44 protein-coding genes, 2 pseudogenes and 1 riboswitch (1 of these 47 running past the window's edge) are annotated in these 57,671 nt (G+C 34.0%); of the genes and pseudogenes, 4 read left to right on the top strand and 42 right to left on the bottom strand.

The features are described from left to right. Window positions 1-114 precede the first annotated feature (114 nt). The 6 genes from mbcS to betB all read right to left on the bottom strand — a co-directional run bounded on the left by mbcS (window position 115) and on the right by betB (window position 7,905). Window positions 115-1,707, bottom strand: coding sequence for an acyl-CoA synthetase MbcS (gene mbcS / locus AL499_RS08495; RefSeq protein ID WP_002492434.1), 1,593 nt, complete (start codon window positions 1,705-1,707; stop codon window positions 115-117). 636 nt (window positions 1,708-2,343) lie between these two features. Next, window positions 2,344-2,793: an antibiotic biosynthesis monooxygenase family protein gene (locus AL499_RS08490; protein WP_002492373.1), complete on the bottom strand. Its 450-nt coding sequence runs from the start codon at window positions 2,791-2,793 to the stop codon at window positions 2,344-2,346. Continuing rightward, window positions 2,783-3,052, bottom strand: a complete 270-nt coding sequence (locus tag AL499_RS08485; RefSeq protein WP_002460576.1) for a YozE family protein — start codon at window positions 3,050-3,052, stop codon at window positions 2,783-2,785. The genes AL499_RS08490 and AL499_RS08485 overlap by 11 nt, the downstream gene beginning before the upstream one ends. Window positions 3,053-3,190: 138 nt before the next feature. Then, the gene (locus AL499_RS08480; RefSeq protein ID WP_002460578.1) at window positions 3,191-4,369 is read right to left on the bottom strand and encodes a M20 family metallopeptidase; all 1,179 of its coding nucleotides are present in this window, start codon (window positions 4,367-4,369) and stop codon (window positions 3,191-3,193) included. Window positions 4,370-4,616: 247 nt separating this feature from the next. Continuing rightward, window positions 4,617-6,323 (bottom strand): choline dehydrogenase, encoded by a 1,707-nt coding sequence (betA, locus tag AL499_RS08475; protein ID WP_002460580.1) that lies wholly within the window; start codon window positions 6,321-6,323, stop codon window positions 4,617-4,619. Window positions 6,324-6,414: 91 nt separating this feature from the next. Then, entirely contained in the window at window positions 6,415-7,905 is a 1,491-nt protein-coding gene (gene betB / locus AL499_RS08470) for a betaine-aldehyde dehydrogenase (RefSeq protein ID WP_002492568.1), read from the bottom strand. Window positions 7,906-8,273: 368 nt separating this feature from the next. Here betB and cudC point away from each other — a divergent pair, with 368 nt between their 5' ends. Beyond that, on the top strand, window positions 8,274-8,834 hold the full coding sequence (gene cudC / locus AL499_RS08465; RefSeq protein WP_002478542.1) for a choline uptake/conversion transcriptional regulator CudC: 561 nt from the start codon (window positions 8,274-8,276) through the stop codon (window positions 8,832-8,834). Window positions 8,835-8,886: 52 nt separating this feature from the next. On the opposite strand, the gene AL499_RS08460 is transcribed toward cudC, so the two are convergent. From AL499_RS08460 to AL499_RS08385, 16 genes and pseudogenes are all read right to left on the bottom strand, one after another. Then, on the bottom strand, window positions 8,887-10,512 hold the full coding sequence (locus AL499_RS08460; RefSeq protein ID WP_002478541.1) for a BCCT family transporter: 1,626 nt from the start codon (window positions 10,510-10,512) through the stop codon (window positions 8,887-8,889). 1,270 nt (window positions 10,513-11,782) lie between these two features. Continuing rightward, a complete protein-coding gene (locus AL499_RS08450; protein WP_002492485.1) occupies window positions 11,783-13,075 on the bottom strand; it encodes an anaerobic C4-dicarboxylate transporter family protein in 1,293 nt (430 codons plus the stop codon). Window positions 13,076-13,243: 168 nt separating this feature from the next. After that, entirely contained in the window at window positions 13,244-13,366 is a 123-nt protein-coding gene (locus AL499_RS12795) for a hypothetical protein (protein WP_002460586.1), read from the bottom strand. Between the two features lie 65 nt (window positions 13,367-13,431). Beyond that, the gene (nrdG, locus tag AL499_RS08445) at window positions 13,432-13,968 is read right to left on the bottom strand and encodes an anaerobic ribonucleoside-triphosphate reductase activating protein (protein WP_002460588.1); all 537 of its coding nucleotides are present in this window, start codon (window positions 13,966-13,968) and stop codon (window positions 13,432-13,434) included. A gap of 1 nt (window position 13,969) precedes the next feature. Then, window positions 13,970-15,817, bottom strand: a complete 1,848-nt coding sequence (gene nrdD / locus AL499_RS08440) for an anaerobic ribonucleoside-triphosphate reductase (protein WP_002492375.1) — start codon at window positions 15,815-15,817, stop codon at window positions 13,970-13,972. A 198-nt stretch (window positions 15,818-16,015) separates the two neighbouring features. Beyond that, window positions 16,016-16,786 carry a CHAP domain-containing protein gene (locus tag AL499_RS08435; protein ID WP_002478537.1) on the bottom strand — a complete coding sequence of 257 codons (771 nt, stop codon included), beginning with the start codon at window positions 16,784-16,786 and terminating at the stop codon, window positions 16,016-16,018. A 386-nt stretch (window positions 16,787-17,172) separates the two neighbouring features. Further along, the gene (locus AL499_RS08430) at window positions 17,173-18,393 is read right to left on the bottom strand and encodes an ArgE/DapE family deacylase (protein WP_002492489.1); all 1,221 of its coding nucleotides are present in this window, start codon (window positions 18,391-18,393) and stop codon (window positions 17,173-17,175) included. Between the two features lie 305 nt (window positions 18,394-18,698). Beyond that, window positions 18,699-19,298 (bottom strand): adenylyl-sulfate kinase, encoded by a 600-nt coding sequence (cysC, locus tag AL499_RS08425; RefSeq protein ID WP_002492470.1) that lies wholly within the window; start codon window positions 19,296-19,298, stop codon window positions 18,699-18,701. A 16-nt stretch (window positions 19,299-19,314) separates the two neighbouring features. Next, entirely contained in the window at window positions 19,315-20,493 is a 1,179-nt protein-coding gene (gene sat / locus AL499_RS08420) for a sulfate adenylyltransferase (RefSeq protein ID WP_002492556.1), read from the bottom strand. A 22-nt stretch (window positions 20,494-20,515) separates the two neighbouring features. Next, window positions 20,516-21,415 carry a sulfite exporter TauE/SafE family protein gene (locus AL499_RS08415; protein ID WP_002492395.1) on the bottom strand — a complete coding sequence of 300 codons (900 nt, stop codon included), beginning with the start codon at window positions 21,413-21,415 and terminating at the stop codon, window positions 20,516-20,518. A 17-nt stretch (window positions 21,416-21,432) separates the two neighbouring features. Continuing rightward, window positions 21,433-22,044 (bottom strand): NAD(P)-binding protein, encoded by a 612-nt coding sequence (locus AL499_RS08410; RefSeq protein WP_002492499.1) that lies wholly within the window; start codon window positions 22,042-22,044, stop codon window positions 21,433-21,435. 20 nt (window positions 22,045-22,064) lie between these two features. After that, on the bottom strand, window positions 22,065-22,844 hold the full coding sequence (gene cobA, locus AL499_RS08405) for a uroporphyrinogen-III C-methyltransferase (protein WP_002460598.1): 780 nt from the start codon (window positions 22,842-22,844) through the stop codon (window positions 22,065-22,067). A 23-nt stretch (window positions 22,845-22,867) separates the two neighbouring features. Continuing rightward, the gene (cysI, locus tag AL499_RS08400) at window positions 22,868-24,586 is read right to left on the bottom strand and encodes an assimilatory sulfite reductase (NADPH) hemoprotein subunit (protein WP_002492400.1); all 1,719 of its coding nucleotides are present in this window, start codon (window positions 24,584-24,586) and stop codon (window positions 22,868-22,870) included. A gap of 20 nt (window positions 24,587-24,606) precedes the next feature. Then, a complete protein-coding gene (locus AL499_RS08395) occupies window positions 24,607-26,451 on the bottom strand; it encodes an assimilatory sulfite reductase (NADPH) flavoprotein subunit (protein WP_002492566.1) in 1,845 nt (614 codons plus the stop codon). A 132-nt stretch (window positions 26,452-26,583) separates the two neighbouring features. Continuing rightward, window positions 26,584-27,311, bottom strand: a pseudogene (locus tag AL499_RS08390) (phosphoadenylyl-sulfate reductase). 315 nt (window positions 27,312-27,626) lie between these two features. Beyond that, complete coding sequence (locus AL499_RS08385; protein ID WP_062248890.1) at window positions 27,627-34,181, bottom strand: SdrD B-like domain-containing protein; 6,555 nt, start codon at window positions 34,179-34,181, stop codon at window positions 27,627-27,629. A gap of 495 nt (window positions 34,182-34,676) precedes the next feature. Beyond that, window positions 34,677-34,779: riboswitch (TPP riboswitch) on the top strand. A 123-nt stretch (window positions 34,780-34,902) separates the two neighbouring features. Between AL499_RS08385 and AL499_RS08380 the strand changes: the two genes are divergently transcribed. Together AL499_RS08380 and AL499_RS08375 are read left to right on the top strand one after the other, a co-directional pair. Further along, the gene (locus AL499_RS08380; protein WP_002492509.1) at window positions 34,903-35,652 is read left to right on the top strand and encodes a 3-oxoacyl-ACP reductase; all 750 of its coding nucleotides are present in this window, start codon (window positions 34,903-34,905) and stop codon (window positions 35,650-35,652) included. A gap of 91 nt (window positions 35,653-35,743) precedes the next feature. Next, entirely contained in the window at window positions 35,744-37,054 is a 1,311-nt protein-coding gene (locus AL499_RS08375) for an LLM class flavin-dependent oxidoreductase (RefSeq protein ID WP_002478519.1), read from the top strand. Window positions 37,055-37,150: 96 nt separating this feature from the next. Here the strand turns inward: AL499_RS08375 and AL499_RS08370 are convergent, their stop codons facing one another. The 8 genes and pseudogenes from AL499_RS08370 to AL499_RS12810 form a co-directional block, all read right to left on the bottom strand. Continuing rightward, entirely contained in the window at window positions 37,151-37,825 is a 675-nt protein-coding gene (locus tag AL499_RS08370; protein ID WP_002492473.1) for a DUF4064 domain-containing protein, read from the bottom strand. 272 nt (window positions 37,826-38,097) lie between these two features. Next, window positions 38,098-38,577: a DUF4064 domain-containing protein gene (locus AL499_RS08365; protein ID WP_002492544.1), complete on the bottom strand. Its 480-nt coding sequence runs from the start codon at window positions 38,575-38,577 to the stop codon at window positions 38,098-38,100. Window positions 38,578-38,663: 86 nt separating this feature from the next. Further along, on the bottom strand, window positions 38,664-39,113 hold the full coding sequence (locus AL499_RS08360; RefSeq protein ID WP_002492528.1) for a hypothetical protein: 450 nt from the start codon (window positions 39,111-39,113) through the stop codon (window positions 38,664-38,666). 41 nt (window positions 39,114-39,154) lie between these two features. Next, complete coding sequence (locus AL499_RS08355) at window positions 39,155-41,116, bottom strand: FtsX-like permease family protein (protein ID WP_225306504.1); 1,962 nt, start codon at window positions 41,114-41,116, stop codon at window positions 39,155-39,157. A gap of 22 nt (window positions 41,117-41,138) precedes the next feature. Continuing rightward, window positions 41,139-41,888 carry an ABC transporter ATP-binding protein gene (locus AL499_RS08350; RefSeq protein WP_002492476.1) on the bottom strand — a complete coding sequence of 250 codons (750 nt, stop codon included), beginning with the start codon at window positions 41,886-41,888 and terminating at the stop codon, window positions 41,139-41,141. A gap of 105 nt (window positions 41,889-41,993) precedes the next feature. Next, entirely contained in the window at window positions 41,994-42,902 is a 909-nt protein-coding gene (locus AL499_RS08345; RefSeq protein ID WP_002492577.1) for a sensor histidine kinase, read from the bottom strand. A 5-nt stretch (window positions 42,903-42,907) separates the two neighbouring features. After that, entirely contained in the window at window positions 42,908-43,573 is a 666-nt protein-coding gene (locus tag AL499_RS08340; protein ID WP_002492581.1) for a response regulator transcription factor, read from the bottom strand. Between the two features lie 215 nt (window positions 43,574-43,788). Beyond that, window positions 43,789-43,893 (bottom strand): annotated as a pseudogene (locus tag AL499_RS12810) (hypothetical protein); the annotation flags it as partial. Window positions 43,894-44,111: 218 nt separating this feature from the next. On the opposite strand from AL499_RS12810, the gene AL499_RS08330 reads away from it, so the two are divergent. Further along, entirely contained in the window at window positions 44,112-45,560 is a 1,449-nt protein-coding gene (locus AL499_RS08330) for an alkaline phosphatase (protein WP_002478511.1), read from the top strand. Window positions 45,561-45,745: 185 nt separating this feature from the next. Here the strand turns inward: AL499_RS08330 and wecB (AL499_RS08325) are convergent, their stop codons facing one another. The 12 genes from wecB (AL499_RS08325) to AL499_RS08270 all read right to left on the bottom strand — a co-directional run. Continuing rightward, on the bottom strand, window positions 45,746-46,885 hold the full coding sequence (gene wecB, locus AL499_RS08325; RefSeq protein WP_037540933.1) for a non-hydrolyzing UDP-N-acetylglucosamine 2-epimerase: 1,140 nt from the start codon (window positions 46,883-46,885) through the stop codon (window positions 45,746-45,748). Window positions 46,886-46,927: 42 nt separating this feature from the next. Beyond that, window positions 46,928-48,199 carry a nucleotide sugar dehydrogenase gene (locus AL499_RS08320; protein ID WP_002492564.1) on the bottom strand — a complete coding sequence of 424 codons (1,272 nt, stop codon included), beginning with the start codon at window positions 48,197-48,199 and terminating at the stop codon, window positions 46,928-46,930. A 61-nt stretch (window positions 48,200-48,260) separates the two neighbouring features. Beyond that, the gene (locus AL499_RS08315) at window positions 48,261-49,130 is read right to left on the bottom strand and encodes an NAD-dependent epimerase/dehydratase family protein (protein WP_002478508.1); all 870 of its coding nucleotides are present in this window, start codon (window positions 49,128-49,130) and stop codon (window positions 48,261-48,263) included. After that, window positions 49,130-49,687, bottom strand: a complete 558-nt coding sequence (locus AL499_RS08310) for a sugar transferase (RefSeq protein WP_002478507.1) — start codon at window positions 49,685-49,687, stop codon at window positions 49,130-49,132. The genes AL499_RS08315 and AL499_RS08310 overlap by 1 nt, the downstream gene beginning before the upstream one ends. Before the next feature lies 1 nt (window position 49,688). After that, the gene (locus AL499_RS08305; protein WP_002492374.1) at window positions 49,689-50,897 is read right to left on the bottom strand and encodes a glycosyltransferase family 4 protein; all 1,209 of its coding nucleotides are present in this window, start codon (window positions 50,895-50,897) and stop codon (window positions 49,689-49,691) included. Window positions 50,898-50,934: 37 nt separating this feature from the next. Beyond that, a complete protein-coding gene (locus tag AL499_RS08300) occupies window positions 50,935-52,170 on the bottom strand; it encodes a lipopolysaccharide biosynthesis protein (protein WP_037540931.1) in 1,236 nt (411 codons plus the stop codon). Between the two features lie 3 nt (window positions 52,171-52,173). Further along, entirely contained in the window at window positions 52,174-52,731 is a 558-nt protein-coding gene (locus tag AL499_RS08295) for an acyltransferase (protein ID WP_002492526.1), read from the bottom strand. Continuing rightward, on the bottom strand, window positions 52,728-54,128 hold the full coding sequence (gene cap8I / locus AL499_RS08290; protein WP_002492403.1) for a type 8 capsular polysaccharide synthesis protein Cap8I: 1,401 nt from the start codon (window positions 54,126-54,128) through the stop codon (window positions 52,728-52,730). Before cap8I ends, AL499_RS08295 begins: the two co-directional genes overlap by 4 nt. Next, the gene (locus tag AL499_RS08285; RefSeq protein ID WP_002492458.1) at window positions 54,121-55,200 is read right to left on the bottom strand and encodes a glycosyltransferase family protein; all 1,080 of its coding nucleotides are present in this window, start codon (window positions 55,198-55,200) and stop codon (window positions 54,121-54,123) included. The genes cap8I and AL499_RS08285 overlap by 8 nt, the downstream gene beginning before the upstream one ends. A 2-nt stretch (window positions 55,201-55,202) precedes the next feature. After that, window positions 55,203-56,327, bottom strand: coding sequence for a non-hydrolyzing UDP-N-acetylglucosamine 2-epimerase (gene wecB, locus AL499_RS08280; RefSeq protein ID WP_002492384.1), 1,125 nt, complete (start codon window positions 56,325-56,327; stop codon window positions 55,203-55,205). A gap of 4 nt (window positions 56,328-56,331) precedes the next feature. Beyond that, window positions 56,332-57,441 (bottom strand): polysaccharide biosynthesis C-terminal domain-containing protein, encoded by a 1,110-nt coding sequence (locus AL499_RS08275; RefSeq protein WP_002492433.1) that lies wholly within the window; start codon window positions 57,439-57,441, stop codon window positions 56,332-56,334. A gap of 11 nt (window positions 57,442-57,452) precedes the next feature. Continuing rightward, window positions 57,453-57,671, bottom strand: the 3' end of a protein-coding gene (locus tag AL499_RS08270) for a nucleoside-diphosphate sugar epimerase/dehydratase (protein WP_002492483.1). Its footprint extends 804 nt past the window's final position; 219 of the gene's 1,023 nt are visible here — the last part of the coding sequence; its start codon lies off the right edge, out of view — the gene reads right to left on this strand; it ends in the stop codon at window positions 57,453-57,455.

The raw sequence follows: 57,671 nt of genomic DNA, 5'->3' as shown, positions 1-57,671 counted from the left end.
CTTTTTGAATGTGTATGCAGTAATTAAATTATTGTGTCGTACTATTTTGAATAGTACATAAAAAAACCGTAAAGCATGCTTCAACATCCTTTACGGTTAAGTTAATATAACAGTTTATTGTTTAAATTGTTGGTTGTACTTTTGACGTTCTGCATCACGCAATTCTACACGACGAATTTTTCCGGAATTGGTCTTTGGTAAATCTTCTACAAATTCAATCGCTCTAGGATATTTATATGGTGCAACGGTCTTTTTAGTAAAGTCTTGCAATGTTTTAACTAAGTCATCACTTGCTTTATAACCCTCATTTAAAATAACAAATGCTTTGACTATATTTCCACGTATTTCATGGGGACTGGCCACCACTGCACATTCTTTTACGGCTGGATGATGAGTTAATGCATCTTCTACTTCAAAAGGTCCAATCGTGTAACCAGAACTGATGATGATATCATCACTGCGTCCTTCAAACCAGAAATAACCATCTTCATCAATATGTGCTAAATCACCAGTGATATAATACTTCCCAGCATGTGCGGCTTTAGTTCGCGCTTCATCTTTATAATAACCTTTAAATAATGCTGGTAAATCTAGTGGTACAGCAATATTTCCTTTCACACCAGGAGCAACTTGGCGTCCTTCATCATCAACTACTGTTGTGTCACTACCTGGAATTGCTTTACCCATAGAACCTGGGCGTGGTTTTGTATCTTTTAAAAATCCAATCAATAATGTGCTCTCTGTTTGACCATAGCCATCACGAACAGTAAGCCCAAAGTGCGCTTCAAACTGATTAACAACCTCTTTATTTAAAGGCTCACCAGCTGATACTGCACTATGTAAATGATGAATATCATACTTATCTAAATTGGATAATTTAGCCATCATTCGATACTCTGTTGGCGTACAGCATAAGACATTAATCTTAAAATTTTGTAATAGCTCTAAGTACCGAGTAGGATTAAACTTGCCATTGTAAACAAATGCTGTAGCTCCTGACCCCATAATAGAAAGGAAAGGTGTCCATACCCATTTTTGCCAACCTGGTGCAGCGGTTGCCCACACCAGATCATCTTCTTTAATACTTAACCAATGCTTAGGTGCCATTTTCATATGAGCAAAACCCCAACCATGTGTATGTGTAACTGCTTTTGGATTCCCTGTTGTACCGGACGTATAAGATAGTATCGCAATATCATCTCGACTGGTTGGTGCCATATCTAATTCTTCACTTTGATTCAAGCGCTCGTCATCAATAGAAATCCATGCTTCATGGTGTCCTGCGACAACAAATTTAGTTAATGATATATACTCCTCTATATTCAAAAACTCTTTAATAAATTCCGGCATAGTAATAACCGCATCTATTTCTCCGTGCGAAATACGATATTGCAAATCTTTAGTACGCAGCATTTCAGAACTTGGAATAATTGCAATACCGAGCTTTAATGCAGCGATATAAATTCTATATGTAGAGATTGACCGCGGCATCATGATTAAAATTTTATCTCCCTTTTTGAGACCATGATTTAACAGCACATGCCCGACTTGATTAGCTTGTTTCATTAAGTCTGCATAAGTTACCGCGATTGGGTCATTATGTCCATTTTCATAAATAATTGCATTTTTATCTTGGTCAGAAACATGTTTTTCAATTTCACTGACAATATTATATGTTTCTGGCGCTAATAAACTTGATTGTTTCATATCGTAACTTCCTTTCGCCTTCCAATGATATTATCTTATCAAACCCTATAATGCATTGAAAAAGTAAACACTTATGAAAGTGGTTTCATTATAAAAAAGTATAAAGTTGTTAAAATTAATTATAAAAATTCTGTGATGATCGATTTCTTTATAACAATGAATAGTTAAAAATTGTTCAGACTTCTATTTTCAATTCATAAAATAATTAGCTCTTCCCTTTTGAAATTTGAGAGCGAGACAACATTTATTACAAATTCGTAGTCCCGCCCCTGCAAAGTTGATAAGGATTGAAAACAGCTTGGTACCATCCCATTTTCAATCCAGTCAACTACCGCCAATATAGAGTTCATAGCTTAAAACATAATGATGTCCCAGACTCCGTGTATATGAAAATTAATTAAGAAAGATTATGAATCATGCTAACTTCTCAAACTTATCAACTCGTATTGTTTCACTACTTAGATATTGATATAAGAGATTATCTAATGCAGTAGCTCATAACTTTAATTACACTTTTTAAAAGAAATTTAATATTCTAAACAACAAAAATGACAATTTCTACTTTATTTTAATAGAAATTGCCATTTTTCGACTTACAGTGATTGATGTCCCACCTACTCAAGTCTGGTGACACTTTTATGAAGTATATCGTTCACATATAATCCCAATATGATAAGACAATTTGCGATTGACTAACCGTACGTCCGCACCTTGTGACGTGCCACGTTTTTGATGTGTCTGTGAATAGGCCGAAGATTGTTGCCAATTTTTAAACGATTGATGGTTCAACCATTGCGTAATGATGACATAATGCTGACCTTGTTCATTTGGGCGTAAAAAGCGTAGCGCTCTAAAACCAGGTACAGATGCTAAATGTTGTTGACGCTGTAAAAATTTTTGCTCAAATGCTCCTTCTTGTCCTTTATTCACATATAAATGATTTAACATACAATAGCCATTATCGATTAATTCATTTATAGACTCTAAAATCATATAATCAAAGTGCTGATGATTTTTATAAATGCGCATTGTTTGCGGCGAAGTGGCTTCTAAAGCATAATACGGTGCTTTTTCATTAATCTTCATTAACATTTTCCTTTGGTTCTGTCTTTATGTGATCTACTAAACTAAAGTGCACTGTTTGCTGTTCATATAAAGATAATGAACGCTTTACTGTTTCTAAATGTTCATCATCTAACTCAATCTCATCGATAAAATAGCTCAATATATTATCAGTTGTCTTCTCATGTTTAGGAAACTGACAATCCTTGTTTAAATAATGAGCTAATTCTCCTAGAGGCGTCTGGTCTCCGACAAAGTTCTGCATGTAATCATAAAAAGTCACACTTTCACCTCTTCATTAGTATGTATCCCCATACTAACACGTAAACAATAATAAAACATCATATATTTAACTATTTCCAATAAAAAGTTATAAATTTTTAAATTTAATTTAACAAATAGTTAATTTAAATTAAGATATCTATCCTTGTAAATAATCTAAAACAATTGTACCTACAGCTTCTGCAGCAACTAACATGGAAGATTCGTCGATATTAAATTTCGGATGATGATGCGGATATGCATGTCCTTGCTGTGGTGCGGCTCCTGAATATAAAAATGTACTTGGTAACACTTGAGCATAATATGCGAAATCTTCTGATGGTGGTTGTGGTTCACATTCTTCTACGCCTATTACATCTGGTAATTGCGCTTGTCTTAATGTTTCAACAATATAAGATGTAAACTGAGGATCATTGTATAACGCGGGATAATCTGGGTGAAATTCAAAGTCATATTGAACATCAAATGATGTAGCTATACCTTGAACAATACGTTCAAGTTCATATTTAATCGTGTCTCGTGTGGCATCTGTTAAAGCACGAACATCTCCTTCGATTTCAACGGTATCTTTTATTACATTAAACTGACCTTTACCATCAAAGGATCCTATCGTCACAACGCCTGTTTCAAAAGGACTCAATCGTCTTGAAACTACATTTTGCGCTGTAGTGACGAAGTTAGCACCAGCGACAATCGCATCCTTAGCAGTATGAGGTGATGAGCCATGTCCACCTTCTCCGTGTATAGTTAATTTAAAATAAGCGCGTCCTGTTTGGGTATTACCTTCATGGTAATAAATTTTACCTGATGTCATATTCGTCATAACATGAATGCCTAAAACGTGATCAACACCTTCTAAAACACCGTCCTCAATCATACCTTTCGCACCACCTGGTGGCATTTCTTCTGCTGGCTGATGAATGACAACGACTTTACCACTAAATTGATCTTTCATTTCAATTAATGTTTCCGCTAGAACAAGCATATATGCCGTATGCGCATCATGACCACAAGCATGCATGACTCCTTCATTTTGGGAAGCATATGATAATCCAGTATCTTCTTGAATTGGTAACGCATCGAAGTCCGCACGAATGGCAATCGTTTTACCTGGTTTGCCACTATCAATGGTCACTTTTACACCATTAGGACCAACATTCGTTTGGACATCACACGCTTTGTCCTTATAGAATTCAGCAATATACTTAGGTGTTTCTGTTTCATGGAATGATAATTCTGGATGTTCATGTAAATATCGACGTATATCAATCATACGTTGCTCTTTTGCTTTTAAACGTTCAACTAATGTTTCCCCCATATTCACCACTCCTTTTATTATTTATAAGTCCATTATAAATCTTTCACAATAAGATTTGTTGTGACACACACTCAAGTAATTTTATAAGTATAAAAAAAGCAGGACTGAAATCTAATTTTAAAGATTTCATTATCCTGCATCATCTGCTTTGCTTGTGGAAATGCTTGTAGCATCTCTCTATGCTGGGGGCCACCCCAATTTGCTCTACTTGTCAAATTTCTTGTCGAAATTCTCTCTGCTGGCCTCATTAGTATGGGTAGTATGGATTGTGTTCCATTGCACCATCGTTGGGGTCGTGTTTGCCATGGATGTAATAATCTACGTATTGTGGTTCTAATGGTTTTTTGCCGCGAATGATATCTGCTGCTTTTTCGGCAAGCATAAGTACCGGTGCGTGAATGTTTCCATTTGTAGTTCTTGGCATTGCTGAAGCATCCACGACGCGCAAATTCTCCATGCCATGGACTTTCATTGTTAGTGGATCTACAACTGCCATTGGATCTGTTGCCGGCCCCATTTTTGCACTGCATGATGGGTGTAATGCTGTTTCACCATCTTTGCGCACCCAGTCCAATATTTCTTCATCTGTTTGTACAGATGGTCCCGGAGAAATTTCACCACCATTAAATGAATCCATCGCTTTTTGAGATAAAATATTACGCGCTACACGAATCGCTTCTACCCATTCTTGTTCATCTTCTTTTGTTGAAAGATAGTTAAACACGATACTTGGCTTTTCAAATGGATCTTTAGATTTAATCTTTAAGCTGCCACGTGAGTTTGAATACATTGGTCCTACATGTACTTGATAACCATGAGCAACTGGTGCTTTTTGTCCATCATATCTTACAGCAATTGGTAAGAAATGGAACATTAAGTTAGGATAGGCAACTTGATCATTTGATCTAACAAAGGCACCACCCTCAAAGTGATTGGAAGCTGCTGCACCTTTTCGTGCAAAAATCCATTGCAAACCAATCCATGGCATGCGTTTAACATCTAAACTAGGTTGTAAAGAGACTGGTTCTTTACATTCATGTTGAATATAAACTTCTAAATGGTCTTCAAAGTTTTCTCCAACACCCGGTAAATGCATGCGTGGCTCAATGCCTTTTGATTTTAAGAAGTCCGCATCTCCTATACCAGATAATTGTAATAACTGTGGTGTGTTAAAAGCACCACCTGATAAAATCACTTCTCCTGCATTTACAGTATGATTTTTTCCATTACGTTTGAACGTTACACCGGTAGCTTTATTACCTTCAAAGTGCAATTCAGTGACGAAAGCACGTGTCTTAACCGTTAAATTCTTACGCTTCATTGCTGGTCTTAAGTATGCTCTTGATGCAGACATACGTCGACCATGATGGACTTGACTATCGAATGGACCGAATCCTTCTTGTCTAAAACCATTGACGTCCTCTGTCTTGTGATAACCCGCTTCAACACCTGCGTTAAAAAATGATTTGAAAAGAGGATTTGTTGCTGGTCCTCGCTTTAATTTTATTGGTCCTTGATGTCCTCTAAATTGATCATGTGGTGCTGCTCCAAAGGTTTTTTCTAATTTTTTAAAATAAGGTAAACAGTGCGCAAAATCCCAAGATTCCATACCTTCTGGCTCTGCCCAACCTTCGTAATCTAATGGATTGCCTCGTTGATAAATCATTCCATTGATAGAGCTTGAGCCGCCTAAGACTTTACCACGCGCATGGTCTACTTTACGTCCCATATGTGGTTCTTCTTCTGTTTGATATCTCCAATCATAGAATGGATTACCTGAAGGAAACATTAATGCTGCTGGCATTTGTATAAATAAATCCCAGGGATAGTCACTACGGCCTGCTTCTAATACAAGTACATTTTTATCTTTATCCTCAGATAAACGCGCACCTAATACAGAACCTGCACTTCCACCACCAATAATGACATAATCATATGACTTGTTTTCACTCATGTTGATTTCGTCCTCCCTTATAAAATAAAATGATGTGTCTCTCGCATATATAAGTTTGTTTTAACTTTATTTACAATGTATGAAAGCGCTTTTATTTACTAAAGAAATTGATTGGTTCTGGCTTCGTATTCGTTAAAATATGTTTACTGATTAAATATTCTTCTAATCCTTCTTTACCTAATTCTCGACCAATACCGGATTGTTTAAAACCACCCCATGGTGCTTGAGCAAAGTAAGGATGGAAATCATTTATCCACACTGTACCTAATTTAAGTTTATTAGCCACACGCTGTGCTTTACCTAAATCTTTTGTGAATACGGCACCAGCTAAGCCATAAATTGAGTCATTAGCTAATTCTATTACTTCTTCTTCGCTATCAAATCCCTCAATAGTCACAACAGGTCCAAAGACTTCTTCTTGAACAATACGCATTGATGTATCGCAATTTGTGATAACTGTTGGTTCAAAGAATAGCCCATTTTGTAGGTCTTCTCTATCAGGACGTTTGCCGCCAATAGCAATTGTAGCGCCCTCTTTTTTAGCAATTTCCATATAGCTTTCAATTTTGTCACGATGTTCTGTAGAGATAACTGGCCCCATTTCAGTATCATCATCGAAGCCGTTCCCTAATTTAATTTTGCCTACACGATCAATAAGTGCTTTTTCAAAATCACCTTTGATATCGTTATGAACTAAAATACGTGATCCAGCTGAACAAACTTGGCCTGCATGGAAGTAACCACCATTTAATGCTTGATCTACCGCTAAGTCGAAGTCAGCATCAGCAAAAATAATATTAGGGTTCTTACCACCCAGTTCTAATGCTATGTTCGTTACATTATTCGCAGCATTTTTCATAATGTGTTTTCCGGTCTCAATTCCGCCTGTAAATGAAACTAGATCCACTTCTTTATGACCCGATAATGTGTCCCCTACTTCTTCACCACTACTTAGTATCAAATTAATCACGCCTTTAGGGAAACCAACTTCTTCCATTAATTCAAATACTCTAATTGTAGTCAATGGTGTAATTTCACTTGGTTTCATTACAAGCGAACAACCAGTTGCTAATGCTGGCGCAATCTTCCATGACGCTTGTAATAAAGGATAATTCCAAGGTGTAATTTGAGTGACAACACCAACAGGTTCTTTAACAACTTTACTTTCAGTGTTTGGAATTGGCGTATTGATAATCTCTCCACCGTCTTTATCAGCTAATCCAGCAAAATAGTTAAAGACATTAGCAATATCATCCATATCTGCATATGACTCTCCTAGTGTTTTACCTGTATCTAGTGTTTCTAATTGAGCTAACTCATCACGATGTTCCGTAATTTTGTCAGCAATAGCTCTAACTTTTTTCCCTCTGACTTCACTTGTTTCTAATGACCATTCGCCATCTTCAAATGCACGGCGCGCTGCTAAAATAGCTTGTTCGGCATCTTCAGATGTACCTTCTGTTACGGTAAAAACAACCTCTTGATTATAAGGATTGATAATTTCTCTTGTATTTTTATTTGAGCTTTCAACCCATTCACCATCGATATATTGACGCTGCGACAATTTTTCTACAAGTTTCATCAAACGACCTCCGTTAAGTTTGTTAAATTTATATTTAACGAATTTTATAAATCATATGCTAGCATATGTGAAAATTTAATGTCAAATTTCATGATATTGTCATAATTTTCATCTAGAGTTTAGGACATAATTATGTTTTAGACTATGAACGATATATTGGCAGTAGTTGACTGGATTAAAAATACGCTGATACCAAGCTTTTTTCAATCCTAGTCAACCTTGCCGGAGCAGAACTACGAATTCATAATGAATGCTGTCCTGCTACTATCTTTTTAAAGTGATTGAAAAATTTTCTATAATGTGCAAGTATGAATTGGTAATATCTAACAGTGAATGCAGCTAATGAACTGGATAATGGAGGTGAGCGTATGGTACATTCACAGTCAAATGAAGAAAAATTAGAAGCTGCTAAAGATTTAGTCATTAATTCTATTGGGCAAACTATGGACTTGTATGGCACAAATCGCAGCGTCGGAAATTTGTTTGGGACAATGGTCTTCGAAGGTAGCATGACATTAGATGAAATGCGTGAACATCTTCAGATGAGCAAACCAAGTATGAGTGCAGGTGTCAAGAAGCTTCAAGAATTCGATTTAGTGAAACAACAGTTTACGCGAGGCAGTCGAAAACAACATTTTATCGCAGAAAAAGACTTTTTTACCTTTTTCCGCAATTTCTTCACTAAAAAATGGGAGCGTGAAGTCGACACTAATATGGCAGCAATTATTGAAGCCGAAAAAATCATTACTTCAGTGCTAAATGATGAGGCAATTGATGATGAAATTAAGCAAGATGCGCTTAATATTGAGCAGCAATTGAAACATACAAAAATATATTGTCAGTGGTTGTCAAATTTAACTACAGCATTAGAAACTGGCGAAATATTTGACTACTTTCCTATTCCAAACAGCCAAGAAAACAATAATTAAACAAAAAACGTCTATGATCTTTATCAGCTGATCATAGACGTTTTTGCATATATTATAAATTATCGTCTTCGTCATTATTCTCTCTTACTTGAACGATACGCAATGAACGACGTTCTACTTCTTTCAATTTATCCGCACGAGTTTCCAGTTTAATTCTATCTTTACTCAAGGTAATAATAAACGATACCATCATGCAAATAAAGATGACAATCAGTGGCACACTGGCTAATATTGACGCAGTTTTTAGCACCTCTAACGCACGTTCGCCACCCACTAACATGAGTGAAAATGGTAATAAGCATAATGCAAAAGCCCAGAATAAACGATTCGCTTTTAATGGTTCACCTAATACTTTCTTCTGTGTTGCTGCCGCTAAAATGTACGACCCAGAATCAAATGTCGTTGCTAAGAATAAAAACGCAGAAAGCAAGAATAGGACAATGACTGTTGTTGGAAAAGGTAATTGATGCATTACTTCGATAATCGTCGCTTCAGTACCATGACTATTTAAATATTGAATAACGTTGAATTGTTCAGAAATTTGTAGGTATACTGCGTAGTTTCCAAATATACCAAAGAACAACACACATCCTAATGTTCCATAAACAATCGTACCTAATATGACTTCTTTTAGTCTTCTACCTTTAGAAATCCGCGCAATAAACAGTCCAATAAATGGTGCGTAAACAAGCCACCATGACCAATAAAAAATCGTCCAATCTTGAGGGAAATTCGTTTCTTTACGTCCTTTAATTCCACCAAATGGTTCCATCCACGTTGCCATGTGGAAAAAGTCACGTAACATATTACCAAATCCTGTAATTGTTGTTTCCATAATAAAGATGGTTGGCCCAACGATAAACACAAATCCTAATAATAAAAATGATAACCATACATTGACATCACTTAATTTTTGAATACCCTTTTTTAAACCTGTATATGAACTAATAGCAAAGATCACTGTAATTGTGAAAAGGATAATTGATCGTAGCACCATATTTTGTCCATCAAGTCCAGTTAATTTTTCAACGCCAGCTGAGATCATTGGTACACCAAGCGCTAATGATGTTGCAGCTCCTCCTAACAAACCGAAGATAAAGAGTACATCTACAAGCTTACCTAAAAACTTGTCTGTCTGACCTTTGAGCACAGGACGACACGCTTGGCTAATTTTATAAATTGGTTGCTTTTTTACAAAGACCAAGTATCCAATCGGAAGTGCTGGCAAGACATAAATTGCCCAAGCAATTGGTCCCCAATGGAACATACCATACTGTGTCGCAAACGTTAATGCTTGATCTGACATTGGTTTCGCTCCATTTGGAGGCACTTGATAATAATATGCCCATTCAATAACACCCCAGTATAAAATATCAGAACCTATACCTGCACAAAACAGCATAGATGCCCAACTGAAATTGCTGAACTCCGGCTTATCACTTGCTTTACCCAAAGTGACATTCCCATATTTACCAAATGCTATGTAAAGTACGAAACATAAAATTGCAAGTCCAATAAATAAATATAAGGAACCTATAGAATTAGAAATAGCACTATTAATATCTGTAATGACCTTTTCACTTGCAGACGGAAAAGCCATCATTGGAATGACTGCTAACAATAAAATGACTACCGTACCTATAAAGGTAGGCCAATCCATTATTTTCTCTTTTTTCAATGTTGATCCTCCTTTAGTATCGATAAAGATTGAAACTTTGAAAATATGGTTATCAAACAAATTGTTATTAATTCACAAAATTGACAATATCTAAAAAAACATAATAATGCAAATTCAATACAAAATTATAGTTAGTAATAAGTGAATAATTATATATTATGTCATTTTACAAGCAGAGAGAACATTGCCAAAATAACAGTGTTAAGTTTGGATTTAACAAACTAAACGCTCAATGCCTATGCTTTTATTTGAATTAATATACATATTTAGTGAATATATATTTATTTTCAAATCGTACTTTATTGATAAAAAAAGAGACTGAAACATCGATTTCTCTGACAAGATAAGGAACAATCTGGAGTATAAATGAAATGGGTTAAAATTAAAACGCAAAAATTTTCTTCAAATATGGTTTCCACAATATCATTAATATAGTAAGAGGTATTAAAACTGAAGATTTTTATTGGTAACGTACATATTGAGTTATGTTATTTTTTCAAAAATATTTTAAATATTAATAAGTCATATTTATGGCAAGACTCCGAGAATACATCCACCCAACAGAAAAAATGCAAAGCACATTTCGCTAAGCAAAGCAAGTTGGGGTCGGGGCCCCAACAAAGAGAATTTCAAGCAGAAATTCACCAAGCAAAGCAAGTTGGGGTTGGGGCCCCAACAAAGAGAATTTCGAGCAGAAATTCACCAAACAAAGCAAGTTGGGGTCGGGGCCCCAACAAAGAGAATTTCGAGCAGAATTTCGCCAAGCAAAGCAAGTTGGGGTTGGGGCCCCAACAAAGAGAATTTCGAGCAGAATTTCGCCAAGCAAAGCAAGTTGGGGTTGGGGCCCCAACAAAGAGAATTTCGAGCAGAATTTCGCCAAGCAAAGCAAGTTGGGGTTGGGGCCCCAACAAAGAGAATTTCGAGCAGAATTTCGCCAAGCAAAGCAAGTTGGGGTTGGGGCCCCAACAAAGAGAATTTCGAGCAGAATTTCGCCAAGCAAAGCAAGTTGGGGTTAAGAAGCTTTCTCCTAAGTTAGCAAGCCCATAATTCAAAGTACTGTAAAAAATAACTGTATAGGACATCATTATATTTTAGACTATGAGCGATATATATTGGCAGTAGTTGACTGGATTGAAAATACCCTTATACCAAGCTTTTTTCAATCCCAGTCAACCTTGCAAGGGCGAAACTAGGAATTCATTATGAATTCTGTCTCGCTCACTATTTTTCCTAGGCATAATGTTCTAGATTCGTAAATAATTTACTACTATTAATAACCTAATATTGCTTTAATTGAAAAACCAATAAGCACTGACACCGTAATCATAAAGAATCCAGGAATAATAAAGCTGGTCACTTTAGTGCGCTTCGTTTCATCTAAGTCAACTGCAAAGAGTAAAGTCGGTTGCGCTGGGATGACAAAGTTCACATTTATCGTTTGCACCATAGCGACAAAAAACATTGGTGGGATACCTATACTAAGAACAATAGGAAACATAATCGAAGCTGTTGCAGTCTGTGATATAACAACTATCGCTACAATAGAGACTAAAAGAATAACTAACCATGGTGCTACTTGAATCACAGCACCTACATCTTCCTTTAAAATTTTTAAATTTTGAGGTGCATTAAATACCGTGGCTCCTAACCATCCAGGTCCAAGAACCGCAAATAAAGCACCTATAGCTGATTGTGTAATGTGTGATGATAAGATATCCGTCGTATCAATTTTATTTAATAATAGATTAATCGCAGCAGCTAAATACATAAAGAATTGAACAATTTCAGTCATCGTTAGTTCTACTGACTTACCATCTATATTAAAGCTTGGCATCAATTGCGGAAAAATTCCAAATGTTAATATCCCGACTACACATAATAAGAAACTAGCCACACCAATTTTTACTTTTGATGGAAACGTGGTTGGTACTTTGACTTCTAAATCTTTCAATTCAAAACGTTGTGCTTGTTCTTTTTTGCGTCCAGCCAAAGTACAAAATACACTTAATAGCAACATTGTCAAAATTGCTGTAGGAAAAACAACACTTAAATATTTGCCCATACTAATGTCATAACCTGCTAACACCGAGATGATATAAGCTGTAGCTGCAGCTGCAGGACTACATAGTAATGCTAAGTTTGCTGTCAATACAGAGGCAATCAAAGGGCGTCTAGGTTGAATACCTGCTTTCATTGCTGTTTTCGCAATAATCGGTTCTAATGATAAAGCAATATTCGCAGTACCAATACCAAAAACAAAGATAAAGACAATAATCGGTGAAATAAAAATAATAGATTTTGGATATTTTTCAATCACTTTAGAAGCTAAATATACTAAATAATCTATACCGCCTGTTGACTGGAGTGTACCCCCAGCAATACCAATAGAAAGAATAATTAAGACTGCTGTAACTGGAGCAGATCCAGGGGGTAATTGAAAAACAAATATCATAATGAGTTGCGCCACAATTGCGAAAATACCACAACCTAAAGCGCCTGCAGTTCGTAATCCTAATAAAATAGCTGCAATCATAATTCCTATTTCTATGGCAAAAAGAATCATAATCTTAACTCCTAACACAATTTCTTTGTGATATTTTTAACATTAAATATTTTATCACTATAGAATGCAAAAAGTATACAAAAATGTATATATATTTGTCTTATAATAACTTAAATTGTGACAAAAATAAAAGAGATGCGTCACTTCGACGCTATCCCTCTTAAATATTTATTTATTTTGTGATGATTGTTTTTTCTGGCGCTGTTTGCGATAGTGACGTTCTTCTAATATTGAACCAACAATCAAACCAATAGCTATGAGCCATTGCCCGATGATGATGATTAACTTCATATACATCACTCCTATGCACCTTAAGTCATGCACTTATACTATTTATCTTCCCTATTACTTTATGTTTAATCTTCTACATAAATGACTGGGGTTCCTTTTTTTAAGGATGCTGGAACATTAATGACACGTTGATTTAATGAACCTTTATAAGCTAAATTAGGCTGAAATAGCGCTTGTATAAATGGACCGTCTACTAAGACATCAATCAAAGATAATAGTTGATATCTTATTCCTGCATCATGACTTAAATATTCATACAAAAATCCTGTCCATACCCACAATGATTTGCGGTGTCCAAACTTTTGACGAAAGGCACGAGCAACTTTCAAGGTAATATCAACATTACAAAATGGTTCACCACCGAGTATACTCAATCCAGCAATATAGTCCGGTTCACAGTAGTGCAAAATTGCTTCAAGCGTTTCATCATTAAAGGGTTCGCCGTAAGTAAAACGTTGAGCAGCTACATTGTAACATCCTTCGCATAGAAAGGGACAACCTGATACATACATGCTGACGCGAACGCCTTCACCATCAACAAAACTATGTTGTTCAATTTTGGCAATATAACCACGACCTTCTGTAACGTCAAGTACACTCATTTTATTTTGGTTCCTTCATATGTTTAACTCTTGCGCAAATTTCTTTTTGACGTCCTTCAATCACAGGTCGTTGTACTGGATTTCCTAAATAACCACATGTTCGTTTGACCACATCTACTGTTTTAGGATCATGATTACCACAATGTGGACATGTATATCCTTGAGCAGTTGTTTCAAAATCTCCTTCATAGCCACATTCATAACAACGATCAATTGGTATATTTGTTCCTAAATAACCAACTTTATCGTAGGCATAGTCCCAAACCGCTTCAAGCGCCTTTAAATTATGATTTAATTTTGGATATTCGCAATAGTGAATAAATCCACCGCTTGCGTAGTATGGATAATCCTTTTCGAAATCTATTTTTTCAAAAGGTGTAACATCTTTTCGCACATCATAATGAAATGAATTTTGATAGTACCCTTTATCCGTAATATCTGGTATAGAGCCAAATCGTTCATAATCTAAGCGGCAAAAACGGTCTGTCAATGATTCGCTCGGTGTACTATAAATACTGAACCAAACGTCCGTCTCTTCCGTCCATTCTAATTGATAATCCTTCATTTCTTTTAATATATCTAATGTAAAGGCCTTGGCATCTGGATTTGTTTCCCAGTTTGGACCATAAAATACAGTAGCTGCTTCGTATAACCCAATATAACCCATAGAAATCGTAGCACGGCGATGTTTAAATAAATCCGTAACATCTTCACCTTCTTGTAATTTATATTTAAAGGCGCCACTTTTATACAAAATCGGAGCATTTTCAGGAACCGCTTGTGCAACACGCTCAATACGATAAAGTAAGGCTTCATGTAAAATATCCATACGCTCATGGAAAAGTCGCCAAAACGTTAACTTATCGCCTTGAGACTCAATCGCAATACGCGGAATATTTAATGTTACGACACCTAAATTACATCGACCACTATTCTCAAATTGCCCTTGAGCATCACGCCAAGCTGGTAAAAATGAACGACAACCCATAGGTGCTTTAAAATCACCTAAAATATCAACCAGTGTATCGTAGTTTAAAACATCTGGGTACATGCGTTTCGTTGAGCATTTTAAAGCGAGTTGCTTAACGTCATAATTAGGGTCTTCTTCGCTAAAATTAACGCCTTTTTTTATCGTAAAGACTAATTTTGGAAAGATTGCAGTAATTCTATTTTTACCTAGTCCTTTGATACGTGTGTTCAAAATTGCCTGTTGAATTTTTCGACTTAGTTTATCTGTTCCTAAACCAAATCCAAGTGTTACAAATGGCGTTTGACCGTTTGATGTGTACAATGTGTTTATTTCATACTCTAAACTTTCTATAGCATCATTAACATCTTTAGTTACTTGTTGATCTACATAATCTTCTATAGCATCTGCTCTAACAAATGTTTCAGCAACTTTGCGGTGATGTGCTTCATTATGTCGTGCATATGTACTAAGTAATTCATCAACGCGGTCGACCGTGCAGCCACCATATTGGCTACTAGAAACATTGGCAATAATTTGTACAAGTTGTGCGGACGCCGTTTGAATTGATTTCGGTGTAGTGACATTGGCGTTCCCAATCTCAAACCCATGCTGTAACATTGATGTTGCATCAATTAAGCAGCAGTTTGTTAAAGGTTGGAATGGGTGATAATCTAAATCATGAAAATGTATATCTCCATTCTTATGTGCTTGTGCGACTCTTTTAGGTAATAAATGTTGTAATGCATATGACTTTGAAACGACACCTGCTGTTAAATCACGCATCGTTGAAAATGTATTGCTATCTTTATTGGCATTCTCATTTACAATTGCTGGATCTTTGGTAATGAGACCTTGTAATTCAGCTTCAAGTTGTTTCATAAAAATCATTCCATTTCTATATATAGTACTTATATTAAACTTATAACACTATATATAGTATTTCAAATAAAAACCCACATGTTAACATAACTGTCAAAGAGTTGTTAATAATCCTTGAACTTTGAGCAGCAGACAATAAAAAAATCCTACAATATTGTTGAAGCACAATATTGTAGGATGAACCGTTCAAATAGTTGATTATGAGATGTAATTGTAAGAGCTTGCTTGACTTGCTGAAATTGTACGTGTAGAGACAACGCCAGGTCCGCCATTGTAATTCATTTCTGATACTTTAACTGAACCATCACTATTGACTTTTTCAACGTAAGCGACATGACCATATGCACCTTGTGATGTTTGCATTACCGCACCTTGTTTTGGTGAATTGCTAACATTATAGCCTTCTGATGCAGCTGCGCTAGCCCAGTTACTTGCGTTGCCCCATGTAGAGCCAATTTTTCCGCCTACTTTATCAAAAACGTAATACGTACATTGACCTGCTGTGTATAGGTTTGAGCTTGATCCTGATTTACCTGAAAACGCTGAACCACCACTAGTATTTGAAGCATGACTTGATGGTGCTTGTGTAGTTGTTACTTTAACATTTCTATCAGAAGTTGAATAGCTAGCACCTAATCCGCCACCATTGTTTGCGTGATATGCTTGAGTTTGTGGCTGATAGTTTTGACTATATTGCGTATTGTAGTTGTAGTTTTGAGTGCCTGCTGTGTTTGTATAATTATATGAATAATATTGACCTTGTTGTGCTTGGTTTGGACTCCAATTACCTTGCCAAGTGTAGTGATAATTACCTTGTTGGTCAATTGTATATGAATAGCTATAAGAATATGGATCATTTGGATTATAACCATTATTGTTTTGTTCAGCAGCGTGTGCGTCATGACCTCCTGCGAGTGCAATTGTTGCAAATCCTGCTGTTGCGATTGTAGCTGTAGCGATCTTTTTCATAATCAAATATCCTCCTAAATTCATTTAAATAATGATTTCTTTATCTCGTGGCTACCTTCAAGTTACAAAACATGATTAATTTTTTCTCGTTGTTTCAACGACAAATCACACTCTATCAGAAAAATAAGCTGCTGTGTGCGTTGTTAATATTTTGTAAAAGAATCATAATAAACAGTCGTTCGATGTAAAACTCATAGCTATTTTGTAACAATCTCTAACAACGATGATGTTGGGGATGATAGACATCATAATCAACAGATTATTACATTTGTTGTAATAAAACCGATAATTGCTTTCACGTTAATGACATCAAAAACAATTAAATTTATTCATAAAAAACTATGAAGACATTTATTATCAAATGTTTCTTCATAGTTAAGTTTCTTTTAATTACTCTTTTTGTTTAAATAATCAACAACGACATGTTGATACAAATCAATAAAATCTAAATAATGCTGTTTATCTATATATTCATTCGCTCGATGTGCTTGTCGCATAAAACCAGGACCGATAATGGTTAAGTCTACATTATCTATACCTTTTAATAATTCTGATGCATCTGTCGCACCGACAAGCGCTGTAACTGTTAAATCATCTTTATATTCAGTAAATGACTTCACTAACAAATTATCCTTGTTGCTATAAACAGGGGCATGATTCGTAGTGATTTCCATTGATAATTGTGCCTGATCCACTTCATACAAAGTTTCTTCAAACAATTGTATGATTGCTTCATTATCATATTCTGGAATTGTACGTATATTAAATTCTGCATATGCACTTTCAGGTACTGTATTAAACTGTTCCCCACCATAAATAATTGAGTTAACTATAACTAAACCCTCAGCAACATTTTCTAATTTTCTAAGCTCCTTATCATTAAACTTATCACCAAAGTAATCTTTAATTAGCGGTGATACGTCTAATGAATGTTTATTATCATTATTTTTAATATCTTCATATTTTTCTTTGATTTTTTGTATATATCTAATTATGTCATCTATTGCATTATGTCCTAAATTAGGTAACGAACTATGCGCGGCAACACCCTTAGCTTTAATTTTAATACCCATTGAACCTTTGTTAGCATAGTTTATATAATGATCACTTGGTTCACCAATAATCAATCCATCCAAATCATCAACGTAACCTTTATCACGAAATAACATTGACCCTGACATTTCTTTTTCTTCAGCTGCTGTTGCTAAAAGACGGATGGTACCTTGTTGTAACAAATTAGAAGCTTTTATTTCTATCATAGCAATGACTAACGCAGCAAGGCCACCCTTCATATCAGATGTACCACGCCCATATAATTTCCCATCTTGCTCATGTAATTCAAACGGGGGGTACATCCATTGCGCTTCATCACCTGCGTCTACAACATCCATATGTCCAGATATACCAATGACAGGTCTACCTGACCCAATTTCAGCTACTAAATTTGAACGTTTACCTTCAATTTCAATTATTTTTGATTCAATGTCATAACGTTGTAGTAATTCTTTCAAATAATAGCAAACTTCGATTTCATTATTATTCTCTGTATTGATATTAACGATGTCTGCTAAAATATCTATTCTTTCCTGTTCAGACAAAACAGTCATTCATATCGCCTCTTCTAACTTTAATTTAACGTTTCTTAAATTATTCACACTATACTTTTTTTCTAAACATTTTTCATGTGTGCCTAACTTATATGACAACACGTTTTGCAACAATCTTATTTCTATAATTCATTATCTTTGTAATTGACAGATTTTCAATTTCATCACATGTTCAGCAATAATGCATTTTTAAACACGTTAGTACAAATGAATCCATCAGTAAATGATAATACTTTATGATGTTATTTCTCATTCCATAAACAAAGCATAGAAAGTAAACTGGCTTACTCTCTATGCTTCACTTATTAAAGATATTTATTATCTGTCAAATAATTAAGAATGTGTGCTACAGCTTGTTCTACACTTTGCTGTTCAGTATTAATTGTAATTTCTGGATGATTCGGTGCTTCATAAGGCGCGCTAATACCGGTAAATTCTTTGATTTCCCCTGAACGTGCTTTTGCATATAAACCTTTAGGATCTCGCTTTTCACATTCTTCAACACTACATTGGGTATAAACTTCAATAAATTCCCCGTCTTCTAATATATTCCTTACGTCATCACGGTCGACACGATATGGAGAAATAAAGGCTGTGATTGCAATCGTCCCTGCATCAACAAGCAGCTTACTGACTTCACCAATGCGTCGAATATTCTCTTTACGATCCTCTGGACTGAAGCCTAAATTCTTGTTTAGACCGTGTCGCACATTGTCTCCATCTAAACGATAAGCATGTTTTCCTAATTCAAACAAAGCTTGCTCTAATGCGACAGACACTGTTGACTTTCCAGAACCAGATAGTCCGGTAAACCAAATGACTGCACTTTTATGACCATTTTGCTTTTGCCTATCTGCTTTTGTTACTTCTGAATCGTGCCATGTTATATGACTTGATTGACTCATGTTACTTCCCCCCACCTTAATGTTGTTGTAACCCTTTGATTAATACTTCAGCAACTTCTGGTCGTGAAAATTTGGTTGGTAATGCTTCTCCATTGCGTAATTTTTCTCTGACTTTTGTACCACTTAAATGAACATGTTGTGTCGCATCATGTGGACATGTTTTAGCCGTAGCCATATTGCCACATGCTTCGCAATAAAACGCATGCTCGAATTTTAAAATTTGAATATCTAATTCATCTTCAAATTGAGAAATAAATTGTTGGGCTTCATATGTACCATAATAATCGCCAACACCAGCATGATCACGTCCAACAATAAAATGTGTACATCCATAATTTTTGCGTACAATAGCATGTAAAACTGCTTCTTTTGGCCCTGCATAACGCATTGCTGCTGGATAAATAACTAATCGAGCACGGTTTTTAGGATAATAATGTTTTAGTATCGTTTCGTAACTTTCCATACGTACATCTGCTGGAATATCATCTGCTTTTGTTTCACCTACCAATGGATTTAATAATAAGCCATCTACAATTTCTAAAGCAGATTTTTGAATATATTCATGTGCGCGGTGCACTGGATTTCTTGTTTGGAAACCGACAACCGTCTTCCAACCTAAATCATGAAAAAGCTGACGTGTTTCGTGCGGATCTAAATGGTAATCCGCAAATTTATCATGCTGTGGACGCTTTAATAATTGAATTGGTCCCGCTAGATATACGTTTCCTTTGTCATAAACTTTCTTCACACCAGGATGTTTTACATCGGTCGTACCATAAACAAGCTGAGCCTCTCTTTTCTTATCATACCTGTACTTTTCGGTAAGCTTTAAAGTGCCATATAGTGCTCCATCTTCACCATATAAAGCAATATGATCACCAATTTCAAGCTTTGATGCAACATCTTCTGTAACTGGTAATGTAATAGGAATACTCCATACTGAACCATCTGTTAAATGCGTCTTTTCAATAACTTGATTATAATCTTCTTGCCCCATAAAACCAGTTAAGGGGCTAAATCCGCCAATAGCAATTAATTCTAAGTCTGAAATTGCCCATGGATTTAATGTAATTGCTTTATACGATTGTGCTGCTTGACTCAACTGTGTTCGTTCTATACCTTCAACGACTCGATTAATAAGTACGCCACCATGTGGTTTGATTGTATAATGAAGTATATCTTTTGAGACTGACATAAAACAAAACTCCTTTATCCAATTAATTATATTTGTTTACTCGGTTTTTCTTGTAAGAAAAAGATAACAATCTGTTGCGAATGGCAACAAAAATGATAAGTACTAAAATACTACAAATAATTGCGAATCTTATGACATTTATGATTGTGCTATTGTCGACAAAATAACTTAATAAAGCATTACTATTGGTAAAAATAATCAAACCACCTACGCATATCGCTAATATATTAATGGGCAATATTTTTGTTAAGTATGCTGAAATAGGTGCAGCAGCCATGCCACCAATACTTAATGCAACAACAAGCCACCAATTAATTTGTGTTATTCCTAAAAATAAAATAAATGATAGCGATGTGGCTAATGTTACGAAAAATTCACTGGCTGATACGGTACCAATCGCATAACGAGGTTGTATCTTTTTACTAGATAATAATATGGGTGTGTTGACTGGTCCCCAGCCACCGCCACCAATCGCATCTAATAAACCAGCAATCGCACCTTGTGGAATTAATTTCCAGCCACTTAATTGACCAACATGTTCATGTGTTTCATGCTGACGACGAAATAAAAATTGATATAAAATATAAAATCCCATTGCTAATAAAAATATTGCAATATATGGCTTAATAACACTACTGTGAATATGTGTTAAAAATGCCGCGCCTAAAAATCCAAAGATTGCACCTGGAATTGCTAACTTTAACATGGTCGATCGATGGACATTATCAAACTTCCAATGCGATGTTCCTGACGCTGCTGTTGTTGTTATTTCAGAAAAGTGAACCGTTGCTGACACAATCGCTGGTGTAATACCATATGTTAATAAAATGGAGGACGATGACGCACCGAACCCCATGCCTAATGATCCATCTACAAGTTGGGCCAAAAATCCAGCTAATGCAAAAATCAACAATTTTTTCATAAATTAAGTGCCCCCTATTATTCAGCTTGTGCTTGGAGCCATCGTAAAAATGCTTGTTGCTTATCAAGATCTAAATAGTCGTCAGAGACGATCTTTGCCAATAATGCTTGTCGATAAGATGGCTCAATATTTATTCGTTTGAGCGTCTGTCTACATTGATATAAAAATTCAACGTATTGCTCATAGCGTTCATCATACGTGTGGCTAAGTTGTTCAATTATTTGTATCCCTAACTTTGGACTTGCGCCTTGCGTGGCTACGCTTAGTGTTAATTTACCTCTTTTTAATATATTAGGAATAGTGACATTGCCAGACGTTGCATCTTCAGCATTATTGAATAAACAGCCTGGAGGTACCAGCGCTTTAACTTGTTGATTAACAGCCTTATTATTTGTCGCAGCAACGACTAAAAATGCACCTGCTATATCAGCGGCGTCAAATTCTTTTTGATGCCAGGTGATTTGTCCAGCATTTATTAAATCTTTTAATGACGAATGAACTTGAGGACTAATGATATGAATATCTTGGCAGTAGTCGATAAAATTGGAAGCTCGTCTGGCAGCAACTTGCCCACCTCCGACAATTACAATGCGTTGTCCTGCTAAATCAACCATAAGTGGCATATTCATATCTTTATCCTCCTGTTAATTTATTTAGAATTCACTTGTGAATAGTCCATTCTCATCTGTTCAGTTTGTTCCGTAAACCATTGAATTTTATCATGCATCTGTACGACTTGACCAATTACAATCATAGCTGGATTTTTAATATTTTTAGCTACTTCTGTTATTGTACTCAATGTGCCAGTGACCGTTTGTTGATATGCTGTTGTACCTAAGTGGATTAATGCAACAGGGGTATCAATAGGTTTACCGTATTTAATTAATAAACCACAAATTTCAGACAAACGTTTAACACCCATATATATACATAACGTTTCCGGTCCATGTGCGAGATGTTCCCAATAAGCAGCTTTAGTCATTCCTGGCTTATTCACTGCAGTCACAAAAGCGACAGATGAACTAAAATCTCTATGCGTCACTGGAATCCCCGCATAGGCTGGCGCAGCAATTCCTGCTGTAATACCAGGTATAATTTCAAATGCTATATGATGTTGCGCTAATATTTCCGCTTCCTCACCACCACGGCCAAAAACAAAGGGATCTCCACCTTTCAAACGTGTTACTGTATGACCTTTTTTAGCTAAGCTCACAAGCATTTTGTTCGTTTCTGACTGTGGCAACGACTGTCTATTAGGATCCTTTCCGCAATAAAACAATTTTGTACCTGCTGTTGCGTAATCCAAGAGTTCCCTATTGACTAAACGGTCGTATAAAATAACATCCGCTTGTTTAATTGCCTTTAAACCTTTTACTGTAATCAGCTCCGGGTCACCTGGACCCGCACCAACTAAGTAGACTTTCCCCATATTAACACCCTCTTTTTAGCTGATTAGCTATGAAAATCTTGACCAGAATGCACTTCAGCAATAACGCCTGAACGAATGACGAAATCACCGAAATGTTCGCCCTCTAAACGTGACTTACCGTAATCCATTAATATTGGTCGCAAACTTGCTAAAATTTGTTGTTCATCAATATTTTCTTTATACAGTTTATTCAAACGTTCTCCTTTGAAACCACCACCTAAATACATATTGTATTTTCCTGGTGCTTTCCCAATAAATGCTATTTCTGCCAATGCCGGACGTGCACAACCATTTGGGCAACCTGTCATACGAATTGTAATGTCTTCTTCACTAACACCTGCTTCATCTAGTAAATCTTCTATTTTACCAATCAATGAAGGTAGGTAGCGTTCTGACTCAGCCATAGCTAAACCACATGTTGGAAATGCAACACAAGCCATAGAGTTACGTCGTAAACCTGAATAGTGTCTACCATCTGTTAATTGATAACGTTCAATAATATCTTGTATATCCTTTTTATGTTCTGGAGACACATTAGCAATAATTAGATTTTGATTGGGTGATAATCTAAATTCTCCTTGATGTACTTCAGCAATTTCTCGCAAAGCAGTTTTCAATTTATAATCTTCTAAATCTTTAATACGACCATTTTGAATAAACAGCGTAAAATTCCAATTGTGTTCTCCTTGAATCCAACCAAGACGATCACCGTTATGCTCAAATTTAAAGGCTTTTGGTTCTTGAATTTCCCATCCAAGACGTTGATTTAATTCTGTTTTGACTCTCTCAAGCCCTAAACGATCAACGGTATATTTAAAGCGTGCATTTTTTCGGTCTACACGATTACCATAATCACGCTGAATCGTTAAAATCTTTTCACAAACATCGACCACTTCTTCTTTAGGTATATAACCCAGTAAACGCCCGATTTGTGGATAGGTATTTTTATTGCCATGTGTCATACCCATACCACCACCAACTAAGACATTAAATCCTATCAACTCATCATGGTCAACAATAGCTATTAAACCAATATCTTGTGAGTAAACATCAATATCATTGCTTGGCGGTAAAGCAATGCCTATTTTAAACTTACGTGGCAAATATGTTTTACCATACATCGGTTCAACTTCTTCACTTGAATCCAACACCTTTTCACCATCTAACCATATTTCATGATATGCATTGGTTTGCGGTAATAAATGATTACTGATTGCTGCTGCATAATCATTCATTTCTTGATGAAAACGTGATTGATACGGATTAGGATTACACATTGTATTACGATTGACGTCCCCACATGCAGCAATCGTGTCTAGTAATGCATCATTTATATGGCGCATAGATGCTTTTAAATTACGCTTTAAAATGCCATGAAATTGGAATGTTTGGCGTGTTGTTAATTTCATTGTGTGATTACCATATTGATTTGATATGTCATCCATGGCTATCCATTGTTCTGGTGTAGCTGTCCCTCCAGGAAGACGTACACGGATCATAAAGCTATACGCTGGCTCAAGCTTCTGTTTTCGCCGTTCGTCACGCAAATCCCTATCATCTTGTTGATAGCTACCATGAAATTTCAGCAACTTAGTGTCATCATCGGAAATAGCACCAGTTAACGGGTCTGCTAAACCTTGTTCAATCGTGCCACGTAGATAATTACTATCATCTTTGATGTATTCTAATTGATCGAGTTTTTGATTTAATTCTTGCTCAAGTTGCTCATTCGATTTTGCCATTGAATCCCCCTGCCTTTCTTTTAATATACGTCCCGTTGATAACGCTTATCTTTCTTAAGTTGTTTTAAATATGCTTCTGCTTCATCTTGACTAAGTCCCTGTTCTTTTACTAACACATCTTTGATGGCTTGATGCACATCTTTTGCCATGTGTTTTTCATCACCGCAAATATAGATAGATGCTCCTTTTTCTAACCACGCATTAAACTGTGCACTGCGTTCCATAATACGGTGTTGGACATATATTTTGTGGTCTGTATCTCTAGAAAAAGCCACATCCATTTTTTCTAAGTATCCCTCTTTTAACCATGCTTGCCATTCAGTTTGATATAAGAAGTCTGTTGTAAAATGCTGATCTCCAAAGAATAGCCATGTATTACCTTTAAATCCAAGCTCTTCACGTTCTTGCATACAAGCTCTAAAAGGTGCGACTCCTGTTCCTGGACCAATCATAATAATAGGCGTATCCGCTTCTGTTGGAAACTTAAAATTTGGATTACGTTTTAAGTAAATTGGTACCGTATCTCCTGGCTGAAGACGCTCTGCAAATTGAACTGAACAAACACCTGAGCGATCTCGTCCGTGAGCTTGGTATCTCACTGCACCTACCGTAATATGTACTTCATCCGGCGTTGCTTTATAGCTACTTGAGATGGAATATTCTCTTGGTGGCAACTTACGTAAAAGCTGTGACAAGTTTACAGGTAGCAACTCATCCGTTCCAAAATCATTAAGCAAATCAATAAAATCTCTACCATTGATATACTGTTGAACCCATTCATTATCTTGAACTTTGTCGCTCAAGTCATCATTGTCAAATATGGCTGCTGCTTGTTGTAGCAATGGCTTCGTTAACTTAGTAATTTCAAAATGACGTGTTAATGCATCGGATAACGTTAATGTATCACCATCTTCAGATACAGGAATCTGTTCTTCTGGATCCCATCCTAATGTTGCGATAAGCAAATCAACGACTTGCGGATCATTTTGTGGTAATACTACAATGCAATCGCCAGGTTCATATTCTTCTCCAAAATTATCTAGCAACAATTCAACATGTCGTGTTTCTTTATTTGAACCTTTGCCATTTAAATTAATATTGTCCAAAATTTCTGCTTCATATGGATTACTCTTAGAATACTTTCGTTCTTTAGCTGCTTTAATTGATTCACTTATAACTTGTTCACTTTCTGTACCACTTGACTCAGTATCAATGGCTTTAATGACGTTAGCCATCCATTTTTCCGCATCTTCGTCATAATCAATGTCACAATCAATACGTTCATATAAACGTTCTGCGCCTAATTCAGCTAGTTTTTTATCAAAATCTTTACCTGTTTGACAGAAAAATTCATAAGTTTGATCTCCTAAAGCTAGGACTGAAAATCTAACACCTTCTAACTTAGGTGCCTTTCTACTATGCAAGAATTCATGAAATTCTAGCGCATTATCTGGCGGGTCACCTTCTCCATGTGTCGATGTGACAATAAATAAATCTTCTACTTTCTTAAGTTCTTTTGTTTTGAATGTGTCCATACTACTTATTACAACGTTATGACCAAGATTCGTTAGACGTTCGCTAAAAATTTCAGCTACACCTTGCGCATTCCCTGTTTCTGAACCATAAAGTACCGTAATACTGAGCTGTGTTGGTTCTATCTCCGGTTCATTGCTTTGAATAACTGCTTCAGCTTTTGTTGAGAGTTGTTCACTTTGAACCGATGAATTGGTTTGTATTGTCTGTTGATTGGCAATTAAATAGCCACTAAGCCATACCTTTTGTTCAGGTGTTAACGTAGCAATAACTTCACTAAGTTGTTTGGCTTGTTCTGCAGTAAATGGACTGTTTGTTACACTTAAACTCAATCGTTCCACCTCTTATCAATAATTACTATTTTATTTATCTACCCTTCTATTATGAAATAACCGTGTATAACTTTCCAATGTTAATTTTATTTAAAATTCATATCAGAATAATAAGAATAAGTAGTAAAATTTTTATGGCTTATCTGCTACGTGTAAGCCACATTCTGTTTTGGAAAAGCTCGACCATCTTCCTGCACGGGAATCATCTGAATCAAACACTGGAGAAGTACAAGGAATACATCCAATACTTGGGTAATGCTGATCATGTAAAGCATTGTAAGGTAAATGATTATCATTGATATAGTCCCAAACTTCTTCTTCCGTCCAATAAATCAAAGGACAAATTTTTATTGATTTAAAACGTTCATCTTTATTAATGAAATTCGTGTGTGCTCTTGTTGGGGATTGAGCTCGTCTTAATCCAGAAATCCAAGCTACTGCGCCAGATAAAACTTCTTCTAGTGGTTTAATTTTTCGTATATAACAACATTGGTTGGGATTTGCTTTCCATAGTGCGGGTTGATATTTTTCTGCTTGTTCTTCAAGTGTGAGGTCTGGTTTCTTCATTTCGATACGTAATTGAGGAAAACGTTGTTTTACATCTTCTATTAAATCGTATGTTTCTTGAAAATGTAAATCTGTGTCTAAAAATACGATTTGGGCATCAGGTTTAATCTGACTAATAATATGAATGAGCACCATGCTTTCCGCACCAAAACTACATGCATACACGATTGACTCACCATATGATACGCCCACTTTAAAATGTCATATGCGCCTTTTGTTCCTTCATCTAGTGTTAGCTTTTCTATAAAAGGGTCCTCAGAAAATACATCGTAAGTTATTTTAGGTACTGACATCGTATTGTGATCCCCCCTCCATTTTTGCAACAATACAGTTAATACCTATCTGAATTGTCAGAATTATATGCTAATACTTTAACGATATTTATAACTAAAGTCAAGCTTATCTCTAATATTTATTTGTAATTATTTAAAATATTTCTATATCTAAATAGATATGACTTCTCTCTTAAAAACGAACTGAACTCATTTTATAAAAAAACAGGCATGGGATAAAAGATTTTCAACCTTTAGTTTCCCATACCTGTTTGATTACTTCAGAAACTTCTATACTATAACGAATCTCATATAATTAACGCTATTTAATGATTGTTATTGATGATGATGTTTACGATGTCTTGCTAAGAACAATATTGTTCCTGAAATTGCAAATAATGATCCAAAGAATGGAGCTTGATAGCCATTGTCATCAACAGCACCTGTTGCTGGCAATTCTTGCTGTTTTTTATCATTGTTTGATTGTGTCGTATCATGAACTTGCTGTATATGACTCGTTGTTTTATAGTTCACATGTTTCGTTGTACTAGTATGAACTGATTTGTTCGGTTTGCCTGGTTCACTTGGTTTGCTTGGTTCGCTTGGCTTGCCTGGTTCGCTCGGTTTGTTTGGCTCGCTTGGCTTGCTTGGCTCATTTGGTTTGCCTGGTTCGCTTGGTTTGTTTGGCTCGCTTGGCTTGCTTGGCTCACTTGGCTTGCCTGGCTCACTTGGTTTGTTTGGTTCATTTGGTTTGCCTGGTTCGCTTGGCTTGCCTGGTTCACTTGGTTTGCCTGGTTCGCTTGGCTTGCCTGGTTCACTTGGTTTGTTTGGTTCATTTGGTTTGCCTGGTTCGCTTGGCTTGCCTGGCTCATTCGGTTTGTTTGGCTCACATTTACAAATACAAGTTGTTCCATCTTTGAAGACAAAGACAATGTTGCCTTCAACGTTAACATAAATATTTGTGATATTAGATGTATTGTATATGTTTTGACGACTTACTTCTTTGCCATTACCATCTTTAACAATAATCGTGATGCCAATTTGCTTACCATTTTCGTCTTTAATTGGCTGTTGTTCAATGCTTGGTGTTTTACCATCTTGGCCGTCTTTGCCATTTACAATAACTTGGCGACTGATTTCTTTACCATCACCGTCTTTAACAATGATAACAACACCAACTTGATTTCCTTTTTCATCTTTAACTGGTTGTTGTTCAATGCTTGGTGTTTTACCGTCTTTGCCATCTTCAACAAAGGTTTGACTAATTAATTTGCCACGGCTACCATCTGAATTCATTTCATATATATAGATGTAAGAACCAGATTTACCATCTTTTGTACCACGTTCTGTTATGGCAGTAATTGATTTACCATCTACACCATCTTTACCGTCCTTGCCATCTTTACCTTTTTCACCGTTATAAATATTTTGACGACTGATTTCTTTACCATCGCCATCTTTAATAATCACAGTAATACCAATTTGTTTGCCGTCTTTATTTAAAATTGGTTGCTGCTCCACATGTGGAGCCTTACCGTCTCCGCCATCACGTCCATCTTGACCATTTAAAATTGTTTGACGACTGATTTCTTTGCCATCACCATCTTTAATGATCACAATGATACCGTTTTGTTTGCCTTCTTTGTCTAAAGAAGGTACCTGCTCTATCGTTGGGGTCTTACCGTCTTGACCATTGTGAATATCTTGACGACTGATTTCTTTGCCATTTCCATCTTTAATGATCACAGTAGTGCCGATTTGTTTACCATTTTTATCTAAAATTGGCTGTTGTTCAATAGATGGTGTTTTGCCATCTTTACCGTCTTGGCCATCACGTCCATTATAGATATCTTGACGACTAATTTCTTTGCCATTTCCATCTTTGACAATTACTGTCACACCAACTTGTTTTCCGTTTTTATCCAAAATCGGAAGTTGCTCAATTGTTGGGGTCTTACCATCTTGGCCATTTTTACCTTTTTGACCATCAGCAATAAAGGTTTCACTGATTAATTTGCCACGTGTACCATCTGGATTGGTTAGATAAATTCGGACGTACGCTCCAGTTTGACCATCTTTATCTCCACGTGTAGTTTCGGCAGTTACTGACTTACCATCTTGACCATCAACACCATCTCGACCTTTTTCGCCATCAGCGATAAATGTTTCACTAATCAATTTACCACGTGTACCATCTAGGTTCATTTCATAAATTCTAATGTATGAACCTTTATGGCCATCTTGAGTACCACGTTCTGTAATTGCAGTTACAGATTTACCGTCTTGACCATTAGCACCTTTTTGACCATCTTGACCATTTAGAATTTTTTGACGACTAATCTCTTTACCGTCTCCATCTTTGATAATGATAGTTACACCGATTTGTTTTCCGTCTTTATCACGAATAGGCTGTTGCTCGATTGTTGGTGTTTTACCGTCTTTGCCATCAACACCGTTTTTACCGTCAGCACCTTTTTGACCATCAGCAACGAACGTTTCGCTAATTAACTTACCACGTGTGCCATCTGGATTTACTTCATACACACGTATCCATGAACCTGTCTGATTATTTTGTTCTCCACGTGCCGTTACTGCAGTAATAGATTTACCATCTTGGCCATTCGTCACTGTTTGACGCCCAATTTCTTTACCATCACCATCGCGTGTAATAATAGTTACACCGATTTGCTTTCCATCTTTATCTAATGCTGGCATTGTTTCAACTGTTGGTGTTTGACCATCCTTACCAGGAGTACCATTTTTACCATCTTGGCCATTTAGAATGTTTTGACGACTGATTTCTTTACCGTCTCCATCTTTGATAATAATTGTGACTCCGATTTGCTTTCCATCTTTATCTTGAATGGCTTGTTGTTCTACAGATGGCGTCTTACCATTTTCACCTTTTGCACCGTCTTTGCCATTTAAAATATTCTCTTTACTAACGACGTTCCCATCACCATCTGTTACCGTGATTGTTACACCAATTTGGTTACCAGAACTGTCACGTATTGGAGTTTGTTCGATTTTTGGTGTCTTACCGTCTTCGCCTTTTTCACCTTTTGCGCCATTTTTAATAAACGTCTCACTGATAAGTTGGCCTTTAGTGCCATCAGGATTCAACTCATAAACGCGAATCCATGCACCAGTGTTTCCATCAGCATCTGTACCAGGACGTGTTTCCGCTGTTATAGATTTTCCATTCATGCCATTTTGTCCATCCTTACCATTCTGACCATCTGAGATAAAGGTTTCACTGATGAGCTTGCCACGACTACCGTCTGGATTTCTTTCATATGTTCTAACATATGCGCCTGTTTGATCATTTTGTCTACCACGTTCTGTAATGGTTGTCACAGATGTTCCATTTTGACCATCTTTACCATTTAAAATATCTTGATGTGAAACTTCTTGACCATCTGGACTTAGAATAGTAATCGTCGTTCCGATAATCTTACCCTTTTCATCTTTTATAGGCGTTTGTTGGATTGATGGTGAACGTCCATCTTTACCATCTTGGCCTTTCACACCATCTTTGATGAATGTTTCAGAAATCATTGTGCCGCGACTACCATCTGGATTGACCTCATAGATTCTAATATATGCGCCTTCTTGACCATCTTTTGTACCACGTTCTGTATTTGCAATGACTGACTTACCATCTTGACCATTCTGACCATCTCGACCTGCAGCGCCTGTATCTCCTTTTTCGCCCTTGTCACCCTTCGTTCCTGGGTCTCCTTTTTCGCCTTTTTCACCTGGATTTCCTTTTGCTCCATCTTGACCATTAAGTACTTTTTGCGTATTTATTACTTTACCATCACCATCTTTAACAGTGATTGTAACCCCAATTTGTTTGCCTGAGCTATCGGTAATTGGTGTTTGCTCAATTTTAGGTGTTTTACCATCTTCACCTTTTTTACCGTCGACACCATCTTTACCTTTAGGAATCGTAATAGTTGTACCATCACTAAATTCCACAATAGTATCTCCATTTTGATTAATATAACTATTATTTATTGTTAATCCTTTAGGCTGTTGACCTGGTAGTTCCTTTGTTGAACCGTCTTGATATGTCACAGTATACGTATTTGTTGTTGGATTATACGTTATATTTTTAACACCGGTGTTATTATCCAAGTTATATTCAAAAATAGCATCTTGTGATTGGTATATATGATCTCGGCGTACTTCTTCAAAATAATAGCCGTCTATTTGCAGTAATTTTGAAGCATCTTTCCCAGTCAAATCTGGATGATAGCCTAATTGTTTATAATATACACGATCACGACCATCTTTACCTTGTTGTGCAAGTTGGATTGTATTCTTAGGTAACTTAGTGTTAACACGAACAGTATTTTCATAACTTTTATCTTCTACTGTAATTTCATAGTCATCTAATTTAGGTGCATCCGGCTTGTATAAACCTAAATCATTAGAATAATCATTTTCAGTTAATTTAATTGGTACTTCATCTCCATTAGAATCTTTAGTTACATCTGTACCTACTTTTGATGGTGATAATATATAACCATCAGGTGTAATAAATTGAACTGTATAGTTACCAGATTCTAATTCGTAAAAGCCATATTTGCCATTTTTGTCGGTTACAGTAGTTGCAATTGTACGTCCCTGTTCATTTTTCAATAATACAGTTACGCCGGCAAGTCCTTTTTCTCCGTCATCTTGAATGCCGTTTTTATTCGTATCATTCCAAACGAAGTCTCCGATGTTATAAACAGATTTATAAAATCCGGCATCAACTGTCATGTTGTCATCATCTTGAATTGTAGCTTTAGCAACATATTTTCCATTGACTAATTGTGCATCTGAGTCGACTGCATCATTGTTACTTTGATCTGCTTTGGTTAACGAATATCCTCCATTAGGAGTTGAATATTCTAAAGTGTACTCTCCATTTTTTAAATTTTTAAACTTATAGTTGCCGTTCTCATCCGTTGTCACTCTGTCAATTTCATTTCCGTTAGCATCTTTTAAAGTAACATAAACGTTAGGTATGCCTTCTTCTCCTATATCTTGAATGCCATTTCGATTTTTATCATTCCAGACAGTGTCGCCAAGTGAATATTTACCTATTTGTTGACCACTACCAGTTGAATTGTCTCCAGCAGCACCTTGTGTAGTACTTGCTGCCCAAATTGTTGGATTATTTTTATCATCGTTAGTTATTGAAAACGTTGAACTTAAGTTACCATTGTCAGTTGTAGGTTCTACTTTTTCAGCAATAATATAACGTGTTTTACCGTCTAAATTTCCTAATGAAACATTTACAGTTGAGCGATTATTATCATATGTAATTGTTTTTGATGATGTAACATCTGTTACTTTACTTGAAGTTAAATCGGGTGCAAAACTGTTGACCATTGCTGAAGGATCATTCACTTTATAAACTTTTATTGCATCTGTGCCATCTATGAGTTTTCCATTCATTGTTGTACTATGATATTTCACATTTTTATATGTTTTGCCTGGCTCATTAATATAAATGATTCGATACTGTTGGTTTGTTTTTGGATCTCTGTAAAGCGTTGATGCATTTAAAGGGTTATTCTTATTATCACCATAATCAACAATAATATTTTTATTGAAAGAAACATTTCCAATTTTTACGTCCATATTATATGATCCTTTATCATTGATGGCATTCTCTCGTTTAGCAGTTGCAGCTATTTTAAAAGATCCTTGAATATTATCATATTGGTCAACGTAATTTGTAAACGTGTAGGTTGTTTTATTCGTGTTACTATCATATTTACCTTTAGCTATAATTGCACCATTTGCATCTCTTAATTCTGTGTCCGATGATGGTAACGAAAATCCTCCAGGTCTAATATATTGTCCATAGCCTATCGTAAATGTATCTCCACTTTTAACGCTATTGTCAACGGTATAATCTGCTTTTAAAGATAAAATATCTCCAGAAGTCACCCATAATTCACGTTGACCACTAGCATTTGTATGTGCAGTTCTACCTTCCACTGCTATATCTATATTTGAAAATTTAATTTTGTCACTCACATCTTTACCTGTTGGTGTAGCTGCTGCTAATGCTCTTACTCTATAATTACTACTCAATGCACGCGTTGTTGGAGATGTTGAAGCAGCTGCAGTTACAGGAGTTGCAGGAGTTCTAACACCATAGTCAGGGTTTGTAATGTCTGCTTTTAAGGTTTCTGCCACAATTGTATTATCTAAATCTCGTTTAGAACGTGGCTTAAAAGCTTTCTTAGTAACTAGTGAAGCTTTAACTTGTTCTTTCGTTTGATGGTTCACGCCAATTTGGCTCAATTTTTTATCAGCATATTGTACATGTGTCTCATTCGTATTGGTGGATACAGCTTGGTTTGTAGCTGATGCATTTTGAGCAGCTGTTACTAACTTTTCTGAACTTTCTTGTTGTTGAATTGTCGATTTATGATTTTGATGTTGTCTAGCTTCTTTTTCTGTTGATTTGTTAGCAGTATCTTTATGCGAGACATTGTTTTGATTTGATGTTTGTAAATCTTTTGCATGCAGTGATTGATTTTCTGTTATCTGCTGGTTTGTTGAAGATGGATTTTCAGTGTGATCTATCGTTGTTTTATCTTGAGTGCTTGGTGACGTGGCGTTAGTTTGAGAAGAAACATTATTATTTGTTGTTTGTTCTGTGGTTACTGTTGTATCAGCTTGAGAACTTTCTTGTTTATCGCTATGGTTTTGAGATATGGATTGTTGTTTTTCAGCTGCCTCAGCTTCATGATGCCCTAAGAAAAGTGTGGCACCTACTAATATTGAAGCTGTACCTACTGTAAATTTTCTGATTGAATATTTGTTTAGTTTGTTTGGGATAAAATCCATGCGTTGTGACGAGTTTCTCTTTCTGTTAGTCATTCACTGACCTCCTATAGTTGGTTAAAATAGTTGTCATTGCATATCAAACTCTATTTTATTTCCTAGATGTATATGAGAATTTTGATATATAGTACAAAATAATTATAATAATACATTTTAATCTATATAATTAGAGTAATAATACAATGATATATGAATTATAACAGATTTATCACTATTTAATATTACGCATTTTAATTATATTAAATGTTTTTTAATCATAATTTCGCTTAAATATTCATTTCAAGTACAAAATGTATATTAATAGAAAGTTTATAGTTACATTATTTATCTTCTAATATAAATTTTTTATATTCTAAGAAGAGATTATTCCTCTATTTTCTCGTTACAACTTAAAAAGCCTCAACAATTAGTCATAAAATCCTACTTGCTGAAACTAATATTGTTCTTCTTTCCTTAAATGTTTACGTGATTACTAAATTAATGTATCTTGACAATGTGAATGAAAAGTTTTAAATTGAAATTAAAGTTAAATATATGCACTAGGGGTGTTTTTATAACTGAGAATAGGCGTGGCCTTAAACCCTTTGAACCTGATCTAGTTGATACTAGCGTAGGAAAGTGTGTGGAACCTAATATTAATATGTCTAATGGCCTCTTTTATTTTGAGTCCGTTATTTATGATAGTTTTACGTTGCGCAACTTTCCTAGTGAAGGTTGCGTATTTTTTTCTTTAATATTCTTTATAAGGAGGTTCACAATGGCAAAAACTGTATTAGTAACTGGAGCTAGTCGTGGCCTTGGTTCTGTTATAGCACGCACTCTAGTCGCTAAAGGATTTCAAGTTGTGATTAATTATAATCAAAGTCAAACAGCGGCCGAACAGTTAATGCAAGAGCTAGGAGCTCAAACTATTGCATTACAAGCAGATGTTCGTAATCGTGAGCAAGTGAATGCGATGGTAGCTAGTGCAATCGATCATTTTGGACATATCGATGCTGTTGTTAACAATGCATTAGTTAACTTTAAATTCGATCCTGACGCACAAAAATCCTTCAAAGATTTATCTTGGGACGATTATCAAGCACAACTAGATGGAACCTTGAAAGCAAGTTTTAATGTTATTCAAAGTGTACTACCTCAATTTATTGAGCATAAACAAGGTTCTGTAGTAAATATCGGTACAAATTTATATCAAAACCCAGTTGTTCCTTATCATGAATATACAACTGCAAAAGCGAGTATTATCGGTTTTACTAGAAATATTGCTGCTGAACTTGGTCAATATGGTATCACTGCTAATGTCGTCTCAGGGGGCTTACTTAAAACAACAGATGCCAGTGCAGTTACGACACCGGAAGTATTTGATTTAATTGCAAGTACAACACCGTTACATCAAGTTACAAGCCCGCAAGATGTTGCCAACATGGTTGTCTATCTATGTTCAGATGAAGCTAAACAAATTACAGGACAAAATATAACTGTAGATGGTGGCTTAACAATGAATTGATTGTCCATTTGAACGCCATTATTAATTTTAAGAGTTGGACACTTCTAACCCAATAATCGTTATAAATGTAGCTGTATTGGAGTGTATATATATGTATCAACAGCAACAACGTCAAATGCATATTGGCGTCTTAGTTTATGGTTGCGGTCATCATCAAGCAGCTTGGCAAATGCCTGATTCTGCAGTTGAACGGCTTGGTGATGTTTCATACTACCAAGAGTTAGCACAACTTGCTGAACGAGGTTGTTTAGATATTGTCTTTTTCGCAGACAATCAATCCTTTAATGCCAATGACTCAAGTGCAATGCCTGCCTTTTGGTTTGATCCACTCATAAATTTAACAGCCATATCACAAGTAACTCAGTACGTCGGTCTGGTCCCAACTATTTCGAGTACATTTTCGGATCCTTATACTGTTGCCAGACAATTGCTTAGTCTTGACCATATGACAGGTGGACGGGTTGGTTGGAATTTAGTAACATCGATGACTGATATAGAAGCACAAAATCATAGTATGACAGAGTTACCTAATCATGAAGCTCGCTACGCTCGTGCACAAGAATTTGCTGCAGTCATGCAACACTTGTTTACAAACTGGAAAGCAACAGATATTGTTGCCGATAAAGAGCGTGGTGTTCTCATGAATGCGTCTCAAATTAAACCGATAGAATTTAATGGTAACTATTTTCAAGTGAGAGGCCCAATCTCTACACCTCAGAGTCCACAGGGGCGACCGGTTAATATGCAAGCTGGTGCTTCTAAACAAGGCATCGCACTTGCCGCAAGATATGCGGATGCTGTGTATGCAGTATCATGGAATTTAACTCAAGCCAAAAGGTATCGTGAGCGATTAAAGCAGGCATTATCACAAACGGCTGAACCACAACGTCATATTAAAGTATTTCCTGGTTTAGTTACTTATGTAGGACAAACAAAGGAAGAAGCTTTAGCGAAGAAAAAACGTTTAGATGCACAACTTCCTGTGAAAACAGCGTTAAAACAACTTAGTTTTTTCATTCAACAAGATTGTCAGGATTGGAACTTAGATGGTCCGGTTCCAGAGTTACCTCCAATTGAGACTTTTGAGGGTCCAACTGGTCGTTATGAAACAGTACTTGAAATCATTAAAGATAAACAACCTACTGTTCGAGAACTGTTGGGTTATCTCAATGCAGGTGGTGGACATCTTACATTAATCGGTACACCGAAAGAAATTGTAGATGAGATGGAGCTTTGGTTTAATGAAGGCGTAGCAGACGGTTTTAATTTAATGCCACCATCTCTGCCGCATAGTTTGAACGATTTCGTGACTTATATTGTCCCGGAATTACAACAACGAGGCTTATATCGTAAAAGATATCAAAGCCATACTTTAAAGTCACATTTAGACATTAATTATTAATTCATTTATCCATACCTAATATTTTATCCATATAATAGAAAAAGAACGTAAGAAACCCTGATGCAAGAATATATCCTGCATCAGGGTTATTATCATTTAATATTTATATGGATCATCGTTTTTTTCTTGTTGACGACGCTCAGCAGCATCTCGCACAAAATCATCATGCTGATCATCATTTGATAATCGCGTATCATCTGATACATCCTTATTGTTAGTAGAATGTGATTGATGATGGTCATGATTATCAACTTCTACATCTTGCTGTTGATGACGATATTCGTCATTGTGGTTCTCACTATAATTATTGTATCGCTCATTCTCTTCTGGTGGGATATCAGTTGTTGTACCACTGTTATACGCATATTGATTTTTAGGTCTTCTAACAAGCAACATAATCGCAGCAATTAACCATAAAATTCCTGCTACCCAGCTGACATTAAATACGCTTAATACTACAGCAATAATAAGTAGTATTGCAGAAATCGTAGGATGTTTGCTCAACATAATCGCAGCAACTAAAGTTAAGCCTAAGATAACAATTCCGATCATAATCCAGCCAGAAGAATTTGTGGCTACTGAATTAACAGCTTCTATTGTCTGGTCTCTCGAAACATTTGAATCTGGATTTTTTTGTAGTTCGTTAGCCAATTGTTCTTTAAAATCACTATCACTAACCATCATTTGAATTAAAACTAAAAAGATAACGTATAACGTATGTAATATAAATCCAATCCAAGTTAAAACTTTTTCACCTGTTCTTTTAATCATAATAATCCTCCTTTTATTTTGCTTTACCCACGAAATCCTTACTTTACACTTATTTATGACAATAAATATGCTCAATATTTATAATATAACTATATTACATGATAATTTAACTTTATTTTGCTCTTGTTGACGACGCTCTATACCATCTTGAAAATAAAACCCTCATATGATTCATTTTGTATAGAAATACCACCAATTGAATACTTACAATCATATTGTGATGATTGACTTTGATGATTGTTAGCTTCTAAATCTATTAACTGTCAAGTATTTTAACTCTGACTATGTTCATTATCGTTTGCGTCTACCTGAGATGGATTAGACATGTTGTTGTAACTGTAGTCATATTGCGTTTTTGGTTTTCTCGCAAATAACATTATACTTGCGATAAGCCACAAAACAAACGCTACCCAACTCGCGTTCAACAAACATAATGCTGCTGCAATAATAAGTAATATCGCTGATACATTTGTTCTTCTATGAATAAAGATTACTCCAATAATTGCTAAAACTAATATAACGATGTTTATTATAGCTTGAATCGTTACAAGTGTTGAAAGAACATTAACAGACATTACCGCTTCAGACAAGGTTACATTTTCATCTGGTCTTTGTAATTCTTTCATAATCATAAATTTTTTAAAATCATCATTTGTAAAAATTAATGACATAAGTAATAAAATGAAAAAGTATACCGCATGCAAAATAATTCCAGACCATGTTAGAACGGTTTCTACAGTTCGTTTAATCATTATTAACCTCCTAAAAGTTGACTTTACTTTTAAGAATGGTGCTTTACACTCAATATTTGTCAAAGATATGATGTGATAATGAATGGTTATTGCAACCTATCTATCGTTTGCTGTTTCTCCTGTTGCAACGCATATTGCCGTTTTTTAATATCTTTAGGCTTTCTTGAGAGTAGCATTATCGCAGAAATCAGCCATAATAATCCGGAAATCCAGTTCATATTAAATAATGCTATTAGCGTCGTAAAAAATAAAATGGTGCTTGCAAATTTAGGCTTTTTCGCAATAATAAACACAGCTATAAGCGATAAAATAGTTATAATCATTCCCATAACAAGTAAAGAGTTAGCTATGTGTTCGACACCGTCATTAAACCCATCCCGGTTATTATATAATAATAAGTAAAATGGAAGTAAAAATATTAAAATGCTGCTCAAAAATAATGGTAGTACGGCTTTGATTAGTAATATCATTAGCATATACAATATATGTAGCACTATACCGATACTGGTTAACGTTGTCTCAGCAACTCGATCCATAAAAGTAAATCCTTTCTTAATCTTTTTATTAAAGTATTCCTTTAAATTTTAATCATTTTATAATATATTTTTGATGTTATACGATATATTATGCCATAAATTCCAACAAAAACAACTAAAACTGCAACATAACTTGTGGCAAAGAGGTCCCAACCTTCAATACCTATTCCGGTCATTAGTTGCTTGATTAATCTATACGCAATTAATGTATGAAACGTACCAACAATGAGCGGCACAATAAAAATATAACGCATTTGTTGTTGAATCGTCTGTTGAATACGTTTATCTTCAATACCAAGTTGCTGCATAGTTCTAAAATCTTCGCGATCTTCATAACCTTCGGCAATTTGTTTAAAATACATCATTAAAAATGTACCTATTAATAGTATGATTGATACAACAATACCAATAAAAACTAATCCCCCGTTGACTTGATAGAATATGTTGGTAAACTCATCTTTACGTTGAATCGTTGCATTTTTGTATTTATGTTCTAACTTAGGAATCATTTGATTAAATTGTGATTTATTATCAGTAAGCAAATTAAACTCAATACTAGTGGTTACGTCTTCGGTTGCTGGTGCGTGATAAGATTGTTTATTTTTAGCTAATAAGTTGACTATGCTATTGAATTGTCTTTCATTTTTAACAATAATATTATAACCATCAGCAATTCTATTTATACCGAACCCATTTAATTTTACGTGTTTAACTTGATATGTATGACCTGCGATAGTTAATTTCTTTTTCTTGATTAAAGGCCCCATACCATCAATAGCAATCTCATTATCTTTAAGTGTTATCTGTTGCTTTGTAAATCGATTGAAATCAGATAACTGAGCAATTGTGAAACGTGAAATTCCATTTTTATACACATTTTTTTGCTGATTATATTCTATTGTGGCCTCATTGACTTTCACATCTTGCATACTTGAAACAATTGGTTTAAATTGATCTACCTTTGCCTTTTTCCTCACATCTTGTTCAAAGCGGGTCACAGTATCTTTTATTTTTTCACTTTGATACATATCTCCAAGGAAATCGACACGATATTGATTTGTCATCAAACTATCTATGCGATCTTCTACACCTCGATATGCTGCTACACACATCGATAACGTCGCTAATAAAAAAGTACATAATAAAGTCATGCTCGCTAAACTTACTGCATTAGAGCGCATTCGTACTACTAAGCCTGACAACGTAAAGAAATACTTTTGCTGATAATACAGTCGTTTATATCGTTGCAAGACTTGTAAGATTAATGGCATAAGTGACAAAAATAAGCAATACATTGAAATAATCAAATAAATGATAGCAATGAATATTCGGTTAAAAGAACCTAATAATGTTTTAGGTTCGAGTACACTATAGTAGCTTAATCCTAACGTTAAAAGACCAATCAAGAGCAAAATGAATGTAACAAATTTGGATAATGGCTTTTCTCTCTTATGCTGAGCTTGTATTAATTCGATAGGGCTTTGCATCGTTAATCTTACATTATTAATAATGAACAGTAGTATCATTGTTCCTATTAAAACCACTAACATATACGACATTGCCGTTATATCAAATGGATAGATGATAAGACGTGTAGTCGTCTGTTTCATCAATTTATTCAACAGCATAAATGAAATGGCACCAAAGAGATACCCACCTATAATACTTAGTAGTGCAATGACAAATGTCTGATAGATGGCTTCAATAAACAATAAGACACGAATGTGTTTCTTTTCCATACCTAGAATCATATTTAATGCAAATTCATGTTGACGATGGCGCATGACAAATCGATTGGCATAAAGTACAAATATTACGATGAATATTGACATAAAAGCATTGCCTATATAAATAAAATAAGGTAAGACTGAATGATGACGTCGAACATCGTCATTAAATCCTAATGATAATAATATAAATTCCATACCGAACATTGCGCTAAGTGCTAGCATATATGGAATAATCATATGACGTTGTGCCTTAAACTGTCGAGTCGTCATCATGACCAACATCTTAAACGTCAAATCATTCACCTCTTTCATTTAACATCGCCAAGCTATCAGCAATACGCCGTTGAAAATCTGATTGTGTTTCTTCACCCCGATATATTTCATGATAAACACGGCCATCTTTAATAAAAAGTACTCTATTGGCATATGAGGCATCAATATTAGAATGCGTAACCATCAGTATGGTTTGCTGACGTTGGTTAATCTTTTGAAATAACCTCATAATTTGTTTAGATGTTTTGGAATCCAAAGCGCCAGTGGGTTCATCAGCAAGTAGTAGCTTAGGTTGATTTATTAATGCTCTAGCAATTCCGACACGTTGCTGTTCACCACCTGAACTTTGATAAGGAAATTGATCTAATATATGCTCAATACCTAATTGTTGACTTAACGGCGCAAGCCGAGCATCAATCGTTTTGTGTGAACGATTGGCTAAGACAAGCGGCATAATAATGTTATCTTTATTTGACATAGTTGGCAGCATATTAAAATCTTGAAACACAAAACCTAATGTTTCTCTTCTAAAATGAGCAACTTCTTTATGACGAATATGATTGAGTTGCCGATCATCAATTCTAATACTACCTTCGTTAATTTTATCAAATGTAGCAATCACATTGAGTAACGTCGTTTTTCCAGAACCTGACTCACCCATGATTGCTACAAATTCTCCTTGTTGAACATTAAAGGTCATACCATTTAATGCAGTCGTTTTGTGAAGACCTTTGCCATAAATTTTCTTTACATTTTTAACCTCAAGTAACAACTTGAATCCTCCTAAAATACCTGCATAATTGCTAATTTCATTTACTTTAAATGCATCATTAAACACCTCTGAACTTACAGAAGTGTAGATATGAATTATTCTGTGCTATAGTTCATTCATTTTATCTACCTTAGGAAAATAAATCTTAAATGTCGTACCTTGACCTAGCTTAGAATCTACTTCTACTTGATGATGAATATGATTCGATATATGTTTTACTATAAACAATCCAATACCAGTTGATTGCTCATTTAAACGACCATTATAACCAGAATAACCTTTATCAAAAATTTTCGGTAAATCAGCAGTACTAATACCCACACCATTATCTTTGATAGAAAGTACGTTTATATCTTTATCAAAAGTTAACCAAATATCTTTACCACGAGCATATTTTAGTGCATTATTCAAAATTTGCTCTATCATAATGGAAGCCCATTGCACATCTGTCAATACTTCTTCATCTGAGCGATCATAATGTATACGTGTATGTTGATCGATAAATTGTATTGAATATTTCATTATTAATGGCTTAACCAATTCATTGACAGTTACTTTAGTAAAGCTCATGTCAGTTTCATGATTCATTAATTTTAAATAGCTTAAAGCTAAACTAGTGTAATTATCAATTTGAATTATTTCTTGTCGGACACGGTTAACAACATTGTCTTCATTACGTTCAAGTAACAGTTTGGAGGCAGTGATCGGTGTTTTAATTTGATGTACCCAAGTAAGAAAATAGTTTTCGATATCATTTTGGTATTGCGTTTGCTTGCTTTTTAATTGTTGAACTTCTTGTTCTAACACTTTAAGTTGAGATGTCAATCGTTGTTGCTTTTTAAACTCGCTCAATGCGATAAACCAATAAATAACCATGATAAATAACATAATGCCACTTCCTAAAAAGTAGGCATAGTAGGGCAAATTAAAGACAAAAAAGATTACTAAAAAAACAACTAATGCCATTGCGGTGATGATCAGTTCACGCTTAATTGTGTCAAAGAACGTTGTCATTGGCGTTAAACCTTATATCCTATATTCTTTTTTGTTTCAATAAAATCTTCAAGCCCTATAGAATTAAGTTTTTTGCGTAAGCGTGTCATATTTACCGCAAGCGTATTGTCATCAATAAAGTGTTCAGACTCCCAGCATTTTTCAATTAACGCTGTGCGACTGACATATTTACCTTGATTATCAAACAGCATTTTAATAATTTGTAACTCTGTAAATGATAAATGTACCGATTCTTCTTTGTAATAAAGCGTTGCTTCATCAATAATCAACTTACAGTCACGAACTGTCGTTTCATTATGATTCACAGTTAAATCATAAGTTCGACGAAGCAAAGCTTGAATCTTTGTTACGGTCAATGACAGATTAAATGGTTTTTCTATAAAGTCATCTCCACCCATTTGTATCGCCATAATCTGATCCATATTATCCGTGCGTGAGCTAATAAAAATAATTGGTACATTTGACGATTTGCGAATTTCTTGGCACCAGTGAAATCCATTCAATGTAGGTAAATTAATGTCCAACAACACTAAACCTGGTTCATACTTTACGAAACAAGACACAATATCATCAAAGGTATCTACAGCAACCACATCATAATTCCACTTCATCAGTTCACCAGCCAAACTCTCGCGAATCACAACATCATCCTCAACAATCATAATCCTCATAACAACACTCCTTTATAAGCAAGAACTCAACTGGTATTGTAAATTTTTATTTTCTTTCTATTAGAGCCCCGCTATTTTTCTTGATTTTTTGTGCTTTCTTCTGGTTGATTTTCTTCTTTATTGTGAGCAGTTTGTGTTGTTTCTTCATTTTTATAATATCTAGAGGCAAATTCTCCATCTTTTGGTGGTGGTCCTTGTTCGAATTTGGATACAGTTTTATCTTGCTGTTCCTTACGCTTTTTATTACGTCTACGTTCTTCGAAAATACCCATTACAATAAATAATATGATTAAAATGGGTGATAGCATAACAAGAATCATAATGATTAACTCCTCTCCTAGTGAGAAATATATTTTTCTTCATCCCACATTTTACATCTTTTAATCAAAAATAACACGCATGTCATCCCCTTTTCTAACAATGATCCCCCTATACAATTTACATTTTCTTAACGATAAACCCACATAAACTCAACGTTAATTTCATACACTGAATTTGTAGTACACCTTTACATATAAATTAGGAGGATAATCAAAGCATGCGAGTATTTAATAAAATAGGAAAAGCTACATTAGCTACAACAATAGCAGCTGCCGCACTCTTAAGTACGAGTCAACTATCCGAAGCATCTGGAAGTGGTGAAGGTCCAGCCAATCCCCAAAATGATATGATGGCGATGGGTAACACGAAAAACCCTAAAAACGTCATCTTTATGGTCGGCGATGGTATGGGCCCCGCTTATAACACAGCTTACCGTTACTATGCAGATAACCCAAAAACAAAAGAGTTAGATCAAACTGCCTTTGATAAATACCTTAAAGGGACTAACCGTACAAATCCCGATGATCCAAAAGAAAATGTTACAGACTCTGCCGCTGGTGGTACAGCTTTCGCTACTGGACATAAAACTTACAATGGCGCCATTTCAGTTGACACGAACAAAAAACCACTTAAATCTGTACTAGAACAAGCTAAAGAAAATGGCAAATCTACAGGCTTAGTGACAACAGCTGAAGTTACAGATGCGACACCAGCCGTTTATGCTGCACACATTGACAGTCGAGATAAAAAAGACGAGATTGCGCAACAATTTTATAATGATAAAATTAATGGCCAACACAAAGTAGATGTCATCTTAGGCGGTGGTTCTAAATACTTTGGTAAAAACAATGGTAATTTAACTAAAAAATTCCAAAATGATGGCTATGATTATGTCACAAATAAAACAGACTTAGCACATTCTCAAAGCAATCAAGTATTAGGCTTATTTGCTGAAAAAGATATGCCCCTACAAATAGATGCACCTCAACAAAATCCATTATTAGTTGATATGGAAAATAGTGCATTATCTAAACTTGAAAAAAATAATAAAGGGTTCTTCTTAATGGTTGAAGGTGCCTCTATTGATAAATCTGGTCACCCTAACGATATTACTGGTGTGATGTCTGAAATGAGCGGATTTGATAAAGCATTCCAAAATGCAATCAACTATGCCAACACACATAAAGATACATTAGTTGTAGCTACAGCAGATCATTCAACTGGTGGTTTATCTATTGCAAAAGGTAAAGACTATGTGTGGAATCCGGAAGCAATACGTAAAATGAAACATTCTGGTAGCTATATGACAAAGCAGATTGCTGATGGCAAAGATCCTGAAACCGTCATTAAAGAAGGCTATGGCATCAACTTCCCAGATAATCAATTAGACAAAGTCAAAGAAGCAGCAAAAGAACTTAAAGAAGTTAAATCAAAAGTGAAAAATGAAAAAGATCCAAAACTTGCTGCAGCAACGACGAAGTTACAAGATGCAATTCAAAAACCAATTAACGATGAATCACATACTGGTTGGACAACTTACGGTCATACTGGAGAAGATGTGAATACTTATGCTTACGGCCCAGGTGAGGACAAATTCTTAGGTAATAAAGATAACACAGATAGTGCGAAAAATATTTTCGCCTTCTTAGCTAATAATGCTAATTAATGAGATTAGGACAGAATTCATTATGAATTCGGTTCTATAATAAATAAGGCAATTTCTATTAACTTTCAATAGAAATTGCCTTATTCAACTTGTCAAAGACATTTATATCGCAACCTGATTTTAATATTTATATATCAAATATCGTTCTATTTAAAAATTTTAAACACTCACATTTAGCAATGTGCTTAATAAATACTTTTAAAAGGTGCAGGAAGTGCTTTTCTTAATCCAAAATAAAATTCTATATTTTCACAAATCCTTCTTGAAGCTTCTCCATCACCATATGGATTGCTTGCTTTACTCATTTTAATGTATTCATCTTTGTTTTCTAACAAATTTTTCGTTTCCTTTAAAACAGAATCAAAAGTAGTACCAATCACTTTTAATGTTCCTGCACTCACACCTTCAGGACGCTCAGTTGTATCTCTTAATACTAATACCGGTTTACCTAAAGATGGTGCTTCTTCTTGCACACCACCTGAATCCGTAAGAATTAAATATGCTTTATTAGCAAAATTATGGAAGTCAATGACATCAAGTGGTTCAATTAACTCAATTCTTGCGTTATTTTTTAAATATTGATGAGCAATTTCTCTTACTTTAGGATTTTTATGCATTGGATAAATAACAACGATATCTTCATATTCATTAACAAGCTTTTGAATTGCTTTAAAAATATTATGCATTGGAGTGCCAATATTTTCTCTTCTATGTGCCGTTAATAAAATTATCTTTTTATCACTATGTCTTTCGATAATTTCTGATTGATAATTATCTTTAATTGTAGTCTTCATGGCATCAATTGCAGTGTTACCTGTTACCACGATACTTTCTTCTGTTTTATTCTCTTTTTTCAAATTCTCTGCTGCTTTGTCAGTAGGCGCAAAATTTAAATCTGCCATATTTCCAACCATAACCCGATTCATTTCTTCAGGAAATGGCGAATACTTATTCCATGTACGTAAACCAGCTTCAACATGACCTATAGGTATTTGATTATAAAAAGCTGTTAATCCACCTACAAATGTAGACGTCGTATCTCCATGCACGAGCACCATATCTGGTTCTTCTTCTTTGATGACTACATCAAGTTTAGTAGTAATTCTAGAAGTAAGCTCAGCTAATGTCTGATTCGATTTCATAATGTTTAAATCGTGATCAGGTATGACATCAAATATGTTTAAAACACTATCTAACATTTCTCTATGTTGCGCAGTAATGACGACTACCGGTTTTAAGTTTTTACTTTTTTGTAATTCTTTAACTAATGGCGCCATTTTTATCGCTTCAGGACGAGTACCAAAAATAGTCATTATTTTTTTCATTTACATCCACCTTATTAGTTGAATTCTTAAATTACAATTCGCTTAATTATTTAGCTCTATATCTCTTGCTTTATATAGATTACCATAGTTAAAGTAAGATAAATCATTAAAGTTTGATTTAACAACATTTTTAGTATCAAATATGATTTTGTTTTTCATAAGTTTGAAATCATCATCGCTAAGTTCTTTAAATTCTGAATGGTCACTAAGAATAAGTACAAGTGATGCGTCTTCAGTAGCTTTGTTAATATCTTTTTCAACAAAGTCCAATTCCACATGTGGATCATAAGCCGTAACTTCAAAATTTTCCTCTTGTAATAAATGATAAATATCTAGTGCTGGAGATTCTCTTATGTCATCAACGTCACCTTTATATGTTAACCCAAACACGGCAATTTTAGCGTGATTAATACCAGATAATATTCTTTTGACATGCTCAACAACATAATGAGGCATTGAACGATTTACTTTTCTTCCAGTTTGAATTAATGGTGAGTGTTCAGGGTCTTTTGCAATAATAAAGTATGGATCTACCGCTAAACAATGTCCACCCACACCTGGTCCCGGTGAATGAATATTGACCCGAGGATGTTTATTTGCCATTTCAATTACATCTAATACATTAATATCTAAATGATTACTAATCTTTGTAATTTCATTAGCCAAAGCAATGTTTAAGTCTCTGTAAGTATTTTCCATTAATTTACTCATTTCAGCTGTACGTGCATTTGTTTCAATCAATTCTCCTTTAACAAAGGTACTATATACACGTTTACCCGCTTCAACACAATTCGGCGTTACCCCACCAATAATTCGATTGTTGTAAATTAATTCTTCTAATATCTTCCCTGGTAACACACGCTCTGGACAATGTACCAAGTATATATCTTCACCAACAGTAAAACCTTTATCTTCTATTAAAGGTTTAACATGGTCGTCCATTGTACGTGGTGCAATTGTTGATTCTACTATAATCGTGTCACCTTTTTTAAGATACGGTAAGACACTATTTACTGCATTTAACACGATTGATATATCACATGATTCATATTCATCATCATTGTTTGGGGTTGGCACTGATATGATAAAAGCATCTGCTTCCGCTGGTTTTGTAGAAACTTTTAAAGTCCCTTTTTCAAGTACTTCCTCAAATACTTCTTGTAAACCTGGTTCTTCAATGTTTACTTTACCTTTTTGTAAACTATCAATTGTTTTGTCATTGATATCTACACCTAATACATCTACATCGTGTTTAGCAAACATAATTGATGTTGGCAATCCAATATATCCTAATCCTACAACTGTTAATTTCATTTTAATACCCTCCATTAAACACAGATTTTATATATGTTTCACACGTAAAATTTACAAAGTATTAATCTTTATTCATGATATCTTTGATAATATTTTCAAACTCTTGTTGATTAATATTTATTTTCTCTTCACTTAAATATAAATCTTTGCCATACACCAAATTGCCATAAAGTTTGGTAATAAATTTCACTTTATTTAATAAGGGATAAATCGTTTTTGGAACTGGTAATAAAATCGTGCTTTTATTTTCGTTTTTACGAATCTCTTTTATGACATTTGTTGTATTAAATTCAAATTCATCTTTAGGATGATAGATACCTGCTTTTTTATGCGTAATAATTTCGTTGACATATTGTTCTAAATGTTTGATATATAGTGCACTTCTATAGTTATGAATGTTAGGAATTATTGGTAATAGTTTTGCCACTTTTTTTAGTTTGGTGAAATTACCTGGTGAATCTTCCCCATAAATCATCGGTGGTCTGATAATTACAACTTTAAAGCTAGAACTAGAGATATTAAGTAGTTTCTCTTCTGCTTTAGCTTTTGATTTACCATAATCTGTTATAGGTTTTATCTTCATTGGATCAGTAATTTCAATATTTTTACCGATTACTCCATCTTCTCCAAATACAGCCATTGTACTCATGAATATAAACTGGTTAACTCCATCTTTTTTAGCTTTATTTGCTAATTTATTTGGTAAATGCATATTTATTCTAAAATAATCTTCAAGTTGTGCACTGGGATCATTATTATGAACTAATGCAGCAGTATGAATAATGACATCATAGTCTGTAAAACTTTGATTTTCCCATAGTGAATTTCTTACACTTAACCTACTTACTTTATTTCCTGATTTTTCTAAACTATTCGCTAAATGACTGCCAACATATCCACCAGTTCCTGTAATTAAAATGTTTTTACTCATTAGTGAGAAACACCTTCTGATGAGATTGTATTAATGACTGTTTTATAAATAATATACATGTCTAATAAAAATGATTGGTTTTCTAAATAGTATTTGTCAAACATTACTTTTTGATCGTCAGTATTATTATCTCTACCCATTACTTGCGCTAACCCAGTAACACCCGGTCGTATTGTATGAACATTTACTTTTGTTCTTTTTTCAATAAGTTCATATTGATTATAAAGTGCTGGTCTAGGGCCTACAATGGACATATCACCTTTTAACACGTTTAGTAATTGAGGTAACTCATCAATTGATGTTTTTCTAATAAATTTACCAGTTTTAGTAATAAAATCTGCTGGATCCATTAAATCTGTTGCTACATTAGGAGTATCCATTTTCATCGATCTAAATTTATAGATATTAAAAAGCTCATTATTTAGTGTTGGTCTTTTTTGCTTAAAAATAGCTGGGCCTGGTGACTCTAATTTAATTAGTAACGCTATAATAAGTAAAAAAGGCCCTGCTACAATTAAACCATATATTGAGCAAAATAAGTCGAAAGCTCTTTTCACATTAATTTCCTCCATTCAATAAGTTATAATATTTTGTTGTATTATGTTCTCTTGTATATTTATCTTTAAACAATTGATACGCGTTGACCCCTAATTCTTTTAATTCCTCTCTTGAATGCCTTGTTACAAAGTTATATATATCTTGTGCTGCTCCGTTATCTATTTGAATACCTGCATTGTAAGCTTCAACTTGCTTAACAATGTCTGATTGTTTATCCATAATTAAAATTAAAGGCTTCTTATTTGCCAAGTATCCATAGTTTTTACTTGGCACACCTAAGCCAACACCTTCTTTAACTAATGAAGCAAAACACGCATCGGCAATTTTTAATACATCTGTATAATCAGTGCCAGTTAAAAATTTATAAATTTTGACATTTGAGATATGATTGAATTCAATTGAATTTTTAACTTTTTGATATTTCTTACCATGACCACATAAAATTGTTAGTGTTTTATTATCTTCCTTATTTAATTTAAGAAAATCAACTATAGTATCCATATCTTGAAGTTGTCCCATATTTCCACTGTAAAGCAAAATTTTGTCATATTGATTTCTTAAATCACGGAATTCTATATTATGAACTTTATCGTCTTCTGATTCTGTATACCAATTAGGAATGACATGTATCCGATCAGGCTTACTTGAAATCTTATTTTGTAATAAATAATTTTTCATTTCAGTTCCTAAAACAATAACGTTTTTCGCATTGCTATACACATGTTTATTGATATATCTCATTAATCTATCAATTAAACTACCCGGTCTAGTAGTTCCGGTTTTCAAAGCATTATCAGGTGCAATATCATACACTACAAATGAATACTGCTTTTTAAATACGCGATGCAAAATATCCGGGATTAACGGTAATATTGGAGGATTGGAATACACTAATATATGATTATATTTCAACATCCTGGGCATTTTAAAAATAAACATTAGAAATAGTGAAAAGAAATTACATATTCGTCCAAATTTGGACTTATTATTAAATTTTGAGTATCTTAATCTTTTTATATTAATGCCTTTGTAATTCTCATTCTTTTCAACTTGCTTCTCATTGCTATATTCATACGGCCATCCACATATAACATCTACATACATACCTTTTTTTACTAAATCCTCAGCCATTTGCGTTGGTAAAGTAGCAGAAGAAACGTATTCAGGATAAAAATACTGACATAATATTAATAATTTTTTCTTTTTCATTTAATCACCTGAAATTTTAATATTTATTTCATACTTATCATGATTGAATATTTTTGCTTTTTGAGAAATGATATAGTACTACATAAAATAGACTATAAGACGCAATTAAAACAGCTGTATTTAATTCAACAAATTGCATAAATTCTAAGCTCGCAATTTTACTAATATAAAATGTAATAACTGTGCCTATAACAAAAGAAGCTTGTAACATTAATTCAATCTGTTGCTTTTTAATAACAACTACGGATAGTGATACTGTTGAAACTAATAATCGAATAGCAAACAAAGGTATAGTAATCTGCATCACCGTAATTGTTCCTAACCATTGACTTCCTAAGATTAAATTCACTATATTCTCACTTAATAAGTAAAATGGTATATATAAAGCAATTGACAATACTATTAGAGCACCTGAAAACTTTAATAATAGATTTCGAAACGTACCATATTTTAAATAATAATCATTTGCTCTTTGCATAAATATTTTAGATAAGCCTAATGAAATAATTGTCACAGGTATTCCTAAGATTCTAATAGTCATTCCGTATATGCCTACTTCTTCATTTGTATAAAGTATTCCTAAGAAGAAAATAACTATAGAAAAAGACAAACTATTTAATAATATTGACGGTGTGGAATATATAAGTTGATTTTTGTGTTCTAAAAATTCATTTCTAACTTCTTGTTTGTCTGTAATGATATAAAAATATCTCTTAAACGTTCTGTATCCAATTCCAATGCCAGAGATATAAGAAAAAGCAAACCCAATTATTAGTCCCAAACTTCCAAAATGTAATACGCCTAAACCAATTTGTATAAGAGTCATAGAAGCTGACCTAAATATATTAATAATACTTAGTGCTTTATAATTTCTTTCCCTATTCAAATAATTAGTAAATATATTAGTAAAACTTACTAGTACTAAAGTTATAATTACAAAAATTATATCTAGTATGTATTGAGGGAAAATAATTAAAAATATAATCGATATAGGAATTAAACACAAAATAATAACCGCAGATATTATGAAACTTATTTGTGATAGAACGTTAGCTTTATGTTGATTCTTAGCATTAATAATTAGTAAATCATATCTGGCGTTTATTATTGGAATTAATATCATAGCTATATTTGAAAATATAGTGAATTCACCAAATTGAGATGGTGAATATATTCTAGAAACAACAGGCGTAGTTATAATTAAAATAAATTGACCTATTCCACTACTAATTATCATTAATAGCGAATCATTTAAAAATTTACTTTTTTTCATAATTTATCCCAACTTTTTTATAATTCTAGCTGGATTACCTGCTAATACTATATTACCTTCTTCAAAACTTTTAGTAACAATCGAACCTGCTCCAACTATTGTTTTTTCACCTAAAGTAACTCCTGGCAAGATTACTGAATTCATTCCAATCCAACTATTTGCTCCAATAACTACATTTTTCCCATCAAGATGTTTTTTTAAATTATTTGTATCGTGATTAGAAGTTATAATACCAACATTAGGAGCAATATAAACTCCACTTCCTAAAATAATTTGAGCAGAAAAATTATTAAAATAAGTTCCAGGAGACTGAAATATGTGTAAGTCATTTTTATCAAATATCAAATTTTTAGCATTATGAATTCTAACAGTTGAATCTGCTGGAAAAGGTAACTTTGTATTAATTCCTAAAAGTTTAAAAGGAATAGCTTTCCATGCCCATAGCCAACCCATCACTTTTTCTTCAAAGTAATATCCTTCTAAATATTTTTCATCATAAAAAAGTCTTAATGGCCAATTAATTATTCGAAAAACTTTTGATTTCATAATTTTTCTGATCATTTATAACCATCTCCTTTACTAAAAGCATTTTTAACTATTACCGCAGTAATAATTACAAGAGAATAAACTACTATTATTGATGAAATTAAAGTTATTATAGGGGTAGTATGTCCAAAAATATTAGTTGCAACTCTCATGTATACATATGTTCCAACAAATATTAATTCTAATGATTTAGTTTTATGTAATACCAACTCAAATATACATGCTAAAAACAAATTAAAAGCTAGTACTAAAAAGAAAAGTATTGGACCAAAATATATATATCCATAACCTGCACTAGAGATTAAATGACCCGTTAATTGTTTACTACCATAAATTATCTGATTAAATAATTGACTAGTGATTAAATGATCATGATCTATTAATAAATTCAACCCAAATATTGATCGTACATTATCAAATAAAAATTGTTTAAATGTTCCTTGATAATAGTTTGAATAATCTATAGCACTTGCAACATTGGTTGGCCCATAAAAATATGATTGTATCTGATCTACAAAATTAATTTGATCAGTACTGCTGGCTTCAAGTGCAGCACCATAAGAAGAGTAGTTAAAGATATATAATTCCTTATATAATGTCATTAATATTAAAATGAACGCACCTACTAGTAAAATTAATATATTTATTTTTTTACTATGGTACTTAAATAAAATTGTAATAATAACTAATACTGAGATAAGAGTATAAAGTTGTATACTTCTTCTCTCCCCAACTATCAAACTAATATTTATTAAACCTAAAATTAGTGGTAAAAATAGATAATAGATTTTTGGTTTTATTTTATATTTTTTATACGATAAAAAAGAACTAATCACAAAACTCAATGCTAGTGCTAATTGTAGTAACATTCTAATCAAAACAACCATTCCACTAGTAACTTCTGTTCCTCTACCATTATCATGTGTTTTTATCACTAAAAAAGAGATACTTTCTCTTGTGCTTGGACTTAAAATAAATATTATAATTACTATAAAAATGAACAATCCATAAAAAATCTTTGATCCTGAAATTTTGTAATCTATTTTTGGGGATGAAACTTTATCAGTAAACAACTTTCCAAATATATATAAGATAACTGAACCAATTATATATTCTACAGATATCAAAATCACAGCTTGATTAAAATATTCTCGACCTAGAGGTAGATTATTTATAATTTTATCTTCTGTTGTTCCTATTAATAAAGGAATTAAAATTAACCTAATAATTCCAAAAATATCATATATTAGTCTCGTATATTTAAGGTTCTCATTAGAACTAAAGAAAAGAATAGTTTTAGCTATTAAGTAACTTAAGGGCATTATAGCTAGTAACATCTCGTTTTTTGATATTAAAATAATTACTGTACAAATAAAAAGAAAAGTAATAACTAAATTAAATATTTTATTCATTCAATACCTCATCTAATTTTTGATAAAAATTTTCATTTTGCTTTAAAACATATTTGATATACTTTCTTCTTTTCTTATTTATTTGTGCATTATCAACGCAATGATAGTAATCGATGATTTTATTTCCTAATCCAGATAAATCATCTGAATCTACTTGAATTCCTAATCCAAATTCTTCAGCCTGTGAAGCAGTATAAGTATCTTTAGAAGTAATAATCGGTTTATTTAGAAATAATGAATAATACATTCTAATAGATAACGCTGTGTCAAGCGCTATATTTTTATTACCGTACAAATTATTAATTATATCTGTCTGATTTAAAAATTTAGATGTTTCCTTAATATCAAAGCCCCCATAAAATTTCACGTTTTCTATTTTAAATTCTTTAGCAAATTCTTCTAAATTTTCAGCACCAGTTCCAAAATATTGAATCAAAAATCTAGAATCATTTTTTAATTCTTTTAATATTTTTTTATTTATATCTAAGAATCTCACATTACCAATAAAACTAATTTTCAATGGCTTTTGTAGGACAATATTTTTTTCAGATTTAGCTTGATTTATTATCTTAGAATTATAACTATATACAACTTGGTATTTTTTTGATTTAGGTAGAAATTTTAAAAAACCATCTGATGAAATTGTAGACATATAACTAAAATTTACTAATTGAGTCATTCTAGCAAATACTACCCTATTTTTTTCATAAAAATAATCTCTTATATTTAAAATATACCTTCCTTTATAATATTTAGTTAAGAATTTTTTGAATAAATGTCCCGTGTAACTTCCCCATACAATCAAAAAATCATAATTATTATGCTTTATAATATCTATTGCATAAGACTTGAATGAATAGTATTTCAATGCCTTTCTTGCTAATGACCAATTTGAATCAATATTAACTGTGTACTTATAATAATTCGTCAATCCTTCAAATTTTTCATCTATTCCATATTTATCTGTATATAAGATATCTACTTGATTATTTTTTAAATCAATATGATCAAGATAATGAGATATCAAAGACATATGTTTGATATTTGTTGCACCTAAAATAGCAATTTTCATAGCTACTTCCTCCAAGTATTACGGTTAATGATATCTTTGTAACTTTGTATAATTTTAACAACTTTTGTTGACACATTTGTATCTTTGTAATCAATCGCATCAATCATAGGTTCGTTGTTTTCTTCCATTGCTTTTGCAAGTTCTACGGATTGTACTAAATTATTAAATGAAATGCCTCCAACAATCACGGTACCTTTGTCTAAAACTTCTGGTCTCTCTGTTGATGTTCGAATGAGCACACCTGGGAATTTTAAAATTGATGATTCTTCAGATAGTGTGCCACTATCAGATAGTACGACAAAAGCATTTTTTTGTAGCGCATTGTAATCAAAAAATCCAAATGGCTTAAGTTGTCTTACTAATGGATGGAATTTAAATTCTCTTTCTTCAATCTTTTTCCAGCTTCTTGGATGTGTTGAATAAATAACTGGTATTTGGTAATTTTCTGCAATATCATTAATCGCATTCATAAGTGATAAAAAGTTTGCTTCATTATCAATATTTTCTTCTCGATGTGCAGATACTAATATATAATTTTGAGGTTCTAATTCTAATTTTGTTAAAATATCACTTTCCTCAATTTTATATAAGTATTCTTCTAATACTTCTTTCATTGGAGATCCTGTAACAAAAATGTTTTGCTTTGGAAAACCTTCATCTAATAAGTAGCGTCGGCTATGTTCTGTATAAGGTAAATTAACATCACTGACATGATCGACAATTTTACGGTTAATTTCTTCAGGTACATTTTGATCGAAACATCTATTCCCCGCTTCCATATGGAATACTGGAATTTTTAATCTTTTGGCTGATACCGCTGCTAAACAGCTGTTTGTATCGCCTAAAATAAGTAATGCATCTGGGCGTTCTTTTGCTAACACTTCATATGATTTAGCTAAAATGTTTCCCATCGTTTCACCTAAATGATTACCTACCGCTTCAAGATAATAATCTGGCTCTCTTAACTCTAAATCTTCAAAGAATACTTGATTTAGTGTGTAATCATAATTTTGCCCTGTATGGACTAATACTTGGTTAAAGTACTTATCACATGCTTTAATTGTTGCAGATAATCGAATAATTTCTGGTCTTGTACCAACAATTGTCATTAATTTTAATTTTTTCATTCAACTAGACCTCCAAAAAGTATGTGTCTGGATTATTTGGATCAAAAATTTCGTTTACCCACATGATAGTCACCATATCTGTATCGCCTAAGTTCTCGATATTATGTGTGTAACCAACTGGAATATCAACCACTTCCAACTTATCTCCTGAAACGTAATATTCAATAACATCATCGTCGTCAACTTTTCTAAAACGAATCACACCTTGCCCCGAAACTACTAAAAATTTTTCATTTTTAGTATGGTGCCAATGATTGCCTTTTACTATTCCAGGTTTAGAAATGTTAACTGAAACTTGGCCTCTATCTTTTGTTTTAAAAATTTCTGTAAAAGAGCCTCTGTGGTCTACATTCATTTTTAAAGGATAACTAAAGTCTTCTTTAGGTAAATAACTTAAAAATGTGCTATACAATGCTCTTTCAAACGGATATTCGGTATTAGGAAGTGCTTTATCGTTTGGAATTTCTTTATACTGAAATAAAAGTTCAGCAATCTTACCTAATTTAACCTCATAGACATTGGCAACTTTAGGCTCGCCATTTTCTATATTTGGCTTACCATTAATCGCGTTTTCAAATTCTTTGACAACATCATCAATGTAGTTAAGCTTAAGTATTACATTTTTATCATTCACTTGAATCTCTTCATCTCTAGCGATTTTGTAACAAAATGTTGCAATAACAGAATTGTAGTTTGGCTTACACCACTTACCAAATAAGTTAGGCAAACGATAAATTAACACATTATTACCATTATCTTTGGAAAATTGTTCAAGTACTGCTTCACCTTGGCGTTTACTGTTTCCATATGGATTATCATTTTCCGCTTGAACAGACGAAGATAAAATAATATCTGGCTTCTTCGGATTGTCTTTTAGGATGTCTAATACTTCTTTCAGAAAATCAACATTGCCTTCTTTAAATTCAACTTCATTTTGTGGTCTGTTGATACCTGCTAAATGAACAACTGAATCAGCTTCTAACAAATATTTTTTTACATCTTCTGCGTCAGTCTGTCTATTAATTTCAAGAATGTCATTATCTGTAGTTGCTTTCAAATCTGCTTTTAAGTTCTTTCCTACAAAACCATTCGAGCCAGTTATAACGATTTTCAATGTAAACCCACCTAACCTTGTTTATAGTTACTTAATTCAGTTCTTACATATTCTAAAGATAATAATTTTTCCTTAATTTCTTCTACTGTTAATATATTCGTATTATCAGAATTATACTCGTATGCCTCTGTAATCTCTTTATTACCATCTTCATAATAGTTACTATAATTTAAGTCCCTAGAATCTGCTGGGATACGGAAGTAATCTCCCATATCTTCACATTGTGCATA

The sequence above is a fragment of the Staphylococcus lugdunensis genome, from assembly GCF_001558775.1.
Classification (GTDB): Bacteria; Bacillota; Bacilli; order Staphylococcales; family Staphylococcaceae; genus Staphylococcus; species Staphylococcus lugdunensis.
The sequence above is the reverse complement of the archived record's forward strand: the minus strand, read 5'-3'. Positions and strand labels throughout refer to the sequence as shown.

Coding starts and splice junctions, on each gene's coding strand:
- AL499_RS08360 (WP_002492528.1), bottom strand. CDS start 39,113: ATGGATCGAGTTGCTGAGACAACGTTAACCAGTATCGGTATAGTGCTA.
- AL499_RS08430 (WP_002492489.1), bottom strand. CDS start 18,393: ATGACTGTTTTGTCTGAACAGGAAAGAATAGATATTTTAGCAGACATC.
- AL499_RS08300 (WP_037540931.1), bottom strand. CDS start 52,170: ATGAAAAAAAGTAAATTTTTAAATGATTCGCTATTAATGATAATTAGT.
- AL499_RS08355 (WP_225306504.1), bottom strand. CDS start 41,116: ATGATGACGACTCGACAGTTTAAGGCACAACGTCATATGATTATTCCA.
- AL499_RS08320 (WP_002492564.1), bottom strand. CDS start 48,199: ATGAAATTAACAGTTGTAGGATTAGGATATATTGGATTGCCAACATCA.
- AL499_RS08410 (WP_002492499.1), bottom strand. CDS start 22,044: ATGAATATGCCACTTATGGTTGATTTAGCAGGACAACGCATTGTAATT.
- mbcS (WP_002492434.1), bottom strand. CDS start 1,707: ATGAAACAATCAAGTTTATTAGCGCCAGAAACATATAATATTGTCAGT.
- cap8I (WP_002492403.1), bottom strand. CDS start 54,128: ATGAATAAAATATTTAATTTAGTTATTACTTTTCTTTTTATTTGTACA.
- AL499_RS08380 (WP_002492509.1), top strand. CDS start 34,903: ATGGCAAAAACTGTATTAGTAACTGGAGCTAGTCGTGGCCTTGGTTCT.
- cobA (WP_002460598.1), bottom strand. CDS start 22,844: ATGGGGAAAGTCTACTTAGTTGGTGCGGGTCCAGGTGACCCGGAGCTG.
- AL499_RS12795 (WP_002460586.1), bottom strand. CDS start 13,366: ATGAAGTTAATCATCATCATCGGGCAATGGCTCATAGCTATTGGTTTG.
- AL499_RS08330 (WP_002478511.1), top strand. CDS start 44,112: ATGCGAGTATTTAATAAAATAGGAAAAGCTACATTAGCTACAACAATA.
- nrdG (WP_002460588.1), bottom strand. CDS start 13,968: ATGAGTGTACTTGACGTTACAGAAGGTCGTGGTTATATTGCCAAAATT.
- nrdD (WP_002492375.1), bottom strand. CDS start 15,817: ATGAAACAACTTGAAGCTGAATTACAAGGTCTCATTACCAAAGATCCA.
- betA (WP_002460580.1), bottom strand. CDS start 6,323: ATGAGTGAAAACAAGTCATATGATTATGTCATTATTGGTGGTGGAAGT.
- betB (WP_002492568.1), bottom strand. CDS start 7,905: ATGAAACTTGTAGAAAAATTGTCGCAGCGTCAATATATCGATGGTGAA.
- AL499_RS08490 (WP_002492373.1), bottom strand. CDS start 2,793: ATGAAGATTAATGAAAAAGCACCGTATTATGCTTTAGAAGCCACTTCG.
- AL499_RS08295 (WP_002492526.1), bottom strand. CDS start 52,731: ATGATCAGAAAAATTATGAAATCAAAAGTTTTTCGAATAATTAATTGG.
- AL499_RS08415 (WP_002492395.1), bottom strand. CDS start 21,415: ATGAAAAAATTGTTGATTTTTGCATTAGCTGGATTTTTGGCCCAACTT.
- cysI (WP_002492400.1), bottom strand. CDS start 24,586: ATGGCAAAATCGAATGAGCAACTTGAGCAAGAATTAAATCAAAAACTC.
- AL499_RS08365 (WP_002492544.1), bottom strand. CDS start 38,577: ATGATTAAACGAACTGTAGAAACCGTTCTAACATGGTCTGGAATTATT.
- AL499_RS08375 (WP_002478519.1), top strand. CDS start 35,744: ATGTATCAACAGCAACAACGTCAAATGCATATTGGCGTCTTAGTTTAT.
- AL499_RS08435 (WP_002478537.1), bottom strand. CDS start 16,786: ATGAAAAAGATCGCTACAGCTACAATCGCAACAGCAGGATTTGCAACA.
- AL499_RS08315 (WP_002478508.1), bottom strand. CDS start 49,130: ATGAGTAAAAACATTTTAATTACAGGAACTGGTGGATATGTTGGCAGT.
- AL499_RS08340 (WP_002492581.1), bottom strand. CDS start 43,573: ATGAGGATTATGATTGTTGAGGATGATGTTGTGATTCGCGAGAGTTTG.
- cysC (WP_002492470.1), bottom strand. CDS start 19,298: ATGAGTCAATCAAGTCATATAACATGGCACGATTCAGAAGTAACAAAA.
- sat (WP_002492556.1), bottom strand. CDS start 20,493: ATGTCAGTCTCAAAAGATATACTTCATTATACAATCAAACCACATGGT.
- AL499_RS08345 (WP_002492577.1), bottom strand. CDS start 42,902: ATGACAACGTTCTTTGACACAATTAAGCGTGAACTGATCATCACCGCA.
- AL499_RS08305 (WP_002492374.1), bottom strand. CDS start 50,897: ATGAAAAAGAAAAAATTATTAATATTATGTCAGTATTTTTATCCTGAA.
- AL499_RS08285 (WP_002492458.1), bottom strand. CDS start 55,200: ATGAAAATTGCTATTTTAGGTGCAACAAATATCAAACATATGTCTTTG.
- wecB (WP_002492384.1), bottom strand. CDS start 56,327: ATGAAAAAATTAAAATTAATGACAATTGTTGGTACAAGACCAGAAATT.
- AL499_RS08385 (WP_062248890.1), bottom strand. CDS start 34,181: ATGACTAACAGAAAGAGAAACTCGTCACAACGCATGGATTTTATCCCA.
- cudC (WP_002478542.1), top strand. CDS start 8,274: ATGGTACATTCACAGTCAAATGAAGAAAAATTAGAAGCTGCTAAAGAT.
- AL499_RS08370 (WP_002492473.1), bottom strand. CDS start 37,825: ATGATTAAAAGAACAGGTGAAAAAGTTTTAACTTGGATTGGATTTATA.
- wecB (WP_037540933.1), bottom strand. CDS start 46,885: ATGAAAAAAATAATGACTATTTTTGGTACTCGTCCTGAAGCGATAAAA.
- AL499_RS08450 (WP_002492485.1), bottom strand. CDS start 13,075: ATGATTCTTTTTGCCATAGAAATAGGAATTATGATTGCAGCTATTTTA.
- AL499_RS08480 (WP_002460578.1), bottom strand. CDS start 4,369: ATGGGGGAAACATTAGTTGAACGTTTAAAAGCAAAAGAGCAACGTATG.